57 protein-coding genes and 3 tRNA genes (2 of these 60 only partly in view) are annotated in these 56,101 nt (G+C 65.2%); 23 read left to right on the top strand and 37 right to left on the bottom strand.

What is annotated here, in order from left to right; all coding sequences use genetic code 11:
• The 4 genes in view from BLT19_RS06605 to BLT19_RS06590 are tightly spaced (at most 23 nt apart) and all read left to right on the top strand, a layout consistent with a single transcriptional unit that may run on beyond the window.
• Window positions 1-190 carry the end of a zinc-dependent alcohol dehydrogenase gene (locus BLT19_RS06605; protein WP_172825597.1) on the top strand. It extends 911 nt beyond the left edge of the window, so the window shows 190 of its 1,101 coding nt (coding positions 912-1,101); its start codon lies beyond the left edge, outside the window; it ends in the stop codon at window positions 188-190.
• 23 nt (window positions 191-213) lie between these two features.
• Window positions 214-1,029 carry a MoaF C-terminal domain-containing protein gene (locus BLT19_RS06600; RefSeq protein WP_091487930.1) on the top strand — a complete coding sequence of 272 codons (816 nt, stop codon included), beginning with the start codon at window positions 214-216 and terminating at the stop codon, window positions 1,027-1,029.
• 13 nt (window positions 1,030-1,042) lie between these two features.
• Window positions 1,043-1,429: a nuclear transport factor 2 family protein gene (locus BLT19_RS06595; protein ID WP_091487928.1), complete on the top strand. Its 387-nt coding sequence runs from the start codon at window positions 1,043-1,045 to the stop codon at window positions 1,427-1,429.
• Window positions 1,426-2,178 carry an SDR family NAD(P)-dependent oxidoreductase gene (locus BLT19_RS06590; RefSeq protein WP_091487927.1) on the top strand — a complete coding sequence of 251 codons (753 nt, stop codon included), beginning with the start codon at window positions 1,426-1,428 and terminating at the stop codon, window positions 2,176-2,178. Before BLT19_RS06595 ends, BLT19_RS06590 begins: the two co-directional genes overlap by 4 nt.
• A 7-nt stretch (window positions 2,179-2,185) precedes the next feature.
• Here the strand turns inward: BLT19_RS06590 and BLT19_RS06585 are convergent, their stop codons facing one another.
• From BLT19_RS06585 to BLT19_RS06565, 5 genes are read right to left on the bottom strand one after another with little or no spacing between them, the layout of a single operon-like run.
• Entirely contained in the window at window positions 2,186-2,488 is a 303-nt protein-coding gene (locus BLT19_RS06585; RefSeq protein ID WP_091493451.1) for a carboxymuconolactone decarboxylase family protein, read from the bottom strand.
• Window positions 2,489-2,502: 14 nt separating this feature from the next.
• The gene (locus BLT19_RS06580) at window positions 2,503-3,231 is read right to left on the bottom strand and encodes an SDR family oxidoreductase (protein ID WP_091487925.1); all 729 of its coding nucleotides are present in this window, start codon (window positions 3,229-3,231) and stop codon (window positions 2,503-2,505) included.
• Window positions 3,232-3,266: 35 nt separating this feature from the next.
• Complete coding sequence (locus BLT19_RS06575; RefSeq protein ID WP_331710706.1) at window positions 3,267-4,175, bottom strand: aldo/keto reductase; 909 nt, start codon at window positions 4,173-4,175, stop codon at window positions 3,267-3,269.
• Complete coding sequence (locus BLT19_RS06570) at window positions 4,115-5,575, bottom strand: MFS transporter (RefSeq protein ID WP_231917827.1); 1,461 nt, start codon at window positions 5,573-5,575, stop codon at window positions 4,115-4,117. Before BLT19_RS06570 ends, BLT19_RS06575 begins: the two co-directional genes overlap by 61 nt.
• Window positions 5,572-6,498 (bottom strand): oxidoreductase, encoded by a 927-nt coding sequence (locus tag BLT19_RS06565; protein ID WP_331710705.1) that lies wholly within the window; start codon window positions 6,496-6,498, stop codon window positions 5,572-5,574. The genes BLT19_RS06570 and BLT19_RS06565 overlap by 4 nt, the downstream gene beginning before the upstream one ends.
• A 33-nt stretch (window positions 6,499-6,531) precedes the next feature.
• Between BLT19_RS06565 and BLT19_RS06560 the strand changes: the two genes are divergently transcribed.
• On the top strand, window positions 6,532-7,398 hold the full coding sequence (locus tag BLT19_RS06560) for a helix-turn-helix transcriptional regulator (RefSeq protein WP_091487920.1): 867 nt from the start codon (window positions 6,532-6,534) through the stop codon (window positions 7,396-7,398).
• A 7-nt stretch (window positions 7,399-7,405) separates the two neighbouring features.
• A complete protein-coding gene (locus BLT19_RS06555; RefSeq protein ID WP_091487918.1) occupies window positions 7,406-7,789 on the top strand; it encodes a hypothetical protein in 384 nt (127 codons plus the stop codon).
• A 32-nt stretch (window positions 7,790-7,821) separates the two neighbouring features.
• On the opposite strand, the gene BLT19_RS06550 is transcribed toward BLT19_RS06555, so the two are convergent.
• From BLT19_RS06550 to BLT19_RS06505, 10 genes are all read right to left on the bottom strand, one after another.
• The gene (locus BLT19_RS06550) at window positions 7,822-8,622 is read right to left on the bottom strand and encodes a shikimate 5-dehydrogenase (protein WP_091487916.1); all 801 of its coding nucleotides are present in this window, start codon (window positions 8,620-8,622) and stop codon (window positions 7,822-7,824) included.
• Window positions 8,623-8,679: 57 nt separating this feature from the next.
• Window positions 8,680-9,300, bottom strand: coding sequence for a tyrosine-type recombinase/integrase (locus tag BLT19_RS06545; protein WP_157681780.1), 621 nt, complete (start codon window positions 9,298-9,300; stop codon window positions 8,680-8,682).
• A gap of 75 nt (window positions 9,301-9,375) precedes the next feature.
• Complete coding sequence (gene istB, locus BLT19_RS06540) at window positions 9,376-10,173, bottom strand: IS21-like element helper ATPase IstB (RefSeq protein WP_091487205.1); 798 nt, start codon at window positions 10,171-10,173, stop codon at window positions 9,376-9,378.
• Complete coding sequence (istA, locus tag BLT19_RS06535; RefSeq protein WP_091487203.1) at window positions 10,173-11,387, bottom strand: IS21 family transposase; 1,215 nt, start codon at window positions 11,385-11,387, stop codon at window positions 10,173-10,175. The genes istB and istA overlap by 1 nt, the downstream gene beginning before the upstream one ends.
• Window positions 11,384-12,007 carry a phage integrase central domain-containing protein gene (locus tag BLT19_RS17560; protein WP_157681779.1) on the bottom strand — a complete coding sequence of 208 codons (624 nt, stop codon included), beginning with the start codon at window positions 12,005-12,007 and terminating at the stop codon, window positions 11,384-11,386. Before BLT19_RS17560 ends, istA begins: the two co-directional genes overlap by 4 nt.
• Window positions 12,007-12,243 carry a helix-turn-helix domain-containing protein gene (locus tag BLT19_RS06525; protein ID WP_231917826.1) on the bottom strand — a complete coding sequence of 79 codons (237 nt, stop codon included), beginning with the start codon at window positions 12,241-12,243 and terminating at the stop codon, window positions 12,007-12,009. The genes BLT19_RS17560 and BLT19_RS06525 overlap by 1 nt, the downstream gene beginning before the upstream one ends.
• A 173-nt stretch (window positions 12,244-12,416) precedes the next feature.
• Window positions 12,417-12,490, bottom strand: a tRNA-Met gene (locus tag BLT19_RS06520).
• Between the two features lie 35 nt (window positions 12,491-12,525).
• Window positions 12,526-12,597, bottom strand: a tRNA-Thr gene (locus tag BLT19_RS06515).
• A gap of 66 nt (window positions 12,598-12,663) precedes the next feature.
• Entirely contained in the window at window positions 12,664-13,653 is a 990-nt protein-coding gene (locus BLT19_RS06510; protein ID WP_091487910.1) for a M23 family metallopeptidase, read from the bottom strand.
• A gap of 275 nt (window positions 13,654-13,928) precedes the next feature.
• Window positions 13,929-14,732 (bottom strand): inositol monophosphatase family protein, encoded by an 804-nt coding sequence (locus tag BLT19_RS06505; protein WP_091487908.1) that lies wholly within the window; start codon window positions 14,730-14,732, stop codon window positions 13,929-13,931.
• 44 nt (window positions 14,733-14,776) lie between these two features.
• On the opposite strand from BLT19_RS06505, the gene BLT19_RS06500 reads away from it, so the two are divergent.
• Window positions 14,777-16,378, top strand: coding sequence for a phytoene desaturase family protein (locus tag BLT19_RS06500; protein ID WP_091487907.1), 1,602 nt, complete (start codon window positions 14,777-14,779; stop codon window positions 16,376-16,378).
• Between the two features lie 31 nt (window positions 16,379-16,409).
• Here the strand turns inward: BLT19_RS06500 and BLT19_RS06495 are convergent, their stop codons facing one another.
• The 6 genes from BLT19_RS06495 to BLT19_RS06470 form a co-directional block, all read right to left on the bottom strand.
• Window positions 16,410-17,297: a hypothetical protein gene (locus tag BLT19_RS06495; RefSeq protein ID WP_091487905.1), complete on the bottom strand. Its 888-nt coding sequence runs from the start codon at window positions 17,295-17,297 to the stop codon at window positions 16,410-16,412.
• Between the two features lie 137 nt (window positions 17,298-17,434).
• The gene (locus tag BLT19_RS06490) at window positions 17,435-17,992 is read right to left on the bottom strand and encodes a YbaK/EbsC family protein (RefSeq protein WP_091487903.1); all 558 of its coding nucleotides are present in this window, start codon (window positions 17,990-17,992) and stop codon (window positions 17,435-17,437) included.
• A gap of 68 nt (window positions 17,993-18,060) precedes the next feature.
• Window positions 18,061-18,142 (bottom strand) — tRNA-Tyr (locus BLT19_RS06485).
• An 88-nt stretch (window positions 18,143-18,230) separates the two neighbouring features.
• Window positions 18,231-19,148: a carbohydrate kinase family protein gene (locus tag BLT19_RS06480; RefSeq protein ID WP_091487901.1), complete on the bottom strand. Its 918-nt coding sequence runs from the start codon at window positions 19,146-19,148 to the stop codon at window positions 18,231-18,233.
• On the bottom strand, window positions 19,145-19,645 hold the full coding sequence (locus BLT19_RS06475) for an FBP domain-containing protein (RefSeq protein ID WP_091487898.1): 501 nt from the start codon (window positions 19,643-19,645) through the stop codon (window positions 19,145-19,147). The genes BLT19_RS06480 and BLT19_RS06475 overlap by 4 nt, the downstream gene beginning before the upstream one ends.
• Before the next feature lie 39 nt (window positions 19,646-19,684).
• Window positions 19,685-20,602, bottom strand: a complete 918-nt coding sequence (locus BLT19_RS06470; RefSeq protein ID WP_091487895.1) for a bile acid:sodium symporter family protein — start codon at window positions 20,600-20,602, stop codon at window positions 19,685-19,687.
• Window positions 20,603-20,644: 42 nt separating this feature from the next.
• Here BLT19_RS06470 and BLT19_RS06465 point away from each other — a divergent pair, with 42 nt between their 5' ends.
• Window positions 20,645-21,133, top strand: coding sequence for a YajQ family cyclic di-GMP-binding protein (locus BLT19_RS06465; protein WP_091487892.1), 489 nt, complete (start codon window positions 20,645-20,647; stop codon window positions 21,131-21,133).
• 56 nt (window positions 21,134-21,189) lie between these two features.
• On the opposite strand, the gene BLT19_RS06460 is transcribed toward BLT19_RS06465, so the two are convergent.
• Window positions 21,190-22,290, bottom strand: coding sequence for a tyrosine-type recombinase/integrase (locus BLT19_RS06460; RefSeq protein ID WP_091487889.1), 1,101 nt, complete (start codon window positions 22,288-22,290; stop codon window positions 21,190-21,192).
• Window positions 22,265-22,867, bottom strand: coding sequence for a helix-turn-helix domain-containing protein (locus tag BLT19_RS06455; RefSeq protein WP_091487887.1), 603 nt, complete (start codon window positions 22,865-22,867; stop codon window positions 22,265-22,267). The genes BLT19_RS06460 and BLT19_RS06455 overlap by 26 nt, the downstream gene beginning before the upstream one ends.
• An 82-nt stretch (window positions 22,868-22,949) precedes the next feature.
• Between BLT19_RS06455 and BLT19_RS06450 the strand changes: the two genes are divergently transcribed.
• From BLT19_RS06450 to BLT19_RS06445, 3 genes are all read left to right on the top strand, one after another.
• The gene (locus tag BLT19_RS06450; RefSeq protein WP_091487885.1) at window positions 22,950-23,150 is read left to right on the top strand and encodes a helix-turn-helix transcriptional regulator; all 201 of its coding nucleotides are present in this window, start codon (window positions 22,950-22,952) and stop codon (window positions 23,148-23,150) included.
• A 72-nt stretch (window positions 23,151-23,222) separates the two neighbouring features.
• Window positions 23,223-23,549: a hypothetical protein gene (locus BLT19_RS17555; RefSeq protein WP_157681778.1), complete on the top strand. Its 327-nt coding sequence runs from the start codon at window positions 23,223-23,225 to the stop codon at window positions 23,547-23,549.
• A 26-nt stretch (window positions 23,550-23,575) separates the two neighbouring features.
• Window positions 23,576-23,863, top strand: coding sequence for a hypothetical protein (locus BLT19_RS06445; protein WP_091487882.1), 288 nt, complete (start codon window positions 23,576-23,578; stop codon window positions 23,861-23,863).
• Window positions 23,864-23,995: 132 nt separating this feature from the next.
• Here BLT19_RS06445 and BLT19_RS06440 read toward each other — a convergent pair whose 3' ends face one another.
• From BLT19_RS06440 to BLT19_RS06430, 3 genes are all read right to left on the bottom strand, one after another.
• On the bottom strand, window positions 23,996-24,868 hold the full coding sequence (locus BLT19_RS06440) for a DUF3037 domain-containing protein (RefSeq protein WP_091487879.1): 873 nt from the start codon (window positions 24,866-24,868) through the stop codon (window positions 23,996-23,998).
• Window positions 24,869-24,881: 13 nt separating this feature from the next.
• A complete protein-coding gene (locus tag BLT19_RS06435; protein ID WP_091487876.1) occupies window positions 24,882-25,505 on the bottom strand; it encodes a hypothetical protein in 624 nt (207 codons plus the stop codon).
• A gap of 576 nt (window positions 25,506-26,081) precedes the next feature.
• Window positions 26,082-28,853 carry an AAA family ATPase gene (locus BLT19_RS06430; protein WP_091487874.1) on the bottom strand — a complete coding sequence of 924 codons (2,772 nt, stop codon included), beginning with the start codon at window positions 28,851-28,853 and terminating at the stop codon, window positions 26,082-26,084.
• Window positions 28,854-30,693: 1,840 nt separating this feature from the next.
• Here BLT19_RS06430 and BLT19_RS06425 point away from each other — a divergent pair.
• Together BLT19_RS06425 and BLT19_RS17550 are read left to right on the top strand one after the other, a co-directional pair.
• Window positions 30,694-31,125, top strand: coding sequence for a hypothetical protein (locus BLT19_RS06425; RefSeq protein ID WP_091487872.1), 432 nt, complete (start codon window positions 30,694-30,696; stop codon window positions 31,123-31,125).
• Window positions 31,112-31,729, top strand: coding sequence for a hypothetical protein (locus BLT19_RS17550; protein ID WP_157681777.1), 618 nt, complete (start codon window positions 31,112-31,114; stop codon window positions 31,727-31,729). Before BLT19_RS06425 ends, BLT19_RS17550 begins: the two co-directional genes overlap by 14 nt.
• Before the next feature lie 345 nt (window positions 31,730-32,074).
• Here BLT19_RS17550 and BLT19_RS06420 read toward each other — a convergent pair whose 3' ends face one another.
• The gene (locus tag BLT19_RS06420; protein ID WP_091487869.1) at window positions 32,075-33,178 is read right to left on the bottom strand and encodes an ImmA/IrrE family metallo-endopeptidase; all 1,104 of its coding nucleotides are present in this window, start codon (window positions 33,176-33,178) and stop codon (window positions 32,075-32,077) included.
• A gap of 383 nt (window positions 33,179-33,561) precedes the next feature.
• On the opposite strand from BLT19_RS06420, the gene BLT19_RS06410 reads away from it, so the two are divergent.
• From BLT19_RS06410 to BLT19_RS06395, 4 genes are all read left to right on the top strand, one after another.
• On the top strand, window positions 33,562-34,074 hold the full coding sequence (locus BLT19_RS06410; RefSeq protein WP_157681776.1) for a hypothetical protein: 513 nt from the start codon (window positions 33,562-33,564) through the stop codon (window positions 34,072-34,074).
• Window positions 34,071-34,451, top strand: a complete 381-nt coding sequence (locus BLT19_RS06405) for a hypothetical protein (protein ID WP_091487861.1) — start codon at window positions 34,071-34,073, stop codon at window positions 34,449-34,451. The genes BLT19_RS06410 and BLT19_RS06405 overlap by 4 nt, the downstream gene beginning before the upstream one ends.
• A gap of 19 nt (window positions 34,452-34,470) precedes the next feature.
• Complete coding sequence (locus tag BLT19_RS06400) at window positions 34,471-35,925, top strand: ThiF family adenylyltransferase (RefSeq protein WP_157681775.1); 1,455 nt, start codon at window positions 34,471-34,473, stop codon at window positions 35,923-35,925.
• Between the two features lie 108 nt (window positions 35,926-36,033).
• Entirely contained in the window at window positions 36,034-36,624 is a 591-nt protein-coding gene (locus BLT19_RS06395; protein WP_091487855.1) for a hypothetical protein, read from the top strand.
• A 555-nt stretch (window positions 36,625-37,179) separates the two neighbouring features.
• Here the strand turns inward: BLT19_RS06395 and BLT19_RS06390 are convergent.
• The 4 genes from BLT19_RS06390 to BLT19_RS06375 all read right to left on the bottom strand — a co-directional run bounded on the left by BLT19_RS06390 (window position 37,180) and on the right by BLT19_RS06375 (window position 39,686).
• Entirely contained in the window at window positions 37,180-37,869 is a 690-nt protein-coding gene (locus BLT19_RS06390; RefSeq protein WP_157681774.1) for a hypothetical protein, read from the bottom strand.
• A gap of 776 nt (window positions 37,870-38,645) precedes the next feature.
• Window positions 38,646-38,987 carry a hypothetical protein gene (locus tag BLT19_RS06385; protein ID WP_091487851.1) on the bottom strand — a complete coding sequence of 114 codons (342 nt, stop codon included), beginning with the start codon at window positions 38,985-38,987 and terminating at the stop codon, window positions 38,646-38,648.
• Between the two features lie 28 nt (window positions 38,988-39,015).
• Window positions 39,016-39,480 (bottom strand): hypothetical protein, encoded by a 465-nt coding sequence (locus BLT19_RS06380; RefSeq protein WP_091487849.1) that lies wholly within the window; start codon window positions 39,478-39,480, stop codon window positions 39,016-39,018.
• Window positions 39,481-39,485: 5 nt separating this feature from the next.
• Window positions 39,486-39,686, bottom strand: coding sequence for a hypothetical protein (locus tag BLT19_RS06375; RefSeq protein WP_091487845.1), 201 nt, complete (start codon window positions 39,684-39,686; stop codon window positions 39,486-39,488).
• A 1,025-nt stretch (window positions 39,687-40,711) separates the two neighbouring features.
• On the opposite strand from BLT19_RS06375, the gene BLT19_RS18245 reads away from it, so the two are divergent.
• Window positions 40,712-41,221: a DUF6993 domain-containing protein gene (locus tag BLT19_RS18245; RefSeq protein WP_407939818.1), complete on the top strand. Its 510-nt coding sequence runs from the start codon at window positions 40,712-40,714 to the stop codon at window positions 41,219-41,221.
• Between the two features lie 1,615 nt (window positions 41,222-42,836).
• On the opposite strand, the gene BLT19_RS06365 is transcribed toward BLT19_RS18245, so the two are convergent.
• Window positions 42,837-44,318 (bottom strand): arylsulfatase, encoded by a 1,482-nt coding sequence (locus BLT19_RS06365; protein ID WP_091487842.1) that lies wholly within the window; start codon window positions 44,316-44,318, stop codon window positions 42,837-42,839.
• Between the two features lie 178 nt (window positions 44,319-44,496).
• On the opposite strand from BLT19_RS06365, the gene BLT19_RS06360 reads away from it, so the two are divergent.
• Window positions 44,497-45,426: an HAD family hydrolase gene (locus tag BLT19_RS06360; RefSeq protein WP_091487839.1), complete on the top strand. Its 930-nt coding sequence runs from the start codon at window positions 44,497-44,499 to the stop codon at window positions 45,424-45,426.
• A 5-nt stretch (window positions 45,427-45,431) separates the two neighbouring features.
• Here BLT19_RS06360 and BLT19_RS06355 read toward each other — a convergent pair whose 3' ends face one another.
• Window positions 45,432-46,325 carry a formylglycine-generating enzyme family protein gene (locus tag BLT19_RS06355; RefSeq protein ID WP_091493434.1) on the bottom strand — a complete coding sequence of 298 codons (894 nt, stop codon included), beginning with the start codon at window positions 46,323-46,325 and terminating at the stop codon, window positions 45,432-45,434.
• A gap of 91 nt (window positions 46,326-46,416) precedes the next feature.
• Here BLT19_RS06355 and BLT19_RS06350 point away from each other — a divergent pair, with 91 nt between their 5' ends.
• Both BLT19_RS06350 and BLT19_RS06345 read left to right on the top strand, forming a co-directional pair.
• Window positions 46,417-47,424: a TIGR00341 family protein gene (locus BLT19_RS06350; RefSeq protein ID WP_091487836.1), complete on the top strand. Its 1,008-nt coding sequence runs from the start codon at window positions 46,417-46,419 to the stop codon at window positions 47,422-47,424.
• Window positions 47,425-47,612: 188 nt separating this feature from the next.
• The gene (locus BLT19_RS06345; RefSeq protein ID WP_231917824.1) at window positions 47,613-49,901 is read left to right on the top strand and encodes an arylsulfatase; all 2,289 of its coding nucleotides are present in this window, start codon (window positions 47,613-47,615) and stop codon (window positions 49,899-49,901) included.
• Between the two features lie 44 nt (window positions 49,902-49,945).
• On the opposite strand, the gene BLT19_RS06340 is transcribed toward BLT19_RS06345, so the two are convergent.
• Window positions 49,946-51,814, bottom strand: coding sequence for a lipase family protein (locus BLT19_RS06340; RefSeq protein WP_231917823.1), 1,869 nt, complete (start codon window positions 51,812-51,814; stop codon window positions 49,946-49,948).
• 296 nt (window positions 51,815-52,110) lie between these two features.
• Here BLT19_RS06340 and BLT19_RS06335 point away from each other — a divergent pair, with 296 nt between their 5' ends.
• Entirely contained in the window at window positions 52,111-52,569 is a 459-nt protein-coding gene (locus BLT19_RS06335; RefSeq protein WP_157681773.1) for a DUF421 domain-containing protein, read from the top strand.
• Between the two features lie 28 nt (window positions 52,570-52,597).
• On the opposite strand, the gene nhaA is transcribed toward BLT19_RS06335, so the two are convergent.
• Window positions 52,598-53,887, bottom strand: coding sequence for a Na+/H+ antiporter NhaA (gene nhaA, locus BLT19_RS06330; RefSeq protein ID WP_231917822.1), 1,290 nt, complete (start codon window positions 53,885-53,887; stop codon window positions 52,598-52,600).
• A 210-nt stretch (window positions 53,888-54,097) separates the two neighbouring features.
• On the opposite strand from nhaA, the gene BLT19_RS17945 reads away from it, so the two are divergent.
• Window positions 54,098-54,292 carry a hypothetical protein gene (locus BLT19_RS17945; RefSeq protein ID WP_231917821.1) on the top strand — a complete coding sequence of 65 codons (195 nt, stop codon included), beginning with the start codon at window positions 54,098-54,100 and terminating at the stop codon, window positions 54,290-54,292.
• A 256-nt stretch (window positions 54,293-54,548) separates the two neighbouring features.
• Here the strand turns inward: BLT19_RS17945 and BLT19_RS06325 are convergent, their stop codons facing one another.
• Window positions 54,549-55,295: an SDR family NAD(P)-dependent oxidoreductase gene (locus BLT19_RS06325; RefSeq protein WP_091487829.1), complete on the bottom strand. Its 747-nt coding sequence runs from the start codon at window positions 55,293-55,295 to the stop codon at window positions 54,549-54,551.
• Window positions 55,296-55,346: 51 nt separating this feature from the next.
• A protein-coding gene (locus tag BLT19_RS06320; protein WP_091487827.1) for an IlvD/Edd family dehydratase crosses the window boundary here: on the bottom strand, window positions 55,347-56,101 show its 3' portion. Its footprint extends 967 nt past the window's final position; 755 of the gene's 1,722 nt are visible here — the last part of the coding sequence; the start codon falls outside the window, past its right edge — the gene reads right to left on this strand; the stop codon is at window positions 55,347-55,349.

Raw genomic sequence — 56,101 nt, 5'->3', positions numbered from 1 at the left:
TGTGCTGCCGTCATTCCTATCCGCCGGCGGCTTCGGTTCCGCGATCGGGCTGTTGGAGCGCGGCGACTTTCCATACGCAGACCTGATCACGCATTCATTCCCGCTGGATGAGGTCGCCGCAGCGTTCGCCGTCATCGCCCATCGAGAGCAGGACGTGATGAAAGTCGTGCTGCTGCCGACCGGACCGTAACCGTCCATCTGAGAGGACCAACCGTGGAACCTACCGTCAGCAACACCGTCGACGCCGCCCCAGTGGAGGAGTGGCGCACCTACGACGAATTCGCCGCCGGCATCGACACCTACCGACTGCCCGATGCCGACCTGTCCGGTCAGAACTTTCTCATCCGCTTCGACGATGGACCCCAGGTGGAGCTCGCCTTCCTCGATTCGACCACCGTTCGCTGGTCCTCGACCGGCGTCTTCGAATCGACGGGATCCGAGGATCCGTACGAAGCGGTCACCGTCCGAGCAGACGTCCTGTTCGTCAACGTTCCCTTCGTCACCCGCGAGCGTGAGTCGCTGACGCTCGTTTTGTCGACGACGACGCATCGAGCACTCGGGGTGCTTTCGGCCATTCAGCCGGAAGCCGTAGAAGAGGTCCCGCAGGTTGCACAGCATTTCTGGACCGGAGTGGTCGATGGGGGCGCGGCACGAGGAGTCGTGCCGGGTCCGTCGCGCGACCTCGTTGGCCGCCGCAACCTGTACCGCTACAGCCCGGAGCACCTCTACGAGCACGTGTACCTGTCGTCGGAACGGTACGCGTGGCAGTGCATCCAGGGCGTGCAGCGCGGCCACGGCGACGTCGACATGTCGACCGTGTGGAAGTTCGACGACGGCCTGTACCTGTTCTGCTTCCGCGAGTTCAAGATCGCAGTGGCGAGCGTCTGGTTGCACGATCTGGGTTACCAGCTCAGAACCACGGGCAACTTCCTCGGCCTCAACGGCGAAGGTGACGCGGAGCACTCGCGTGCTGGCGGTCACATCTACCCGGTGGGCTCCGTGGTCTATCCCGATGTCCAGCCGGTCTGACGAGGAGACGAAGATGAGCAACGCTGAGATCGTTCAAGGACACTATTCGGCCTCTGACGCAGGAAACCTGGATGGGATGCTCGCCCCGTTCGCGGCAGACATCGAATGGACCGAAGCCGCGGGATTTCCCCTGGCCGGTACATACGTCGGACCGCAGGCGATCGCCGAGGGCGTCTTCATCAGGCTGCAGCAGGATTGGGCGGATTTCACCGTCGAGGTGGACGAGGTGTTGGATGCTGGGGACACCGTGGTCGGCATCGGCACGTATTCCGGCACGAATCGGGTGACCGGCAAGCCCTTCGCGGCACGGTTCACCCACATCTGGCGACTCGAGGGCGGACAGGTCGTTCGGTTCGAGCAGGTCGTGGACAGTTCGCTCGTCGTGGCGGCGATGGAATGACCGACCCGTCAACGGCGACGTTCGCGCCCGACCTCATGGCGGGCAAGGTAGTGCTGGTCACCGGCGGCACATCGGGCCTCGGCGCGGCGACGGTCGAATACCTGGCAAGGCTGGGCGCCGAGGTTCACGCCGTCGGTCTGGGAGCTGACCGCGCGAGTTTCCCCGACGGCCTACGCGTGCACCTGCACGAGCTCGACGTCACCGATGACGACGGTCTTCAGCACCTGTTCTCGCAGCTGGATCGGCTGGACGTATTGGTTCCCGCCGCAGGCATCAGTCTCGGTGAACGGGAACAGGAGTGGGCTGCGTTCACCCGGGTCGTCGAAGTGCAGCTGCTCGCCGCTTATCGGACCATCCAACTCGCCAAACCGCTGCTGACGGCCAGCGCACACGCATCGATCATCACCATCGGATCGATGTACGCCTACTTCGGTGGTGGCGAGATCGCCGCGTACTCGGCATCCAAGGGCGGAATCGTCCAACTCACCAAGTCACTGGCCCAGGTGTACGCACCTGACGGCATCCGCGTGAATTGCGTGGCGCCCGGCTGGATCGACACGCCTCTCCTCGCGCATCTGAAGGCGGACGACGCGATCCGGGAGCGGTTACTCTCACGCACTCCGCTCGCGCGATTCGGAGATCCTGAGGAGATCGCCAAGGTCGTCGCCTTCCTCGCCTCGGACGCAGCGTCATTCGTCACCGGCGCCGTACTGCCGGTGGACGGCGGCTACCTTGTCACGGGAATCTGACCTCAAATCAGCGCGTGACCTCGCGGAGTACGCCCACAGCCCCGACGGCGACCGGCCACCCCGCGTAGAAGGCCAGATGTGTGATCACTTCGACCAGCTCGTCCTCGGTGAGCCCATTTTGGATGCCGACCCCCAGATGTGAGCGGAGCTGGTCGGTGCGGTTCAACGCGATCAGTGCGGCGACGGTGATGAGGCTGCGGTCCCGGGGCGAGAGTCCCGGCCGAGCCCACACGTCGCCGAACAAGACATCGTCGGTCAATTCGGCAAGTTTCGGGGCGATGTCGCCCATCAGCTGCTGGGCTCTGCTCATCTCCTCGGCCACTGTCAGGCCTGTCCGGCCGGGCGCAGGAGGATTTCGTTGATCGCCAGGTGCCGCGGCCGCGTGATGACGAAAGCGATGACTTCGGCAATATCGCCCGCAGAGACCTGAGCGTGGCTGTACAGCTCGTTCACGGCAGTGTTCGTGTCCGCATGAGTGATATGCGTCGGGAGCTCGGTGGCAACGACGCCCGGTTCAATGAGGGTGACCCGCACGCTGGGCAGCAGTTCCTGACGCAGCGCCTCGGACCATCCGTTGATCCCCCATTTGGTCGCGGCATAGACACCGTTCCCAGATCTGGCGGTGCGGCCGGCGACGGACGAGATGTTGACGATGTCTGCGTTCCCGCTCGATTTCAGCTGATCGAGGAACACCTCAGCGGCGGTGATCGCGCCGAGCAGGTTGACCTCGATCATTTGGCGATAGTCATCGCGTTGTTCTGACGAGAACGGCCCGAGCAGCATGACGCCGGCATTGTTGACCAGCACGTCCGCGCCGCCGAGTTCGCTGTTCACGCGTTCCGCAGCGCTGACGAGTGAGGTTCGATCAGTGACGTCGGCCGAGATCGCCGTAGCGCGGTCGCCGAGTTCTGCGGCGAGCGCGTCGATGCGGCCGGTTCGACGCGCCAGAAGCACGACGTGGTAGCCGCGCTCGTGCAGGGCGCGACTTGTCGCAGCGCCGATTCCCGATGAGGCGCCGGTGATGACAGCGACCGGAGTCTTGGTGGTGGTCATGTCGTGACTTCTTTCCTTGTGCTTTCGATGGCCGGTCAGTTGTCGAGTCGACGGGCGCTTAGCCAGCGGACCATCTCGGGGTCGCGGTGGTCGAAGAACTGCGAGTCTCCGACATCCAGCGTCGCGATTCTGGCCATGTCTTCGTCTGTGAGCGTGAAGTCGAACACGGCGAGGTTCTGCGCCATGCGCTCGGGGCTCACCGTCTTGGGGATGACGACCACCTCACGCTGGATCAACCAGCGAAGAACGACCTGTGCGACCGACTTGCCGTACGCCGCGCCGATGGTCGTGAGCAGTTCATTCGAGAACAAACCGTTCTTGCCCTCGGCGAACGGGCCCCACGACTCGATCTGCACGCCTTCGGCCTTCAGGGTCTCCTGGTCGGTCGCCCGCTGGTGGAACGGGTTTGTCTCGATCTGGTTCACCGCAGGCGCGACCTCGCTGTTGAGCTTCAGATCGATGACCCGGTCGGACGGGAAGTTGGATACGCCGATGGCGCGCGCCCGGCCCTCCTGGTTGATCTTCTCCATCGCGCGCCACTGACCGTAGTAGTCGCCGAACGGCTGGTGGATCAGATAGAGATCGACATAATCCAGGCCGAGTTTTCGCAGCGAGTCATCGAACGCGCGAGTCGTATTGTGCTCCGCTGGTGAGTCCTGAATCCAGAGTTTGGTCGTGATGAAGAGCTCTTCGCGATCGACACCCGATGCGGCGATCGCTGATCCGACTGCTTCTTCGTTGCCGTACGCAGCGGCAGTGTCGAGCAGCCTGTAGCCAGCGGACAGTGCGGCGGACACGGCAGCTTCTGTTTCGTCGGGGCCGACCTGGAAGACGCCGAAGCCGAGAATGGGCATTTCGACGCCGTTGTTGAGAGTCACTGTGGTCATGACTTGTTCCTTTCGTAGGGTGATGGAGATGAGGGCCTGGTGAAGAATCGACGCCAAGGGGTGATCAGGGTGAGAGCGGCGATCAGCGCGAGGCAGAGCAGCAGCGCTCCGGTGGTGATGCCTGCTGACGTTTCCGCGGCGATACCCGCTGCGGTAGCGGGAACCCGAGTGTCCGCGGCGGCGACAGCGACCATGACGCTGACGCCCAGTGCACCGCCGAGCTGGTGTGCGACGTTGACGACGCCCGACGCCGCACCCGCGTCGCGGGACTCGATCGCGGTGATCCCGGCGGCGGTGAGCGGCGCGAAGCCGATGCCCTGGCCGAGACCCAGCAGGATCATGGGTGGACCGACGGCTGCCCAGTAGGTGCTGTCGATGTCGAGCAGGCTGAGCCACAACATCCCGCTGGCCGTAATCGTCAAGCCGACCACGACGAGCGCTGGGTTGCCGAAGCGCCGGGTTAGTCGCGAGACGAATGTCGATGCCGCGAATTGCACGATCGTCATCGGGAGGAAGGCGAGCCCCGCTTGAACGGGGGTGAACCCGAGCACGGATTGCATGTACTGGCTGATGAAGAAGAAGTAGCCGAAGATCGCACCCGCGAACAGCATGCGCGCGATGAAGGCTCCGGCCCGCGTGCGGTCAGCGAGCACCCGCAACGGAAGGATCGGCTGGCGTGCACGTGTCTCGATCGCCACGAACGCCCCCAGCATCAACGCAGCGAGTCCGATGAGGGACAGCGTGATCGGGTCGGACCATCCAGATTCGGCGGTCCGGGTGATCGCGTACACAAGCAGGCCGATTCCGAGTGTCGAAGTGAGCGCGCCGGCCAGATCGAACCGACCGCGCGCCGTGTCGGACTTCACGATGACGCGCATGGCCGCGGCGATCAGCACGGCGCCGATTGGAACGTTCAGCAGGAAGCCGACCCGCCACGACGTGAAATCGGCGAGGATTCCGCCCAGCACCAGACCGAAGCTGGCGCCCAACCCGGCGACCGACCCGTAGGCGGCGACTGCGCGTGTGCGCTCCGGCCCCTCCGCAAACCCTGCGGTGAGAAGTGCCAGAGCTGTGGGTGCGAGGATCGCCGAGCCGAGGCCCTGCACCGCTCGTGCGGCGATCAAGAATTCTGCGGTCGGGGCGAGCCCGATCGCCAGGGACGCAGCGGAGAACACGACGAGGCCGACGACGAACATGCGACGGCGGCCGAGGAGGTCTCCTGCCCGGGCACCGAGAAGCAGAAACCCTCCGAAGACGAGCGCGTAGGCGGTCTGCACCCACGACAGCCCCGCCGTGCTGAAATCCAGTTCGTCGCGCACCCGAGCAAGGCCTGTGAACACGATGGAGTTGTCCAGCACGATCATGAAGTAGCTGACGAGGATGATCGCCAGAAGCGCGCCGGCGCGGCGCGGGCGGATGCCGAGGTTTGCCCGAACGGGAGTGATCGACGCCGTCACGACTGATCGTCGAATCCGGTGTTTTCGCTGACTTCGCGCCACTGCTCGAGGGACTCGAGTTGCGCCGTCAGCACAGCGCGGTAGTTCGACACGGCATCGCGGCCGATCACCAGCAGTTCGGGTGTGTCCGTCGCCTCGAGTGCCGTGATGATCGCCTCGGCACCCTTCGCCGGGTCACCCGGCTGAGTGCCGTGCACCGTGTCCACTTCCTTGCGACGCTTCCCGGCGGTCTCGACGTAATCTTCGATGACGGTGGAGGATTGGGTAAGGGAACGACCGGCGAAGTCGGTGCGGAATCCCCCTGGTTCGACGACCATGACGGTGATTCCGAGTGACTCAACCTCGCGCCGCAACGCACCGGTGAGTCCTTCGACCGCTGCCTTGACAGCCGAGTAGTAGCCCGAACCTGCCGGTGTGATGCGAGCGCCGATCGACGAGAGGTTCACGATTCCGCCTGACCGGCGGGCGCGCATCTGCGGGAGCACGGCTTTGATCGTCGCGACAGTGCCAAAGACGTGCGTGGCGAACAGCCTCTGAACGTCTTGGTCGTCGCCTTCTTCGACGGCGGCGCGGTACCCGTATCCCGCGTTGTTCACCAGCACGTCGATCGCACCGAAGCGATCGGTGCCGGCTCGGACGGCCGCGGCGATTTGCCCGTCATCAGTGACGTCGAGTCGCGTGAGCAAAACCCGATCGGGGACCGCCGAGCCGATGCCCTCGAGCGCGGACACGTCACGCGCAGTGGCGACCACGTTGTGGCCTCGAGCGAGAACCGCCTCGGCGAGTGCACGGCCGAGACCGGTCGAGCAGCCGGTGATGAGCCATGTGGACACGGTGACCTTCCCGTCCCGCGGAACCTCCGTAGGACATGTCGTCCAGTCAACGCTGAGATTTCGCGGGCATACAGGCTCTCCCAGAGCCACCCTCAATCGACACCGCAGTCGTAGCCTCGAACCATGGACTCCCGAACCGAGCTACGCGACTTCCTCACTTCGCGCCGCGCGAAGATCACGCCGGAACAGGCGAAGCTGCCCGCATACGGCGGAAATCGGCGCGTGCAGGGCCTCCGACGTGAGGAGGTAGCCATGCTGGCCGGAGTCAGCGTCGACTACTACACAAAGCTCGAGCGCGGCGCCGTCGGCGTCGTCTCCGAGAGCGTGTTGGACGCCGTCGCCCGCGCGTTGCAGCTCACCCCCACCGAGCGCAACCATCTCTTCCACCTCACCGGCACATCCACGACGATCCGCACGGTGTCGCGGCCCGTTCGAACACTCGTCAGGCCATCCGTTCAGCGCATTCTCGACGGACTCGCCGATGCCCCGGCATTCGTCGGGACCAAAGGACGTGACCTCATCGCGGCGAACGAGCTCGGTCGAGCCGTGTACTCGCCGCTCTACGATGACGACCCGACCGGCACACCCAATACAGCTCGGTTCATCTTCCTCGATGCTCGCGCGAGAGACTTCTTCGTGGATTGGCGAGACAACTGCGCAAATCTCGCCGCGAACCTGCGTCGGGAGATCGGCTCAGATCCTCTCAACCGCGAACTGCAGACGCTCATCGATGATCTGAACCGCGAGAGTCCAGAGTTCCGCGGCTTCTGGACGTCGCACGACGTGCGTTCGCACGACACGGGGTTCAAAGCGCTCCACCATCCGATCGTCGGAGATCTGCGACTGACGTTCGAAGCGATGGAACTGCCGACCGACCCCGGCCAGACCCTCATCGTCTACGGAGCGGAGCCAGGGTCCGAGACGGCGGACAGGCTACGACTGCTCGCCAGCTGGACTGCTACCTCCTCGACGGCAGATGATGCGCGCTGAAAGGCGCATGCGAGTCGCCGGTGCGGGCGCGATCGCGACTGCGGTCGCGCTCTCCGGCTGCGCCGGGACACAGCCGGTTGCCGAGGCAGGCGCGACGGTCAGTTACGTGGATGGAATCTACGAAGCCCGCGGATGGTACGGAGGTCTTCCGTCGCACCAGGACGTGACACTGAGAATCGAAGGCGATGTCGTGAAGGATGTCGAAATCACCACGCCAGCCGAGGACGAGACGTCATTGGGTCATCAACAGAGATTTGCGGAAGCGCTACCCGCGGCTATCGTCGGCCTGCCGCTCGACGAGGTGAACATCGACCGGCTCGCAGGCGCGAGTGGTTGCTCTGAAGGATTCATGAACGCGCTGCAAGAGATTCGTACTCGGGCTGCTGCTTAGGCCCAGGCCACATCGACGAATCGGGAAGCCACTCACTCTCGGGAGAACGCCGACGCTCTGGAGATCTGCTCAGCCGTCGGAGTCACTCCGGTGTACCGGACGAATTGCGCAGCCGCTTGCAGCGCAATAACATCACCGCCGGTGATCACGGGTTTGCCGACCGCGCGAGCGGTGCGAATCAGTGGTGTCTCGCTGGGGAGGGCGACCACGTCGAACACTGTGTGCGCTGCGCGGATGTGGTCCTCGGTGAAGGCAAGGTCGTGCGCGTGATCGCCCCGCATGCCGAGCGGCGTGACGTTCACGATGATGGCGTGTCCGGGAGCCGGGTCATCGCCGACCGATCTGTATCCGTACTTCTCAGCAATCACCCTTGCCGCGGCAGCATTACGGCCCACGATCGTCAAATCGTCGAAGCCAGCACCGCGAAACGCGGCGACCACCGCCTTCGCCATGCCACCGGAGCCCCGCACCAACACCGACTGATCCTTATCGAGGCCGTTTCGGTCGATGAGGTCTGCCGTGGCCTCGTAGTCGGTGTTCGATGCCGTGAGGATGCCGTCATCGTTCACGATCGTATTGACTGACTCGATCGCCGCCGCTGACGGCTCGACCGCGTCGACCAGCGACAGCACCGCTTCTTTGAAGGGCATGGACACCGAGCAGCCGCGGATACCTAGTGCTCGCGCGCCTGCGATGTCGTTCGTCGTGAATGCCTTGTAGACGAAGTTGAGGCCCAGTTCATCGTACAGATAGTTGTGGAATCGCGTGCCGATGTTTGACGGACGGCTCGCCAACGAGATGCACAGCGTCATGTCTTTGTTAAGAATGGGCATGCGGCCATTCTGTCGCCGAACGCCGCGGACCTTCGAATGTGGCGGTGATAAGTCGTTCTAGGGTGCCGGCGCGAGTTTCTGCAGCACGGTCGCTGACACGGGACTCGCGGAGCGGTCAGGCTCCGCGTAGTGCTCTTTCGTTGTCGCCGTCGTCGAGTGACCAAGCACCTCGGCCGCGGCCTCGATGTTGACTTCGCGGGCGATCAAGGTCGCGCCTGTGCGGCGGAACGCGTGCGGTGTGATCTCTGCTCCATCCAACCCCACGGACTTCAGCATCGCCCGGAACGTGCGCCGGGCATTGTGCGGAGCCAACGGCGTGCCATTCCGCGTATGGAAGAGGAGGTGGTCCTCGTCGGCGTGTGCGAGAGCTGCCAGTCGACGCTCGATGATTCCTGCAGCAAACGGCGGCACAGACACCACGCGGTTGGAATCGTCCGTCTTCGGCTTTGGCTGCCGAATCAGACCGACGCCTTTCCGGACCACGATCGTGCCGTTCACGGAAACGACTGGCGGATCGACAGTCATATCTACGTCGCACTTTCGAAGCGCCAGTGCTTCACCGATTCGAGTGGCTGAGCCCAACATGACCTCGATGAGATCCCGGACCTGGCCATCCGGCCGCGGTCCGAGATAGCCCTCGCCCTTCCTCCAGTCGCGAGCTGCCCCTCGAATCAACACGATCTGCTCTTCGTGTCGGCGGCGCTGGAGAACTGGTCAGTTTCGACGTTTGAAAAGTGAACAGTTGCGGGCAGTCTAGCCAGGGGTTTCGTCGGTGGTGGTGCGGATGCTTGGGAGGCTGTCGATGCCTCGTCCGCGGAGTCGGTAGCTGGCGCCCTTCAGGGTGAGGACGTCTGCGTGGTGGACGATGCGGTCGATCATCGCGGCGGCGACGGCTTGGTCCCCGAACACGCCGCCCCAGCCGGAGAACGGCAGGTTGCTGGTGAGGATCAGCGAGGCGTGTTCGTAGCGGGACGAGACGAGTTGGAAGAACAGGTTCGCGGCGTCTTGCTCGAACGGCAGGTAACCGACTTCATCGACGATGATCAGCCCGTAACGTCGGAGCCGGGCGAGCTCTTGCGGGAGCCGGCCTTGCCGGTGGGCGTCGGTGAGGCGGGTGACCCAGTCCGTCGCGGTCGCGAACAACACCCGGTGCCCGTGCTTGGCGGCGACAATCCCCAGCGCGGTGGCGAGGTGGGTCTTCCCGGTTCCGGGCGGTCCGAGCAGCACGACGTTCTGCGCTTCGAGCAGGAACCCTCCGGATGCCAGGGCGGCGATCTGCTGCCGTGCGGTCGGCTGGGCATCCCAATCGAAGTCGTCGAGGGTCTTCCTCGCGGGGAACCCTCCTGCTTTGATCCGCAGCTCCGCGCCGGACGCGTTCCGTGCTGAAACCTCACGCTCCAGGACCGCGGCGAGATAGTCCTCGAACGACCAGCCGGCATCCCGGGCCTGGTCGGCCATCCGGCCGGCGGCTTCAGTGATCCGAGGTGCTTTCAGCGCGCCGGCGAGATACGTGATCTGCTTGACCGCGTCCGTGGTCTTGCCCGACGCCATCAGCTGTTCCCGTCGCCGGTGACCAGCCCGAACGCCCGGTCGTAGTCGGCCAGATCCCGGATCAGATCGTCGCCGACCGCGACCGCGCGGGGTTGCTGGAACTGTTTACGGAGCCGCGCGGCGATCTCCACGTGGGCCGGGTCGGTGACCGTGGTCCCACGCGCCCAAACCCGGGCATGGTCGGCGACGACTCGGCCGTCCGCGCGGACCTTCACCCGCTCCAGGTCGGCCGTGACATCGACCATCCGGCCGATCACTGTCGGGTCCACGGAGTAGTCGTTGGTGTCGAGGCGGACGTAGTAGTCCCGGCCCAACCGGATGCTATTGCGCCAGCCCAGATGGATCGGGATCGGCGGCAACGGCAGCATCGCGGCCCGGTCCGCGTCCAACCGAGACGTCGGCGCAGCCCGGATCGTACGCACCACCCGAGTATTCGCTTTGGCCAGCCAGTCGGTGAACTGCGTGTTGAAGTCCGCCGGGGACGTGAAGGACCGGCCGGGCATGAACGAGGTCTCAAACCACCCGTTGCGCCGCTCGACGACACCTTTCGATTCCGGGTCCCGCGGCGGCAGCAACACCAGCTTCGTCGCGAGAGTCCCCATGAACGCGGCAACACCGGCGGCAGGGCGATGCGCTCTCCCGATACCGCCCTCGTTGTCCCAGATCAACCTGCGCGGGACCCGCCCGAGCTGCTGGATCAACTCCCACGATCCCAGCAGCAGATCCTCGGTCGTCCGGGTCGGGATCATCCGACCGACCACAAACCTCGAATGCGCCGCCGTGATCACCAGCACCGGCAACAGCTTGGCCGTGCCATCCTCGAGCGAGATCTTCTTCGGCGGGAACCAGAGATCACACTGCGCCGCGTCACCCGGCTCCCAGCTCAACCGGTCCGCCGGATCGATCGGCCGGAACTCCGGCCGCAACTGCTTCACCCCCGCCCGGAACCAGGTGATCGACCCCGTCCAGCCGACCCGCTCCGCGAGCACCGTCGCCGGCATATCCGGCGTCTCCGCGAGCAACGCCCGCACCCGCGGCTCGAACGCGACGAACGAGGACTCCGTCGGCGTCCGCTCATACTGCGGCGGCGAATCCGACCGGACCGCCTTCAACACCGTCGTCCTAGAGATCCCCAACCGCTCCGCGATACGCGCCTTCGGCACGCCCTCCGCAGCCAACCGCCGGATCAACGCCCAGTCCTCCAAAGTGATCACTCTCCAATCGTCGAGTGTTCACTTTTCACCGCCGAAACTGACCAGTTTTCAAACGTCGTCGACACTTCGGTCAGCGCCTTGGGAGTTCGCTTCGGCTTCTTCATCCGAGACGTCTCTGTCACGGGGTTGCGTCCGACGATCTCGCGCCGCACTGCGAAACCCATCACCATGCTCAGAATCCCTCGTGAGTGCTTCGCGCGTGCGAACGATTTGGCGCCCTGAGTCTTAAGGAAGCGCTCGATGCGACCCACGGTTACTTCTCGCACGGTGAAGTGTTGAAAGGTCGGCAGGATGAGAGTGCGCAGTTCGCGCTCGTACACCTCCTTCGTTCCATCCGACCGATCTGGATCGAGCCACACATCCTCAAGCCAGGCGGCCGCCAGATCCGCGAAACGGGAATCTGCCGTAAGCACGTCCGACCCTCCGCCACGTTGCCGACCAGACAAATTCGCTTTGAGCGCCGCGATCGCCGCGCTGCGGCTCTTGCCGCTCGCGGTGACCTGACGGGTCTGGCCGTCCCAATCGCGAAACCGAGTCGCTGATCGAAACCGTCCAGGAGCTACTTCCCTCGTCGAGATTTCACCGAAGGTACCGATCGGCAGACGAGGACGTCCGGCCATCAGATTTCGCCTCCCACCGTAGCGAACTGAGACTCCGGCTCATGCAGATGATCCAGCCAGCGCTTCACGTCAGAGATCCGATATCGAATCTCACGGCCGACGCGGAGGCCGGCAGGTCCGCGCCCCGCAGCACGCAGATCGTAGATCGCCTGAGCATGGACACCGAGGTAATCGGCAAGCTCACTTGTCGTAAGCATTGGCTCCAGGCCCAGCCCGGAAAGCTGTTCTCTGTTCATGCCAGGTAGGTGCACCAGGCTGATCCAGATGGATCGAACTCGGCCGAGCACGTCGACTGATGAACCCGCAATAATGCGCGGCGCACGCAATATGCGCTGAATAGATGTTGCACACATCGAATCCCTGTCCCTTCATCTGGGACAAGAAATCCTGGTCAAACGAGATTTTCCTGTAGCGGGAGCGGGGCTTGAACCCGCGACCTCACGATTATGAGTCGTGCGCTCTCACCAACTGAGCTACCCCGCCGCACGTGCATCGAGGAGTCGAAACCCGATGCTGCGAGCCCCGAGACAGGATTGAACTGTCGACCCCTTCCTTACCATGGAAGTGCTCTACCACTGAGCTATCGGGGCGCACCCAGGCGAGCCTGGGCAACTAGAAGAGAATACCAGAGCGCTGGGGTCCTCTTGAAACTCGTGTCACCCGCCTGCGTGCTCGCGCAGCCAGGGGATGGGATCGATCGGCGTGGTGCCGTTCATCAGGATCTCGAAGTGCGTGTGCGCGCCGAAGGAGCGTCCGGTGTTGCCGGTGTGACCGACGATCGTGCCGACGGTGACGTGGTCGCCGACTTCGACCTGGCGCGAGCCGTACAGCATGTGCGAGTAGCTGCTGGAGACGAGCTGACCGTCGATGACGTGGTCGATGACGATGTGCACGCCGAACGCGCCACCGGAATCCGTCGACTCGCGGACCACGCCGTCAGCGACCGCCTGGATCGGCGATCCCTCACCCGGGGTGAAGTCCACACCCTCGTGCATCGCGCCGTCGCGCATGCCGAAGCCGTAGCTGATCGGCACTCCGACCGCGAACGGCCACTGGATCGGCGAGTTCGGGTCGTTCACGAAGAAGTTCGAGAAGTTCGCGATGCCTGACTCGGCGGCGATCTCGGCCATCGTGACCGTCGCGTACGTCTCGGGGCGATCGATGGCGACGTTCTGGACGCTGCCCGGGGCGACATACGCCTGGATCTCCTGATCGGAGGGTGCGACGTCGCCCGCGACGATCGAGGCCGTGATGTCGGTCCCGTCCGCGCGCGCCACGGCGGCGGCCGGCGTGGTCATGCCGACGGCCATGAGTCCGACGATGCCCATGACGCCGACGGAGAACGATGCGGCGGTGACCCGCTTGAACGCGGCACCTCGATGCGCACGCGAACGCGAGATGCGCGTCCCGCCGACCTCGTGCGACGGAGCGGTCGGGGCCTGCTCGCCGGCCGACGCGTCGGCAGCGGGCTGCTGGATCGGCGTCTCACCTGTGAAGGCGAAGAGGCGGGCGGCCGCCTCGAAGGCGTCGATCTCCTCGGCGGTGCGCTCATCGACGGGAAGAGCGGATGCCGCAGCTCGACGGCTGCGACGGGTGACCGGTGCGACGGGCTCTGTGACCTCAGCGGCGACCGGGACGGATGCCATGCGCGCCTGGGCAGGCGTTGCGGAGGTTCGGCTGGAGCGCCGCGTGGGCACAGCATCAGCCTGAGGGGCGTCGAAGGGCAAAGCGCAGGGGGCTCTCGGTCGTGTCGCTCGGGGGTGCGACGGTGGGGCAGGGGGCAGGCGATGACCTTCGCCGTTCGGGAGGCTCAGGTAACGATCGGATAAAGACTACCCCGCGACTCCTGAGAATGCGATGTGCGCAACCAGTGGCGCGCCGTGCGCAAACATGCAAAGATGCCGACGCTCAAGCGGCGCCGTCAGTCCCCGATCGCGGCAGCCAGCAACGCGTCGAAGAGTCCGGGACCCGCGGCGACGGACATCGCGCGACCGGGCCGACCGCCGCCCGATCCCACTCCCCCGACACGTCCACCGGCTTCGGTCACCAGCAGCGCGCCTGCCGCGTGATCCCACGGCTGCAGCCCTCGCTCGAAATACCCGTCGAGTCGCCCACTGGCTACATAGGCGAAGTCGAGCGAAGCCGCACCGATGCGCCGCAGGTCGCGCGCGAGCGGCATCACGCGCGCCACACGTGCGAGGTCGCCGGCATGCGTCGACGGGTCGTAGCCGAATCCGGTGGCCAGCAGCGCGCCGGCCGCCGTGGGCTCGGCGTTGACGGCGAGCCGGTCGCCGTTCAGCGTCGCTCCGCCATTTGCAGCTGCCTGGAACAACTCGCCGGCCGCCGGGCTGAACACTGCGGCCGCGACCGCCCGCCACGACTCCGGATCGGGTTCTCCGGTGACCACGGCGATGCTGACCGCGTACGCGGGGATGCCGTAGGCGTAGTTGACGGTGCCGTCGATCGGGTCGACCACCCACGTGAGGTCGGTCGTCCCGCGCTCGGCGCCGCTCTCCTCGCCGAGGAAGCCGTCGCCGGGCCGTTCCGCCCGCAGCCGCGCTCGGATGAGCGCCTCGACCTCGCGGTCGGCTTCGGTGACGATGTCGGCGATCGCGGATTTCGTGGCGGCGATCGCCACGCCCTGCGTGCGCCGCACCCGCGCGAGCTCACCGGCCTCGCGGGCTATGTCGACGGCGAGCGCCTCGAGCTCATGCGGCTGAGTCATGCTGCAACGCTAGTGCCGCGGGCGGTGGGCGTTAGCGTGGAAGGATGCCGCCGTCGCCGTCCGCAGGAATCGTCACCCACGATGTCGTGATCGTGGGTGGTGGGCACAACGCACTCGTCGCCGCCGCCTACCTCGGCCGCGCGGGACTGTCGGTCATCGTGCTGGAGCGACTCGCTCACCTCGGCGGCGCCGCCGTTTCGGAGCGCCCGTGGGCGGGTGTCGACGCGCGGCTCTCCCGCTACTCCTACCTCGTCAGCCTGCTCCCCCGGCGGATCATCGACGACCTCGACCTCCGTATCGACCTGCGCCGGCGTCGGTACTCGTCCTACACGCCGGTTCCGAGTGATCCTGGCCGCGGAATCCTCGTCGACACGGGCGACTCCGACGCGACGGCACGCTCGTTCCTCCGGGCGACCGGCGACCCCGACGAGGCGGAGCGGTTCGACAGGTTCTCCGAGCGACTCGGACCACTCGCGAGGACGGTCTTCCCCACCGTCACCGAACCGCTCGCCACCCGCTCGGCGGTGCGCGGCGCTGTCGCCGACGACGAGCTCTGGCATGACGTGATCGACGCGCCGCTCGGGGATCTCCTCCGGGAGTCGTTCGCCACCGACATCACCCGCGGCATCGCGCTGACCGACGGCCTGATCGGCACGTTCTCGCACGCCGACGACCCGTCGCTTCGCCAGAATCGCTGCTTCCTGTATCACGTGATCGGGGGTGGAACCGGGGACTGGGACGTCCCCGTGGGCGGGATGGGCCGGGTGAGTGCGGAACTCGAGCGCGCCGCGCTCCGGGCCGGTGCGCAGCTGCGCACCGGCGTCGAGGTGGTCGCGATCACGCCGGACGGCGAGGTGCGGATCGCCGGCCCAACCGCCGAGGTGCTCCGCGGCCGACTGGTGCTGAGCGGGGTGGGCTCATCGGTCCTGCATCGCCTGCTGACCGCGGATGAAGCGGATGCGCCATCCGATCATCCCTCGCCGGAAGGTGCGCAGCTGAAGGTCAACATGCTCCTGCGGCGCCTGCCCCGACTGCGCGACACCACGGTCGCAGCGGAAGCAGCCTTCGCGGGCACGTTCCACATCCACGAGACGATGACGCAGCTCGACGACGCGTACGGCGTCGCCGAGCGGGGTGGCATCCCCTCGCCGCTCCCGGCGGAGATCTATTGCCACTCGCTCACCGATCCGTCGATCCTCGGCTCCGAACTGCAGGCGGAGGGCGCGCAGACGCTCACGCTGTTCGGACTCCAGGTGCCGCATCGGCTGGTGGCGGAACAGGATCGGGATGCCGCGCGCGCGGCGCTCCTGGATGCCGCGCAGCGCTCACTGGACAGCGTGCTCGCCGAGCCGATCGCGGACTGCGTCTACGAGGCGCCCGACGGCTCCGCCTGCGTCGAGGCGCGCACGACTGCCGACCTCGAGGACTCGCTCGGCATGCTCGGCGGTGACATCTTCCACGGCGCGCTGTCATGGCCGTGGGCGGAGGACGATGAGGATCTCGAGTCCCCCGCCGTGCGATGGGGCGTCGCGACCGAGCACGACCGCGTGCTGCTGTGCGGGTCCAGCGCACGCCGCGGCGGCGCGGTCAGCGGCATCGGCGGCCACAACGCCGCGATGGCGGCGCTGGAGATCCTGCGGCGCTGAGCGCCGCACCGCATGATCCCGTGCGCGTGTCCTACTGCCGCGGCGGCAGCGGCGGCGGAGGCGGGAACCCTTCATAGCCGGCCGGCGCCGACGGGGGCGGCGGGGTCTGGGTCTGCGCCGGTGCGATCTGGGGGGCGAACTGGGTCGGATACCCCGTGTAATAGGCGTTCCAGTCGGGCGAGCCGTCCGGCATCACCGGCAGTGGCGTGTGCCCGTCGGCGTACGTGGGCCACTGCTGCTGGACCTGCGGCACCGGCGGCGGGTTCAGATAGTCGGGCCGCGGCCTCTTCGGCGCGAAGAGGGCGTTCGTGAGCGGGAGCAGCGCCGTGCCGACCGCCGCCAGGATCGTCACCGCGACGACGAACCGCCAGTACAGATCGACGAAGTCGACCCACTCGCCGATCACGAGCGGGATCACCAGCATCGCGGCCAGCGCGACCACGAGCGCGGTCGTGACGATGTAGACCGTCTGCGAGAACGCAGTGACGTGGCGCTGGAACGCCTTGAAGTACAGCCGGACGTGCAGCAGCGCGAGCTGGAGCACCAGCACGATCAGCAGGAACTGGATGAAGCGGAAGCTGCTGCCGCCCCATTCGTAGCGATCGGGCATCCAGATCAGCACGGCGCCGAGCAGCAGTGTGACCACCCAGGTGATCATGCTCACCAGCGCGAACCATGCCGGTCGCCGCGCGGCGAGGTGAGCGTCGATGATCGCGACGCCCGCGAAGGCCGCCAGCAGCAGGATCGTGAGGAACGCGCGCCCGACGATGCCGTTCTGCGTGCCGATCAGGACCCAGATGACGCAGACGATCGCGGCCGCGATGAGTGCGCCGATCGCGACCCAGATGGCCGCGCGCACGAGCGACGAGCTCGTCGCGGGGGTCGTCGCCGGCTGCACGTAGGGATCAGGAGCTGTCATAGCGGTCCTCTCGTCGGCGGGATCGCCCGCGGAACCCATCCTGACATGGCGCCTGCCGCGGGCGGGAGAGCGGCGGAGGTTTGTCGGAGGATGATGCGACCACCGGCCTGGGGAGGAGGCGGCGGCGCGAGGAGAAGTCAGCCGACGGGTCGGCCGAGACCGTCGATGATCTCCGCGCCGGGCAGGGCTGCAAGGGACGCCCCGGGCAGGAACAGCTTGCTCGCGCGGATGCCACTGCCGATGACGACCTCGGAGGCTGCGGCCACGGCCGTATCGACCAGGATCGGCCAGTCTGCGGGCAGACCGATCGGGGTGATGCCGCCGTACTCCATGCCGGTGAGCAGCACGGCCTCGTCCATCCCGGCGAACGACGCGGTGCGTGCGTCCAATCGCCGACGGACGATGCCGTTGACATCGGCCCGAGTCGTCGCGAGTATCATGCAGGCGGCGAACCGCACGTCGGATCCGCGCTTGCCCTTGATCACGACGCAGTTCGCGGAGGCCTCGAGCGAGACCCCGTAGGTCGCGCAGAACTCGGCGGTGTCGGCGAGCGCGGGATCGATCGCCGCGACGCCGACCGTGTGAGCCCACGAGGCATCCGCCCTGCGCAGCGCGTCGGCGACGGGCGCACCGAGGAGGTCCGGATGCTGCAGCGCAGCCGTTGCCGTCAACGAGCCGGTCTCGTTCCAGGACATGGCGCCTCCATCGTGCACAAACGCGTGAAGCGCCTCACCAGGAGGCGCTTCACGCGACGTTCCGAACGTGGCGAGTGAGGGATTCGAACCCCCGAAGTCGAAGACGGCTGATTTACAGTCAGATCCCTTTGGCCGCTTGGGTAACTCGCCAAGTGCGCACCCGCCCGACTTTTCCAGACGATCGGAGGCGCGATCAACAATCCTACAGCCCGGCGGCGGGTGCTCGAAATCGAGCCGGTCAGGTGCCGAGCTTGTCGAGGTCGGGCGCGACGAGCGCGTCCGGAAGACGCAGCAGCGCACCCTCGAACCGGCAGGTCGCGGCCGCGACGTCCATCGCGCGCGCCAGCGCCGCGCCCCAGGACTCGTCATCCTCGGGCCATCCCGAGACTCCGGTGGCCACGACCGCGGCGAACGCTGCGTCTCCCGCGCCCATCGTGTCGATGATGGGTCCGGGAAGGTCCGAGATCGGATGCGTGACGATGACCTCGCCCGCCTCGATGCTCGCGCCGGCGGCGCCCTCGGTGGCCAGGACCACCGGCACGCCGAGCTCGATGAGTCGATCGCGCAGCACATGCAGCGGAGCACGGTAGAGCAGCTGTGCGTCGTCCTCGCCGACCTTCACGAGGGCGGCGTCAGCAAGAAGCGACTCGAAACCGCGCACGAACCCGCTCCGACTGGAGAGCATGCCGGAGCGCGGATTCGGGTCGATGGCCAGCGGCGTTCGCCCGTCACGCACCGCGCGCGCCAGCTCGTCGGTCTGCGCCGGATCGTCGAACGGGAAGCAGCTGACCACGACGATGTCCGCGTCGGCGATCGCCGACCGTTCGGCATCGCCGAAATCGACCCGGCGCCGCTGCGCGGCCTCGTTGAACTCGTAGACCGGCTCCCCCGCCCCGCTGCGGGTGCTCACCGCGCGAGAGCTGCCGTTCGGACCGACCGTGGCGATCAGGTCCACACCGAAATCCGAGAGGTAGGAGCGGATGTGCGAGCCGGCCTCGTCATCGCCGACCATGGCGATCAAGGTCGTGGGCACACCGAGTCGGCTGAGCCCGACCGCAACGTTCAACGCGGCACCGCCGACGAATTCACGGACCCCGGTGTCGTCGCGCAGTTCGTCGATGAGCGCGTCGCCGATGACGACGGTGCGGCCGGTCATGCGTCGGCCCGCGCGGACTCGCGCACCCGCTGCACGAACGACTCCATGCGCTGCCGCGTGCCGTCGATCCGCATGTCGACGCTGGTGCGCACCTCGTTGGGGGCCAGCGGCGCTGCCAGCCGGACGTTCTCGTGGCACGACAGGTCGGCGCAGATGTAGGTGCCCACACTGTCCCCGTGTGCACCGGCGGCACCGGCTTTGCGTGCCGAGAAGAGCGAGACCTGGTCGGCGGGCTGCATCGTCCGGCACATGTTGCAGAAGGCGGCGCCCGCGCGCGACGAGCCGTCAGCTGCCCGCAGCACCACGCCGACCGCTGCGCCGTCGATCTCGGCGATGACATACCCCCGACCGCGGGTACGCGGATCCCGCCAGGCGAGGAAGTCGAGATGATCCCAGTCGATCAGCAGGTAGTCCGGCGGCAGCGTGAGCACGTGCAGCTCGCTGTCATCGGCGTTGGCGAACGCCCGACGGATGTCGTCTTCGGTCAGCGGATGCATCGCACCTCTTCTCGCTCTCCGGATTCTGGTCCGGCCAGTCTACGAACCTGCCGAGTCGGCGGGCGAGTGGTGGCGGCCGACGGGGTCGTCGGCGGCGGCATCCGCTCCTCCCCTCCCGCGGACCAGGAATCCGAAGCCGCACGCGAGGAAGAACATCAGCACGCCGTACACGGCGGCGGGCAGACTCAGCGCGACCGAGTCCAGCACGGTCTGGGCGACAACGATCGCCAGGGTCGCGTTGTGCATCCCGATCTCGAATGACGTCGAGATGGCCTGACGCCTCCCGATCCGGAACCAGCGTGGAACGACGTAGCCGATCGAGAGGCTGACGAGGCAGAACACGATGGTGATCAGCGCGAGGTCGAGGAAGTTGTCGCGCAGGAGGACCCAATTGGATGCCACTGCCGCGGCGACCACGAGGATCAGAACGAGCACGGACACGACCCGGACCGGCCGGTCCATCCGATCCGCGAAGTGCGGCCATCCTCGCCGCACCAGCATGCCGATGACGACCGGTACCAGCACGATCGCGAATACCTCGACGGCCTTTGCCCACTGCATGCCGAGCCGGTCGTCAAAGGGCTCGAAGTACCAGAGGGCGAAGTTCGTGATCAAGGGCAGCGTGAGGACGGCGAGGACGGAGTTGACCGCCGTCAGGGAGATGTTCAAGGCGACGTCACCGCGGAACAGATGGCTGTAGAGGTTGGCGGCTGCTCCGCCCGGCGAGGCCGCGAGCACCATCATGCCGACCGCGAGCACCGGTGGGAGCTGGAGGGCGAGGACCAGACCGAAGCAGATCGTCGGCAGCACCAGCAGCTGGCACACCAGTGCGACCACCACCGCCTTCGGCTGCGTGAGCACGCGGGCGAAGTCGCGAGGAGTGAGGCTGAGCCCGAGACCGAACATGACGACGGCGAGCCCGGTCGGCAATCCGATGGTCATCGACGCGGATCCCATGGCGCTCAGTCTGCCGGACGCGGCGCGGCTAGACTTCCGCGCATGGCTGATTCATCCTTTGACATCGTTTCGAAAGTGGACCACCAGGAAGCGGAGAACGCCCTGAACCAGGCCCGCAAAGAGATCGAGCAGCGCTACGACTTCAAGGGCACCGGCGCCTCGGTCGAGTGGAGCGGCGACTCGATCCTGATCAAGGCGAGCACCGAAGAGCGCGCGAACGCGGTTCTCGACGTCTTCCAGTCCAAGCTGATCAAGCGGGGCATCTCGCTCAAGAGCCTGGAGTCGGGCGAGCCGTTCGCCAGCGGCAAGGAATACCGCATCACCTCGACGATCAAGGACGGCATCTCGTCGGAGAACGCCAAGAAGATCTCGAAGATCATCCGCGACGAGGGGCCTAAGGGCGTGAAGTCGCAGATCCAGGGCGACGAGCTGCGTGTGCAGTCCAAGAGCCGAGACGACCTGCAAGAGGTTCAGCGCCTGCTCAAGGCCGCCGACCTCGAGGTCGACCTCCAGTTCATCAACTACCGGTAGCGCGGCCTTCTGACCAGGGGTTTTCCTGGTTCAGTCCGCAGGCAGTCCGCAGAATCTCAGGATGAGACCCGTTCGCGGGGGATCGCGGTGGCCGTGAGCGCCATGAAGTCCGCGGTCGCGGCTCGCGTCTTGTCTTCGGCCGACGGCCAGAGGTGGCTGTAGACGTTCAGCGTGATCGACGGCGTCGAGTGACCAAGGGCTCGCTGCACCGTGACCACGTCGCAGCCGGAGGCGATGAGGTTCGACGCGAATGTGTGGCGGAGCGTGTGCAGCGTAACGTCATCGGGCAGGCCCACTTCGTCCCGAATGCGTCGCCACTCGCCCGCGGCACTGTTGCGATTCCACATGCGGCCGAGCGGCGTGGTGAAGAGCTGCTCGTCGGGTTCGGTGACGAGGTTGCGTGCGACGTGCGCCGAGAGTGACGCGGTGAGCTCGCCGGGGACGTAGATGGTGCGCTCGGAGTTGTACTTCGGCGGAACGAGCTTGGCTGCCTTGATAGTGGAGCCTTGGACTTGGCGGTTCACTCGGATCGAACGGCCGAGGAAGTTCACGTCGGCGAGCTGGAGTCCGGCGGCTTCGCCGAGCCGCATGCCGGCGAAGACGCACACTTCGACGAAACCGCGGAACTCACCAGCGACCTCCAGAACCTCGTGGACTTCGGCGGCGCTCAGCACTCGCATCGTCGCTTCGGCCTTGCGCGCACGCGGCGGCTTGATGCCGGCGGCGGGGCTGATGGCGATGGTCCGATCGGCGACAGCGGCGCGGAACGCCATCTGCACGTAGTTGAGTCGGGTCTTGATCGTCGACGGGGCGAGCCCACGCTTGAGTTCCGCCGCGATCCAGGCCTGAACGTGCGACGCGTTGACCGCGCCGATCGGCCCGGCCTTCCAGGGGACGCTCGACACCGCCACGGTCGCGGCTTCGTGAGTGCCGTCGACCCAGGTCTGTCGCTGCATCCACGCTTTGGTCCAGTCGGTCCAGGTGACCTTGCCGGCGTTCGGGTCGACGTACTGGCCGGTGACGACTGCCGCGGCGACCTCGTCCAGCCATCGCTGAGCGTCGCGTTTGAGGGGGAAGTGCCGGGCGTATTCTTTGCCGGCTGCGTCTCGGTATCGTGCTCGCCAGACTCCGTCATCCCGCTGTTTGATCGACGCCATCGTCGGTTTCCTCTTCTGTTTCGCTGCGGTCCCGCAACTGCTCTACCTGGGCGCGGACGCGGGCGATGAACGCTTGGTGATACTCGTGCCCTTCGTGGGGAAATGGTCCGTGGAGCGTCTCCTCGACTTCGAATTCCCCGCGGAGATGCGCCTCCGCGCGGGCGAGTCCGCTGATCGCGTGGTCGACGGCGTTCTCAGCAAAGAGTTCGGGAGTGAAGGTTTCGTCGCGTTCGTCTTCCGGCGTCAGATCGCACAGCATCGCGAGTCGTCGCTGTCGCTCGAACGATTGGTAGGCAAGATTGCCGATCTCGGTCAGCGTGTCATCGAGCGCCCGCGACAGCATGATTCGGCTGAAGGACTGCTCCGCGAACGTGAGCGTACGGGCTTGAATGCCGAAGACCGATCCGAGCGCCTCGGACTCGGTGAGGCGGAGTGGCCGTTCGCCCTTCTCGATCGACCAGACGGTGGCTTGAGACCACTTGAATCCCAGCTTCCGCATGCGCTCGGCCAGCTCTTTCTGGCTCATCGAGCCCCGCAGAAGGGTGAGATTGTGGCCAATGAGGGCGTCGTCGATCATGACAGCCAGACTACTCCGAGATCCTATTGATATCGACTAGCGATGGTGGTTCACTAGACATCACAGTCGCTATCAATTAGGAATGGAGGTGATCACAGTGGATCGAATCCTGTTTATCGAAGAAGTGGCGGCACGACTTCGCCGTTCGCCAGCGCAATTGCGGTGGATGCTGCACACCGGCGTCGCGCCGAAGTCCGCGATGATCGGTGGTCGTCGCTGCTGGCGCGAGTCTGACGTCGAGAAGTTCATCACAGACGCTTTCACCGATAAGTCGCAACGGTAGATCTTTTCGAGAGATGCGACGCTTCGCGACCCTGCCTCCGCCGATGTCGGACGACGGGGCTAAGTTGCTCCCATGGAAATCAGCATCACGGGGAACTTCGACGGCGCATTAGACGACTTCAAGGCGGACGTGAGGGCTGCTCTCCTCGAGGAGTACGCCAAAGCCCTAGCAGAGCGAGTGCGCGAAGCTGGCGCAACGACCGCGGACGACGCGGAGATCACAATCGCATCGGACTCCAACGACCCAGCGCTCTATATATCTCCAGAAGACGTTCGACGTAGAGCAAATCAGATTCTGGGTGTGCGCAACGGGCTCCCGCGGCGCTCAGGGCTCCCGCAGAGTAGAGGTCTACTCAATAGCGCCGCCCTGCGGCGTCCGGGCTCGTCAGCTTCCGACTGATCCTCGCGCCAATCGGTAAGCCTGCCATGCCTGACGATCGTTCCATCACTGAAAAGCTGCAAGCGAAGCGGAACGAGCAAGCGTTAAAGACCTCGGCCGATTCAGCGAAGAAGACCGCCAAGAGCGTCGATCAAATGCTTGACCTGACGAGCGCTCAACTGAAGCTGACCCGAGCCCAGCTGGAGCTGAACCGGCAAGCGCGCGTGGATGCTGAACGATCCGAGCGATTTACCAGGATCACTGCGATCGTCTCGCTGATGGTGTCCGTCGCGTCGCTTGGCGCAGCGATCGCTGCCATTGTCGTCGTGGGCTAATCCTCGACGTGGGGATCTCGCCGGCAACGATCGGGCGCATTCTCTCGGTACGCCGCTCATCCAACGCCCGGCTGGGTATGCCCGTACCCATCGGTCGCAGACAGCGGCTCTGGCGCTACTTGGTGACGCGATTCATACGGAGACGAGTTCTCGGGCCTCGCGAGCGATCAAGTCGAGCTGAGAGCTGGGAACCGCATGAACGTCCAGTGCACTCCATGCCTCGCGCGCTGCCTCGAAGACATCGTTCCGTCGAGCGTCTGGACGGCCCGCCGGCTCCTGGAACGCGACGGCGATGGCCACATCCGGCTCTGCCGTAAGAGGTAGCAGGTTGGATCCGATCGCCGCACCATCCTGTCGCAGTCTGCTAACAATGAAATTCCAGGATTGCAACTCTTGTTCCAACGCATCCGTGTCGCGGACATCGAACGCAAATGCTTGGGAGAGCTGGTCGACGCCACCGTCTACGACTGCGAAATCGAACCGACCACGCTGTCGTCCTACTCGTGCGGTCGGGCGGCGGATCAGAGTATTGCCAACCTCAAAGTTCCCAGTGCGTACGAACAGATCCGCCATGTCAGTGACCAATCGGGCGCGTGTTCGCGACCGATGCAGCGGCTCCGGCGTTGCAACCAACACCGGGTATAGGAAGTCGACTCCTTCACGCGCCGACGCCGCCTCCACGGGCGCCGCATTGCTTACCTGCAAGACATTGTTGAATCGGTGTGACAGCAATTCGAGCCACGACCGACTAACTCGAACGTCACCGCTAGCGAAGAGATCGAGCGGAGGATGTTCAAAGTCATGGATCGATCGCTCGAGACGTTCAAGCCAGGGCCGCAAGGCGCTCGCGTCGCCACCTAAACGGCTGGCGCGCCGGAGATCAGGCGCGACGCGTATTGCCCAATCGCCATCGTCGCGCCCCACGACGACGGCGACGTTCACGCGCTCACCGCGCGCAACATCAGGCACGTACCGGACCAGCCAGTAAAGATATGCCGCGCTCATGTCGGGTTCCCTGTCATTGCCTACCCGGCGGCAAGTTCGCTCGCTGCCGGAGACGGTTCGCGACCGGCTCGCGTCGGGCGAAGAGAAACCAAGCCATCGCCTCGAGATCCCTGTCGTCGGTCCCCCATTCTACTGGCACCGCTGACATGACGGACAGGAGCATCTCTGGGGTGAGATTCTCGACCACAGTCGCGACCTCCCTTAGCCGTTCCCGGCTGACCCCCGAGGGCAGGGTCGCGAGCGAACCGTCGGTCGCGAGGAGGCGTCGAAGTACGTCCTGGTCCCAGTCACCTTCACCAGTGGTGAACCAGAAGCCGTGATCGTATGACCACATTGAGTACGCCGCCCCGGTTTCGTACAACCACTGCGGGTCCTCACCGACACACAGATCCCATAGACCGGCCATCGCGGCCTGCCTGCGCGCGTTGTCGTCTCTTTTCGTGTATCGCAGCTCATCGTCGTCCACGGCGCCCGGCACGTGGAGCGAACCGTGGGCTAGGAGCGCGAGATCACTCTTGCGCACGGGAAAATCCGACCAGGCGCTCACCGACGGTGGAATCGCCACGAGCACACGCTCCCGGACGGGTGCGCCCAAGACCCGACCGAGCTCTCCAACGATTACTTCGTTCGTGAGCACCTGGTTTCCTTGCGCGTTACCTGGAACCTTGACCCAGTACTGCCGTCCGTCGTCCGCCAGGCCCAGGAAGGCACCCGCCCCGGACGACAATGCCCTCTCGCGGGGCGCTCGAATAGTGATCGTTGCCGCAGGACGTGCCCGACTCTCAAGCAGGCCGCGCCAAGAGCTCGGCGTTTCCCACCCATCGGTCATGAGCTGAGCGTATCGCTCGGTGCGATGCTGGACTTGACCGCCTTGCCTGGGGAACCCGTAGTGGCCGAGAGACCGCCGATCACGGCTCATCGCGACAGCCGAACTGCTCCGATGATCGCGGTAACCTCCACTGGCTGGAAGGCCTGGCATCATCGTCAAGGTCTCGGAGGAGGTGGGCACTGCCGTCCCACACCCGCACGCGTACCGGTGCACGGTGCTGAGTTCTCAGCGCAGGACGGTCAATTGAAAGCCACCAACCGCGACCAACGTCACCCGCCCCTGCCACGAATGCCCGGGTGCGGGTCGTCAGCCGACATGCCCCCATCGGGAAGGTCGTCAACGATGTGAGGTATGCCCGGGAAGGGATCTGCTCGCGGGCCGCCGTTACCGCCCGATCGACTGGCCGCCGTGGCCGGACGCCGGGGATGTGAACGGCCCCGTGAACGGATCGACTCGTAGGGGTGCGGATGGTGCTGCCTGCGCGGCACGGCGCAGTTCCGTGCGCGCTGCCTCCATCGCATCGGCGATGGTGACCTCCGGGATGCCGCGCGTCATCGTCTCCGCGAGGATCTCTCGCGCTGCAGCGTCTGTGCGCGCCACCACCACCACCTCGTTCGCCAGTCGCCCTCGCGTCATTCCGACATAGAGGCCGGCTGCATCGACGCCCGGCCCGACGACGGACGCATCGGTCGTCTCACCTTGGATGCCGTGAACGGTCGAGGCGTAGGCCAGATGGAGGTGGTCCGCGGCGTAGTCGTTTTTGACCCTACGCACGTCCCCGCTATCGGATAGGCTCACCAATTCGATCTCGTGAGGAGTGATCCGCGACACGGTCCACAGCGCGCGGTTCTCGACACCGGACCCTCGGTCATTTCGACGCGTCTGGACGATGTCGCCCTCGAGAAGCCGCTGCTCACCCCGACCGAGCGCGATTCGCTTGGTGGACAGTTGACCGATGTCGACGCGGCGCTGTTGGATGGCCTCGTTGATGGCGTCGGCTTCATCATTCGTCGCTGTCACCAGCGCGACGCGCTTGCGCAGCCTAGCCCATCTGAACCAGGCGTCGGCCATCATGTCTCGAGCAGCGTCGTCGCTGTCAACCACGCGCAGATGACCGCGATCGTCGAGCTCGCCGGCGACGTCGCGCGCGGCATCCACGGACGCCGGCTCGCGCATCCGCAGCGTCAGAGCGGCGTACTCACTATCCCGGAAGCGGTGCACCACGTTCAGTTCGACCACGGCGTTGCTCCGGCGTGCCATCAACGCCATCGCTCCGGAGTGGCCGACGGGCGCGGCCTGCAGATGGTCGCCGACCATCGCAATGCCGGCCTCGGTGTCTGCGGCAACCTGTGCAAGGGCATTGGCGGTGTGTAGATCGACCATGCCGGCCTCGTCGACGACGATGCGATCGCCTCGTCGTAGCGGATAGCGCGTGGGAGCGACGTGTGGGCGACCCGTCTCGGGGTCGACCTCACCTCTCTGCAGCTGGGTCCACTGTTCTCGGCCAGCAGGGTCTCGACTCCAGCGCCAGCCGTGATCGAGCAGAAGCGCGTGCAGGCTCGACGCGGATGCGCCGATCTCCCGCGCAGCAACACTCGCGGCCTTCTTGGTCGGTGCGACGACGATCATCTGCCGTCGTTGCGCTTGCAATGCAAGTTGCGCGATCCGCAGGACTGTTGTTTTCCCTGCACCGGCGGGGCCCGTGATGGTGACGAGCCGGTCGGTGCCGGCGATGGCGGCGGCAGCGTCGAGCTGGTCTGCATCGACCTCGACTGTCGGGGTGGCGGATGCCGCTGCAAAGCGCGTGATCGTGCGACGTGTCAAGGGGGCGCCAGGTTCGCTCAGCGCGTCCAGTCGCGCACCGAGATCGACCTTGAGTGCGGCGGTTGCAACTGCCATGGATCCTTTGATGTGCGCAGGTCGCTCGGCGCCCGCGAGCAGGTCGATCGCGTGCTCGCGAGCGCGCGCGACGATGTCGTCGATGAGCTCCTGAAGCATCGCGCGGTCTTGCACAACTCTCGACGCCGCAATCGCACGCGTTGCACCTGCGCGGATGTCGTATTCGCTGAAGCGTCCTCCGGTTGACGCAGAACGCGAGTCCGCATCGACAATCGCTTTCGCGGCGACGAGATCCCGGTCGAGCGCGCCGACAGCGACCGAGCGCATCTCAATCGGTGCACGCCAGGCAAGGAGCGCTGGATCGATGGCAGCGACCTCGATGCGTACCGCGTGCTCCCATTCGTCCTCGTCGAGGTGCGCCGGCTTGTTCGGCCTGGCCACGGCCCATGCCCGGCGGTCGATCTGCTGGAGGACGTCGTGGCTCGGTTGCTGCGACGGATGCTCCGCATGCCACTCCGCGAGCAGTCGCGCTCTCTGCGTCTCGATCTGGTTCGATCGGCGCGACAAAGGACCGACAGCTTGCGCGAGCTGCCGGATCTCACCGGCGTCATCAAGTGAGTAGCCGTGCCGTGCGAGCGCACTGATCCACTGCGGGTCGGTCCGCGCAGCGAGTTCGCCTTCAGCGTTGATCAGGGTGTGCAGCTTCATTGCGACGCGTGAGTCAACGGTCGACCACCTGCCGTCGCGGCCGAGGACTTTTGCGTTCAGCCACAGGTGCCGGTGAATATGTGGGTCGAGAGCGCGAGACCGTCTGTGCTTCAGTTCGACGACCTCGACGCGGGCCAGCTCCTCGCGGATGACGCCGCCATGTCCCCGACGCGCGTTCAGTTCTCGCTGCCACGTCAGAATGATCCGGTCGCGGAGGCGATCTTGCAGCGCCTCGAACTCGTCCGAGAGTTCTGGGTGGAGCAGAGCGGCGATGCTGTACGTCTTTGGCGCGTTGATGGTGCCGTCGAGGACCAGATCCGACCGCGGCGTGGTCTGCGGGACGCCGCGAGCCGCACCGGTCAGAGGGTCGAACCCGTCTACCCACAGGCGCAGGGCGGCGTGGTCGAGTTCGTCGTGACCGATGCGTCCACTTGCGCAGATGAACCGGGAGACCGTCGGCTCGCCGGACTGACTGTAGATCGCCAGCGCCTCGACGCCCGTCGTCGATCGGATGTGCGAATCGCAGGCACCCTCGAACGCGTACTCGATCGCGTGTCGCGCGCCGCGGGCTCCCTCGCCCCGCTTCCACCGCGCCAGCCCGCCTCGCATGGCGGCCAGATTACTCGCATTTCGTGTCGTGCGTAACTAGCAATCACCGTTGGTGCCTGCGTGCATTGCATTTCTTTGCTCTTCAGCTGGTGGTCATTACTTGTGATCCTGGTTGGGATGAAGAATCTCGCTTCGGATCTCTCTCACCTTGAGAAAGTGGTTCGGCGCCGACGTGACACTCGCTTACAGACCGTCGGGGAGCGGCGTCGCGGTGCCCCAGGCGCAGAGCTGCTACCGACACCCTCTTCGGTGTCACAGGGTGCAGGCGGCTGACGATATGTCGCTCAAGCGCGTGTCTCGAAACCGTGTCCGCGCTCCAACAATGGCGCAAGTTGCGAGCCGAAGTTACGAGACTCCTGCGGCATTGATTGGCGCAGCATCGTCCACATTGTGGCTGTGAGCGGCGAGACGCCTGAAGAGGCAAGGGATATGAGACATCCCCCCTGCGTCAGATGACCGCGCCTCAGCGAGACTTGATGCGATCACCCCATACGACACATCTCGGTGCTGGAAGATGCGCGGCGGCGTCAGAGCCTCCCGCTGTCGCGTGTGACGATCCCCATCTGACACACAGGGTTCCAACCGTTGACTAGTTCGGCCGTGCTAGAACTGTGGAATTGATGGCTCTGCGGCGGCGTTCCTGAGCGCTTCATGGCGCTAGCTTCCGATCACGAAAGCTCTGGCAGCTCGGTGCTGCTCCCCCACGCGGGCATCGATTCGAGGAATGTTCCCCTCGTCAGTCGGGTGGCACTTCTGCACTGGCCCGCGAGGAGGCCGGCCCGCTGAGCGCACCGCGAACTGCAGGAGAAGAAATAGCGGAAACTCGAACGGCCGTGATGAGTAATCTTATTTTCTTTCATTCCTTAGTTCGGGTGCTCAAATGACCTTGGCTGAGGCGATCGTCCGACCGGATTTGCGTCGTTGGGACGATTTCTTCCCGGCACGCATTCTTATACCGGGGAGGGTCAGCCGCTGGCTGGTGAAACTAACTACGTCGATGTGAATTGTCGCGAAGCCATTGGCGCTGCGCTGCAAGGACTCATTGAGCTAGAGCTGCGTTGATGCGGAAAGAGGAATGACCGATGCATAAAGTCGAGAGACGAGCCGAGAAGAAGTCAATCAGCTATGCCCGGGCGTGGGCGGTCCTGGCTGTCGTCGCGGGGGTTGCGCTTGGCGCGACAGTATCCGCTCCTGCCTACGCTGCTCCGGTAGACGACCAGGACGATGGTTTTTCAGAACTTGAGCACGGACCGAGTGACCCTGACGCGTTCACGAAGATCACCAGCGGACCAAGCGAATCGCAGCTGAGCAACCAGGCGCCAGCAGTGCACAAGGGTGCGATCCCTATGGCGATTGCGGGATTCAGTCCTGCTGGGTGTGCCGGACAGACGGACTATGCTCACTGGTCGTCTGGGAGCAACGCCTCAGTGCATGCGCGAACATCCTGTTCGATAGTCGTCCCCGCGCTTGGCGTGTCGACCAACCTGCAGAAGCAAGGTTGGGCCTACTGGGAAAACGTGAAGTGGGGAGAGAGTTCGAGGGCCGCCGCTAGCCACTCGCAGGACGCTCACCCGCATTGGTATTGCGGAGGCTGGGGCTCGCAAAATTATCGCGGAGTCTCTTCGCACTGGTCAGATGAAGCATCGGGGTACTACACCGCAACCACGGTCGGTGCTGAGAACAGATTCGGGTGCTAGCGCGCTTCCGCTTAGGTGCCGCCGCCGCAAGCATCACTGTCATTGCGATACTTGCTGCGTGCGGTTCCCCTCCGCGGGTAGAACCCTCACCGGAGGTCACCGATGCCCTACGCACGCTGGTCGAGCCACCCTCCGAGCCACCATTGGTTTCGATCCAGGGTGAGGAGCTGCCGCCGCTCTACTACGACTGGGTCATTGACGGCGAACCGGTGATTTTCAAGCAGTCCGAGAACCAAGACGACATCCGATTGACTCAAGTGCCTCACCCATCGAAAACACTCGAAGTCGTCATCGGTTCGGGAGTGCCGCCGGCAGACTTGGTGATCGCCACCTTCGAGCACGTCGATGCGAATGGAGTTCCGACAGACTCTGGCGGAATGCAAACTGACTGCCTGCGTGAAGTTGACCGCTGCGATCTCATTTACGGGCCTGACTCGCTGACGGTCACCCTCGAGGCCGCCGAGTCCGCGCAAGTTGTTGTGCTTCAGCTCCTTTACGCGGCAAGGAACCCGGACGGTGATGGGATGATTCATATGAACGCTTCATGGGGGGTCCGACTCGATGTCGATCGATGACACCTACGTGAACAAGCTCTTGCAGTCGCTCAATCCATCCGGGTCGCGAGTCGACTCCTACGTATATTCGGGACATGAAGCTTGCGCGCGGGTGCTGAACCCCGCGCATGACGCACTGGGAAGAGCGGTCAAGTGGCGCGACATCGCGCCAGCTCAGTTTGACCCACGGAGTGACATCCAGTGGGCGGATCTCGGGGTTGATCTGTATGACGGTGTTGTGGAACCCGCGATGGGTAGTCCCGACGCGACCATGTCTGCAGAACTACTCCAGTGTCTGGGCAGTTGGCAGACACACACATTGGTGTCAGCTCAGTGGATTGGATATGCCGATGTCGAGCTAGGTGGCGGCCCCGATGAGATCACGTTTCCTCCCGGCCGCGCCTCCAGCTTGCGGGCGGTCACCAGTGACGATCTAGTACGTCGGCGGAGGATTCCGATGCGTTGGTTTCACCCTCAAATTGAATGGGTGGTGGGCAACGACATCTATGGCCGGAGCCTGTTTGTTAGCGGTTCGTTGGACGCTGTTGGCGCGATCGTCACTTCGCCTTCGTTGGAGGCCTATCGTGTCGATTTCAGAGACCCTGTATCGGCCGAAGACTGGTAGACAGCACCTTCCCGGCTCCTGGTGCCGCTCACAAGACTGCGTGAAACTCTTCACGGCTGAACCATCTCGTTGCGCCATGAGCTAGGGGGCGGTCACTCAACCATGGGAGATCCCGTGCGAGGCCCTTCGCCTGCCAGGAGCAAACCACGCCGGTCAACTTGGCGTCTGTCCCCTCGCCGGTAGACGCTGCCGACATGTATCCGATCGCAGACAGGACGGCCACGCTTTAGGCCGCGGCCATGGTTCCGGTCATCATCGACTCCGTCGCCGCGGGGTTCCCGAGCCCCGCGCTCCTGACATCTCGGCAAGTGCTGCCCCGTGCGACAGGGAGTAGTTCGATATCTGTCAGCTCAGCAGATGCGCCAGGTCACCCTTTGGTCGTAGCCGTGCCATGCCTCGCCAGTTCTTAGTCAGAAACGCGTGCTGGCTCGCAACAATGCCAGGACCCACACCAATATCGTGAGCGACCCGATGAACCGCCTCCGCAGTGGTCGCTTCTTTCACCTTGTCTCGCATGGCTCGTGGAATGAGCGAGTCTTGCGCGAACTGGTCGGCCGCAGTCTCAAGCGGGTCGTCATTGTCGTGCGCTGCTCCGTCCATGTCGATGTACGTCGCGCGTTTCGGGTGGAGCAGTACATGCCCGATCTCGTGCAGCACCGAGAACCAGAAGCTGTCGAAGTACTTGTAGCGATTGGTAACGGCAATCATGGGATGGCCACCGACCCATCGTGATACACCGCTGATCCGGGTTCCGTCGAGCTCGGGAACGAACACCAGAGCCACTCCGGCTTTCCGTAGGAGCTGCTGTGCTCTTCGGAAGCCTTTACTCATGTCCTCAACCGTCAGCGAGCGGATTTCGCCCGCTGCCTTCTTGAGCCGGCTTGCGTCGTACGCGTTCGCGCCGTGGAGAACATGCTCAGCCTCGCGCTCTGCGAGTCGGAGCCAGAGAGCTGTGACATAGGGGTCGATGGTGAAGGCCTGGCTCCGTTTGTAGGAAACCTGCGCCTCCATCCATGTTTTCTCGAACGCGCTTGGCGACGCGACGGCGAAGAAGGTCAGGAGCTTTGCAACGACGTCTTTCGTGAGGTCGGTTGCCTCGATGACGTGTCGGCTGATGAGCATGTTTCTTGGGAAACGAGCAGCCCATTCGGCGAAGTCCGCCCATGATTCGCGGCGCTCCGTACGAGCGGCGGCAGCTTGATACGCCGCTTCCCACTTCAGCCAGAACTCCGCGGGGACGCCAAGAACTTGCTCGAGACTGATGGCGACATCTGGCGAGAGAAGGGCGGTGCCTTTCACCACCAAGTTGACGTGTTTGGTGCTGAGTCCGGTGCGCGTCGCGAGCTGGGACTGGGTGAGTCCTTGGGCGTCAAGCTCTCGCTGCAGCATCCGGCCTGGGGGGTCCGCCCAGTCGAGAGCGGCTTCGTTGGGTGCGTAGATCTCGGCCATCAGCTACCTGCTCGTTGACGGAGCGAGTGTCCACCGATGAGAACGTCGTCAACGACGATGCTGTTCACCGACGCGTGCGCTGCTAGTCGGTCGCCAGTTCGGATTCTTCGTACGCGTCCGTCGGGGTGAAGCAGTCGCGTGTGCATGTGGACCTCCTCCAGAGACAAGATCAGACCATCGTGGGCCGGCGTGGTGCCGATGCTTCGAAGCGCAATCAGACTTCCAAGATTCGATGCGTGAACCACGACGGCAATGAGATCGCGAGCGGCGAGAGACCATTCGCCCGCGACACTGTCCAGACTCTTGCCGCGAATGCAGGTCTCCTGCAACTCGGGCTCGATCCAGGCTAAGAGCATTCTTTACCTAATAGGTATATCGTTTCGGTGGTACAATTGATGTACCCGAGAGGTAAACGATACCTGAACCTGACCATCGTCAGGGTAGACACTCCTAGGAAGGAGCCCATCGTGGCTACCAACCCCTCGTTTCACATCACCATCGACGACACGATTTACACGACCCGTGACGACGACCAGCAGGCCTCGGAGGTACTGCGCCTTGCCGGCAAGGACCCGAAGGTGTTCGACCTCTTCCGCGTCAAAGCCGGAACTGAGACGCACATCAAGGATGGGCAGATCATCCACCTCAAGGATGGTGACCGGTTCCGCGCCCGGCGGAAGCTGCGCTTCACGATTGACGGCGAACCGTTCACCACGTACGACGATGACATGGAACGCGCAGCCATCCTTCGTCTCTCGGGCGTGAATCCCGCCGAGAACGACCTCGCACGCGTCGGAGCTGGCGGTGCGGTCGACACACTCTCGGACGATGAACTCGTCCACATCAGCGACGGCGATAAGTTCGTCACGGCCAAGCGCATCGGTGGTGTCTCGTGAGCGACACCCCCGAGCCGAGCGAGGCCACCGTCCAGTTCCTGAAAGACATGGCCGCGACCGGCCATCCCGCTCGGGTCGACGGTGCCCGCATCCTCTACGAGATCGTCGCGGTCGGAGGACCGCATCAGGGCGAGACGATCACGACGGGCGTCAGCCTCTCCGAGGTGCAGCAGTGGCCCCTGTCACCGCCTCACTGGATCCACCTCCCGGAAGATCTCACCTTCCCTGGCACGAACTCGGACACCACAGACTGCCCGCCGGGGTGGCGCCGACACTCCCGAGACTTCACCTTCACGGACACCTCCATCCCGCCGGCGCTCGCGTGGCTGCGACATGTCCGCGGACAGCTGTCGATGATCACTCCTCTGGCGGCCTGAAATGTCCTCTTCCGTCGCCATGACCGGCGCGATCGACGAAGCGATGCGTGCGCATCTTCTCCGCGAAGACGGTCAGGAAGATGTCCTCGCTGCCACCTATCAACTGTCCACCGGTACCGTCCGGACGACCGCCGTCATTCGCTCAGTCATCTCACCCCGTGAGGGCGAACGCCACGTGCACGGCAACGCCTGTTTCACCAGCACCTATGTCCTCCGCGCCGCCAGCGAAGCGCGAGCACGTGGCGAAGGTCTCGTCCTTCTGCATTCCCACCCCGGTGGCCGGGGATGGCAGGGGCTGAGCCGCCCCGACCACACCACGGAGTCCGCATATGGACGCACCGCCCGCGGGATCACCGACCTGCCCCTGATCGGGATGACACTCGCCGGGCGAGACCTGACATGGTCGGCACGATTCTGGCCCGACACAGGCAATCCCCACTGGGCCGAATCCGTGCGCGTCGCGGCACCCGAATTCCGCATCTGCTGGAACGACTCCCTCCGGCCAGCACCCCCCGCGACCACATCGCAAGTTCGCACCGTTTCCTCCTGGGGTGACGTGATGCAGGGCTCCATCGCCCGAACTCGCGTCCTCGTCGTCGGAGTTGGCAGCGTCGGCCTCGACGTCGCACAGCGGCTCGCAGCTACCGGACTGGAAACCGTCGGGGTCATGGATTTCGACACCGTCGAGACCCTCAACCTCGACCGGATGATCGGTGCTACCAGACTCGATGCCGCGCTCCACCGGCGAAAGACCGACGTCGCGGTTCGTCTCATGAAAACCGCCGCCACGGCCGACCGCTTCACTCCCGTATCTCACGACATGAAGATCACCAGCCTCGAAGGTCAGCGCGCTGCCCTTGACTGCGACATCATCTTCTCGTGCGTCGATCGACCGTGGCCCCGCGCTGTAATGAACCAGCTGGCTTACGCGGACCTCATCCCCGTCATCGATGGGGGGATCGCGATCGAAACGTTCGGTGATGGGCGGCTGCGCAGCAGCATCTGGCGCGCGCATACTCTCGTACCAGGTCGACCCTGCATGGTCTGCAACGGCCAGCTTGACCTCGCTCAAGTGCGCCTCGACCAAGACGGTCTGCTCGACGATCCGACGTACATCGCGCGATCGGGGCTGCAGCCTCCATCCAGCCAGAACGTCGCCGCGCTCTCTGCCGGCGTGAGCGCGGGGTTGCTCGCCCAGTTCGTCAGTCTGCTCGCCCACCCCGGCGGGATGGGCGTGCCCGCTCCGCTGCGGTTCATTCTCGCCCCGCACCACCTCGAGCACCTACCCGCCATCAGCGGCGCGCACTGCCCGTACGAAGCCGAGACCAGCAAAGCCGACAAGCGCCGCACCATGGTCGACACTGCGCCTGCGCCCGCGCGCAGCTCCGATGCAGCACCGAAGCCCACCGCCGAGCTCGAACATGCAGCTCGGCTCGAGCAGGAGCTTGTCGATGCGCTAGGCCGGCTGCGTTGACCAATCTCGAGCCGCACGACGGACGCTAGCTCGGTATCCGGACAGCGACTTCGTGGTCCTCCTGTCCGCCGGAACAGCACAGTCTGCTCAGACACTTACGGTAGAGACGTGCCGTCCGAGTCCTTCCGAGCGTTTGTCGATGAGTCATCCGTGCTGCGGTCCACGGACCGCCAGGAGTACCTCATCGGCGCCGCCCTGATCCCTATCAATCTCTGCGAAGAAGTTCGCGAACGGGTCCGAACGCTCGCGCTTCCGGGGCAGATCAAACTTCACTGGACTGACGAAGGAGAATCACGTCGGCGCACGATCGTGAAACGACTGGCTGAACTTGCCCCCATGACAGTCGTCATCACGCACTTGAGCGAACGAATGAGGAGGAACGAGCGCTGTCGACGGAAATGCTTGGAAGCGCTCTACCACGACATGGTCGAGCTGGAGTCGTTCGAACTGACCCTGGAACATCGCTCCGATGCACAGAACCTTCAAGACCGCGCACACATCGTTGCACTCCAGGGACAAGGCCTCGATAAGCGGGTTCGGATCGATCACCGGCGCGGTGGTGACGAACCGTTGCTCTGGATCGCTGACGTCCTGCTCGGCGCCGTCAACGCCGCAGAGATCGGTGAGCCCGGTCACCTCGAAGCTCTGCAAAACACCATCCTGATCCGCCATCGTACGGCGGACTCGCTGCAGCCTTAAAAAAGCGAAGGGCCTCAGATCCAGTCGTCCGGCTGGGTTCCTGAGGCCTTCTTCCGAACCCGTCGTAACGGGTGGCATTGGCCATTCTCGCACGTATTTAGCTAACTGTCCACGTCGCATCGACAGAACACCGCCGCCGTGCTGCTGTGCCCACCGGCGCAGTCGTGTGGCCATAGAAGGTCTCTCAACCGTAACCGTCAGTCCCGTAGCTGCTGAACGTGTGCGATCTCCTCATGCTGGCTCGCTATCACCCCCTCATGTAGGCCGATAGCAAGAGACTTTGCCTCTTCGAGGTTGACAACTTCCCACACATAAGCCGCAGTCGCGTGGGGAAACGAGGCAGCTATGACCAACCAGCTTGCGGGCCGTCTCACTACCCGCAGAGCAATATCACTGGTCAGCAGCGACGAATGGTACGGCTCACCGATAGCTTCGGCAACCCAATCCGGCATGGGGGTCTGGACGAAGATCTGCGGGCCACGTCGGCTTACGGCGTATTCCAGGTGACGGCTTTCCGCACCAAATCGCTTAGGAACCCAATCAGATGGTGCCATGTCAGTCGTCCTCGTTCGAGAGAAATTGCGACAGCCATGCTTGGGTTCGATTGGTCGCATCACTCCAAGCGTTCTGATCCGACTGAGTGGTCGCCGGAGCGAAGTGAACGTTGTCGCTGTAGCTACGCATTTCGTGAGGATAGGCGATGTCTGAGAGGTGGTCGTGGAAACTGCTGTACGTGTCGGGATTCGACTCCGTGGTTGTGTCCAGCACGAGAACGGGCGTCTGGAACGGACTCGTGAAAGTCGGCATCGGCTGGGGGGTTGCGTTGATCAGCACCCCAACTTGAATATCGACGGAGTTTCGAGCGAAGAGTTCCCACGCCTTTTCCCCGGCCTCGTCGGCCGCGATCAGGCCGACGAGACGGGCACCCTTGGAATGAAGGAATTCGGTCCCCGCGTCGACAATCTCCTGGGCATAGCCGAGCTGCGCCGGTGTCGCGTTCAGCGTGAGCACGTCGATGCCAGCCTTGGACAAGCTGGCATCAAGCTGTTCCCAGCCGACGTCGTCCTCGGTTAGACGCAGCGTAATCGCGGCGGCACTGCTGTCCTTGGATTCGTCTCCCTGTTGGAAGCTGGCAGACGACACCCCGTCGATTGCGACGTCATCTGGTTCCGATTGACTCTGGCAACCGGTCATCGGCGCCAGCAGAACAATGCATAGAACGGAGAGTGCGAGCTTACGCAGCAAGTCCCCACTCCAGCCGGAACGGTGACCCGGTGGCTGACGCCGCGGCTGCGCGATCAGTACATGACCATCGCACAAACAACCAGTACCTGCCGTCGGGTGGCTGGCCCGTGGACGTGCACCAGTATCCGGCAATGCTGTATGTCGACTGCCACATCATCCAACTCCCGTAATTGAGGCAGGTCTGCCGCGAGTAGAAGTCCGACTTCCACCTCACGTAGCCAGCTGGCGGCTGTGTCCCAACGACGCCTGCGATAGCGCGATACGAGTCAACCCATCCACCTTGCGGTCTTTCTTGGGGCACATTACTGCCGACTGTCACCGCGACAGCATCTCCCTGGGACACGGTGGAAGCGGTTGCGCTTTGCGTCACGAAGACGGCTGATCCAACCACGAGTGCAGTAGTTGCGATGCACGTGACTACCTTGCGGAGCGAAACTTTCATTGCGTTTCCTCACTCTCAGACCCTCTTCGGCGAAGGTGGTACGGGAGAAGGTACACCCGCCTTCTGCCACGGCGCGTCGGCCATATGGCCTACAAATGAATGGCATCCTGCCTCGCGAGGATCCCGATGTAAGGAGCTAAGGCAGCCGATGGCCTCGTTTGACTAGCGGCCGCACATGGCTACCTACCGGCCCGCGCGCTCGAAGAAGTGCAGCCGCGGTTCGGTCCACCAGTCCTCATTGAATGTTGGGCCAAACGGATGACGTTGCTGTCATCCCGACACGCTGCCGAGCGCAGGCACCCGTGGGAGCTTCCACAGGCGCTGTGCTGGGGGTTCACGCTTCTCGTGCGTTGTCGGCGCCGCGGGCGGCGGGGCACTGCTGTCGCTGAGCGGTGGTGGCGATCCAGTCGGCGACCGCTGGTGGGTCGGCGTCGAGTCCCAGGTCGGAGATGTAGGTGCGTTCTCCGCCTTCGATGTCGACCCACCAGCGGGGGTAGTCGGGGTCGATTCCTGCGGTGTCGTGTGGGTCGTCCACTCCCCCACGGAGTCCGAGGTCGATCTGCAGGACGAATGTTCCGCCCATGTCGGCGTCGAGCTGCACGGGGAATGGGAGCAGCGCGGCGATCTGCTGCACGCGCGCGTCGATGGGGTGGACGGTGGGCTGGGGTTCGGTCATGGGATGCTCCTGCGTGCTTGTGGGCGGGTTAGAAGAGGGTGGTGAGCGGGGCGTAGTCCGGGCCAGGGATGGGCTGGTCGGTGACGGGGTGGATGCGCGGTTCGCCCTGCTTGCTGCGTGGGTAGCGGTCGCGTACCTGCAGGTCGGTGTCGGGCACGCACCAGACGATGCGGCTGCGGAAGCTTGCGCCGAGTTGGATGACGGCTTCTTCGTAGGACTCCGCCCACTTCCCGATCAGCCGGCCTTCACTGTTCTGCGCGGTCCACCAGGCTCTGCCGGGGCCGGAGGCGCCGTGGCGGTCATAGACCGGGATGCCGAGGATGGTGAGTTCGGCGTCTATCGCGTCCCACTGGCGGCGGACGGTGGCGCTGGTGGCCTGCTCGACCACGCCGGTGATGGCCATGACGCGCTGGGCGGCATCCCACAGGGTGTCGAGGCTGGCACGCGGAGCGAGCCGCACAGCGGGTGTGGTGGTGGTGTGCGGCTCGCTCATGGTGGTCAGTTCTCGATGGTCTTCTGCAGGGTGTCGATGATGGTGATCTGTCCGGGGCTGGGGATCGTGAGCGTGCCCGCGTGCGAGTAGCCCGACTGCCCCCACCGGTTGAGTTCTTCCTCCCTCCTCCCGATTAGCCGGCCCGTTTCCCGGTCGTCCTCGGTGCTGACCGTCGTGCGGATCGTGACGAAATCGCTTCGTGTCATTTCTTCTTCTCCCTCAACGTTTTCCCGGCGTGGGGCCGGACACGTAGTGCCGGTGCGGGCGGAGGCGGCGGAGTGCCTGGAGGGAGCGGTTGCTAAGCGGAGCCCGGAGCGCAGCGGAGGGTGAAGTCTGCAAATAGCGACCGGAACGGCAAGGAGCCGCAGGAGCTCGCATAGGCTCGGCGTTCCGGCCACACCCTTGGGATTGAAAGACAGCGCCGCGAAGCGGCTCATTCAGTCGGCCGTGGGCCGGCTGCCTCTCCCCGCGGCCAGGACGCGGGGCCGCTCTGAAACCGCTGTGACGGCTGGACCCCGCCTCCGCTCGGTGGGAGGTTTGGGGTCATGCACGAGAGGGAGCGGATCGCACGGGCCGCTGCCGTCTCGAACAGCATGGTCTGGTTCGGTCTGTCGTTGTTCCTTGGCACGTTCGCCGCGCAGCTTGCGCCTGCGGCATTTGCGGGCGAGTGGCATAACATCGTCGGCTGGGCTCTGCTTGTTCTTGCCGCTGTCGGGCTGTTGATCATGGGCCTCGTTGAGCAGCGGACGATGCGCGCTGCACGCATGAAATCACGAACCGCACCCGTGCGTGGGGGCGCGTGGCCGATCCCCGGTCTGTGTCGGAGTAGCGTGACATCCTCGGCCGGGGAAGGACCTCGACCATGCGACCTGAACTCCTGCTCGACATTGAGTTGTCGGCATTCTGCTCCCGCCACCAGTTCACCTCTGATCCCGCTCCCGTCATCGCGGAGCTACGCCGCATGGCAGGCCGACACACGAAATTGCTCGCTTCGACCGTTGGCCACTGGGCCGGCTACTACAACGCTCCCGCGGCGTGTACTTGTCGAAGCTCTCCTCCTCAACTTCCCCGACGCTGAGCCGTGGGTCGAAGCTGGCGCGTCACAACGATCTCGACCTGCCCACGGCACTGAGGATTACCGCTGACGGCGATCCGCTACTTTCCCCACAACGTCCTGTAGTCGACGCCACGACGGTCGACGCACCGTTCCGACAGTGCGTAGCATCGAAGGGTGCGTCGATCCTCCTTCATACGCCTCGTTGGGGCATCCGTCGTGCTGGGGGGAGCCCTTGCCGTCGCCGGCTGCGCAGAGCCCGCGGAGCCGAATCCTTCGGAGGTTCCGACGCGCATCGAAGCCGCGACGCCCGGGATCGAAACCGCGTCGCCCGCACCGGAATCAGCCGGTCCGGTTCTCGTGCCGGATGGCTCCGCCGATGACAACTTACCCTTGTTCTCGAGCGTCGTCGCTAGTGTGTGGTCCGGGCCTGAGCCGTATGCGGGCCGGGCCTACATTGATGCGCTGAGCGTGGCGGGGTTCGACCGGGGGGCCATGCAGGTGACCGAGGATGAGTCCACCGTCGGTAATCCGGCTGAGAGTATCCAGTTCTCGGTGCGCTGGGACGAGGAATGCCTGGTAGGTCAGGTGGGTCAGCCTGGATGGGGTGAGCCCGTCGCCGTCGTTGTCCCCGGCATCCTCGACGGGGGATGCCTCGTCGGGAACACCCGCCCGATCGACTGGTGAGTTGGCCGAGCTCGACGGTCGTAGCATTTGAGCGAGCTGCTGCTCTGCTGAGTGATGTGTCGACGACAGCAGGTCCGCTGCCGGCCAAGATGCTCTTGGCGCGCGCGGCGGGGATCGCGAGGTCGGAGGCCGCCCACTCATCGACTCGTGCCGTCCTGATAGCGGTACCGCGTGATGTTCCCCATGCGGTCTACAGACACCAGAAATGCAAACCCCTAGCGTGCTAACCAGGAGGCAAGAGCAATAAGAAGCTGTTTCCCTCACCGCCATCTGCCCGGCGGTGCCGTCCAAGGAGATCGGGGATTTCATGTTCAAAACGAAAAGTACAAGAACACTCGCCGCGGCCACGGTTATCGGCGCTACCTTACTCGGCGGGTTGCTGGCGGCCCCGGCGCAGGCACATACAGGGAATGCCAGCGGCTATACCTCGAGCGCAGATTGCAATGAGGATCGCAGGAAATGGATAGCAAGCAATCCTGGTCATATCGTCAGTGGGTGCGCGGCGACGACGTACAACGGACAAGTCATCTGGTACTTCGGGTGGTATCACTGAACGTCGCCGGGATCGCTCAACGGCCCGCATCCATCGGATGTGGGCCGTTGAGCCTTTGCCTGCCAGGACGCGACGGGCCCGTTGTGAAGGTCGGGAGAAGGAGTGGCGTGGTGCGCGTACGCGCAAGTGAGGCCGGGCTCGCCGCGCGTCGATAGATGGTCTTCGGCAGAGTCGCGCACCGCAGGCCGCGGCCGATGACCCTTACGAACGTCCTCATCGATCGCGGCTGACACGTCACGATTCATTGGCTTGATCGACGGTCTCGACATCTGCACAGGCCGTCCGGATGGGCCTTCACCAGTCTGTTCGTGCATTCGGAACTGACACATCTGTCGAAGTAGCCGCGCTTTGCCCACACTTTGCCCACACTTCCTCGAAAACGACCTCGGGTCGATGTAATTGAAGCGCGTCCAACTTGGCTCTACGGCCGCGGAAATCCGCGGTTTTCGCCGGTTGATGCACCTCGTCGTTAGCGCCCGGGTTCAGTTCGACTGTCGCCGTCGCGTCGATGCTCTCGACCTAGAACAGGGCTGGAAGCGTCACCGACAATCTGTCACTCGTTCCCTCCGATCTCAGCTGAATAGCGGTCGGGTGCGGCGGAGAGCCGGGTCGTGGAATACCGGAGGACCGGAGCGCAGCGGAGGACCGAGGATATGCCGCGAAAGCCCGGAGCGCAGCCAAGCCCGACCGCTACGCTCTCGATATCGGAGGGGCGTGTCACTGCCGCAGGGACTTGGCAGTCGCAATAGGCCCGAGGCTCGTTACCCAGTCCGCAGAAAGTCCGCAAAATCCCCATTCCAGAGCTTTTCGAGTCACCCTGACACAACGAAGATTCCGCATATTTCCGCGGGTTTCACCTTTCCTCAACTACCCGCAATCCGGCGAATGCAATCCATCAACTACCGGTAGCTGCCAAGTGGACGCGCGCAGGTCGATGCACACGCCGCCTCGGCGGGGGGCGAGTTCATCGTTCTGCGTCAGAGACTGGCGACAGCCGCTGCCGCCGCAATCGTGACGTACTCAGAATCCGCGTGAGCGCACCATCCGCCGCCGCAACCGGGTTCAGCCGGTAGACGTGAGTCCGTGCAGCATTTTGGCGATCTGCTCCTGCACTTGGGCGTCATCGACTTCGAACATGGCGTAACTGATGCCCGCAGTCTGGATCGGCCGGTTCGGGTATTTCTTGTACGTGGGGAGCACTGAGAGCAGTCGATCGGCCATCTGCGGCAGCTGCCAGGTCTTCTCGGCGAAGCTGTTCATGAAGATGTCGTAGCGCTCCTGCGGGTCCTGCCACAGGTCGAACAGCTCCGGGACGATCGCCGTGTAGGACGCCGGTCCGCGCCATCCGTCGCGCACGTTCCAGATCGCCTTCCACTTTCCGAGGCGGATGGCACCTGGGACCATCTCGGTCTCGGTCATGTAGAACCAGTGGTCGCGGGTCGACGGCCCTTCGCCTTTCAGGAGGGCGGTTTGGTCATAGCTGTCGAAGATCGTGGGCTCGCCCTCGCGGTCCTCGGTGGGCAGCTCGAGCCCGGCGATGCTGGCGAACGTCGCCATCAGGTCCAGTGATCCGACGATGTCGGAGTTGCGGCGGCCGGGTTCGATGGAGCCTGGCCACCAGGCGATCGCGGGCACCCGACTTCCGCCCTCATAATCGGTGCCCTTCGTGCCGCGGTACGGGGTATACCCGCAGTCGGGGTAGACGTCCTGCCATGCACCGTTGTCGGTGGTCCAGACGATCAGGGTGTTCTCGGCGATCCCAAGTTCGCGCACCTTATCCACCACCTGCCCGACCCGGTGGTCGAGTTCGACGAGGGAATCGAGGTACTTCGACTTGGCCAGTGATGCGCCTTCGAAGTCGGGATGCGGCAGGTTCGGCTGATGCAGCTTCGCGGTGTTGAGGTACAGGAAGAACGGGTTCTCGCCGTTCGCGTGGTCCTGGATATAGTCCAGTGCGATGTCGGTGGACTTCTCGTCGATGAGCGGGATGTTGGACGAGTCGACCTTCTCGACCTCGTGCGGCTCCTCGCCCGACTTGCCCTCGAGGGCGCCTATGACGTTGCCCCACATCTTCATCGTCACCGGGTCGCCGAACGGGAAGTCGGGGTTGTAGGCCTTGTCGGTGTAGGTGTACGCGTTCAGGTGGTACAGCGTTGTGTTGTACATCTCGTCGAAGCCGTGAGCGGTCGGCATCGCGTAGTCCGCTTCGCCGAGGTGCCACTTGCCGATGTGGCAGGTGTCGTAGTCGGCCTTCTTCAGCACGCTCGCCAGGGTCCACTCCGGTGCCGGCAGCCCGCCGCCCTGACCCGGGAATGCAACCGTGGTCATTCCGCTGCGGATCGGGAGTCGACCGGTGATCGCCGCGGCGCGTCCCGGCGTACAGCTCGGCTGGCCGTAGAACGACATGAACTGCAAGCCCTCGGCCGCCAGCCTGTCCAGATTCGGAGTCGGAGCGCCGCGGTTCTCGCCACCCCCGTAACAGCCCAGATCGCCCCACCCGACATCGTCGGACATGAACAGGATGATGTTCGGCTTCTCGGCCATTCTCAACGTCTCCTCGTCTGAAGGACAGTCCGTTCCGGACGTTACCAGACGGCCCCCAGCCCGTCACTGCCCATCCGCGATCTCGGAAGGCATTCCGTCCACCGCTTCCGGCTGGTGCAGCGGGACGCCAGGATAGCCACAGGATGTCGATGCGGCGCAGCGCAGACGGAGGACGACGATGAGCACGGATCCGATGCCCTCGTGGCGGGATACGAAGACGCGACGCGCGATCGTGGAGTTCGTCGAGACGGTCGCGCAGGGCCCGGATGCGGTTCCTGCCAGTGAGCGCGTTGCAGTGTTCGACAACGACGGGACGCTCTGGATTGAGAAGCCGGTCATCGCCCAACTGCAGTACCTGATCGAGCGGTGGCGGGAACGGCTGCAGACAGACCCGACTCTCGCCCAGCGACAGCCCTACACCGCCGTCGCGAGCGGCGACCTGTCGTGGCTCGGCGGCGCCGTCGACAAGCACTACGCCGGAGACGACAGCGACCTCGGTGTGCTGATCGCCGCCATCGTCGAAGTCACGCAAGGTATGAGTGTCGGCGACTACGCGGCATCCGTCGCCGACTTCTACCGCACCGCCCTGCATCCCACGCTGCACCGCCCGCTCTCTCAGTCTGTCTACCAGCCGATGGTCGAGCTGCTCCGCTACCTCGAGGCGAACGGTTTCACCTGCTACATCGTCTCAGCAGGCGAACGCGACTTCATGCGGCCGATGGCCGAGGACTACTACGGCATCCCGCCCGAACGAGTCGTCGGCTCCGCGTACGGACTCACGTACGACGCGGACTCCGCAGCAGTCCGATACACCGCAGACCTCTCGTTCTTCGACGACGGCCCCGAGAAGCCGGTGCGGATCTGGAGCCGGATCGGGCGACGGCCACTGTTCGCAGGCGGTAACGCGAACGGCGACATGCCGATGCTGAACTTCGCACGCAGCGGTGGGAAGGGATTCGCACTTCTGGTCCACCATGACGACCCGACCCGCGATGACATCCCTTACGGCACGGGCGTGGAGACCGCCCTCGCAGAGGCGGACGCGCTCGGGTACACGGTTGTCAGCGTCAAGGACGACTGGGCACAGGTATTCCCCGCTGCCCACTGATCGGTTCAGGCGTCGCGAGCGCAGCGGAACCCGATGTGCGACATCCCCGTGTCCTCGGACTGCGCTGACCGCGCCGCGGGCCGGAACCGCAGGCAGTACTCGGGTGAGCACAGAAACGAGCCACCCTTCAAGACGCGGCGACCGGTCGTCGGGAATGCGTGGTCGGCGCTCGCCCGTGCGAGCAGGTTCTGCCGCTTCTGCGGGTCGACCGGACGATCCGAGAGCCGCACGTGGCGCGGCGTGTAGTAGTCGCTCGTCCACTCCCATACGTTGCCGATCATGTCGAACAGCCCGTAGCCGTTCGCAGGATACGAACCGACCTCCGCCGTTCCGCCCACGCCGCGGTTGTCGTACGGGAACCGCCCCAGCCAGGAGTTCGCCCGCGCCTTCCCGCCAGGATACGGCTCGGAACCCCACGCGAACCGCGCCCCGTCCACTCCCCCACGCGCCGCGAACTCATGCTCAGCCTCCGTCGGCAGACGCAGCCCCGCCCAGTCCGCGTACGCGACCGCGTCCTCGAAGCAGACATGGACGACGGGATGCTGCATCCGATCGTCGATGGAGGACTCGGGGCCGAACGGACGCCGCCAGAAGGCGCCCGGCTGCCACCGCCACCACGCCCGCCAGTCGCGGAGGTCGACCGGGCCGTCCGTGGGAACGAACACCATCGACCCGGGGACCAGGTCCGCCGGGTCCGCGCCGTCGAAAGCCGCAGCATCCAACTCGCGCTCGGCGACCGTGACATACCCCGTGTCATCCACGAATCCCGCGAACAGCTCGTTCGTGACCTCACAACGGTCGATCCAGAACGGCTCGACAGACCGCTCATGCACCGGACGCTCGTCCGGATAGAACTCATCCGATCCCATGCGGAACGTTCCGCCGTCGATCAGCACCATGCGCTGCGCATCCACTGCCACACGGCAACCGTACCTACGATCCGCAGCGAGCCCTCCACGGCACCACCGGCGAAGGCAGGAAGATGTGCGCATGTCGACGCTCTCAGCGATGCTTCGGACGCTCATTCCTCAGACACAGCGACAGACGGCCGCCGAGGTGACCGAGGCCCTCGACCTCGGCTCGGGCGACCGGGCAGGCAAGCGCAGCGGCTTTCTGATCATGCTCACGCTCGCGGGCATCGTCGCAATCGCGGGCGTGTTGACCGATTCGACGGCGACGGTGATCGGAGCGATGATCATCGCTCCGCTCGGAACTCCCATACTCGCCATCGCGCTCGGCATCGTCACCGGTCGCCTCGACCTGGTCGTGCGGTCCGTCCTCTGGGTGCTCCTCGGTCTCGCACTCGTGACCACACTCGGGCTCGTGTTCTCTCTGTTCGTCGCGACCCCGGAAACGCTGGAGACGAACTCGCAGGTGATCGGGCGGACGTCGCCGAGCTTCATGGACCTGGTTGCGGCTCTGGCGACCGGATTCGCGGGAGGCTTCGCAATGTGCCGTCGTGACCTGAGCGCGGTCCTCCCCGGTGTGGCGATCGCCATCTCCCTCGTTCCGCCGCTCGGAGTTGTCGGTGTGTGCGCAGGACAGGGACTCTGGGCCGACGCTGTCGGAGCACTATGGCTGTTCCTTTCGAACGTCGTCGCGCTGATCATCGCGGGAAGCATCGTGTTCACGGCGGCCGGGTATGCACGCGACCCCGGGTCGTCGCTCGTCGCCAACCGACGCCGCGCCTACGCGATCGTCGCCGTGCTCACCGCGATCATCGCGATTCCGCTGGCATTCAACTCGGTCGCCTCGATTGCGCTGGCCAGATGGTCGGTCGCGATTCAGAACGCGGGGACCGCGTGGCTCGCCGAAGAGCAGGATGCGCGAATCTACGGCCTGCAATGGACCGGCACCACGGCAACGGTCACAGTGACGACGAGCGATGGAAGCACGCCACCGATCGACGAATACAGCGACGCGCTCGATGCGGTCCTTCCATCGTTCGTCGGTGTCGTCGTGGACGTCGGACAGGGAGTGGAACTGCGGATCAGATAGGGCGACACGTCTTCGCGCCTCATCTTCCGAAGACCGTTGTGCGGCGTTGTCTGCGCCTGCCCACATCACCCGGAAAGAACGACGCGATCGGTGCGCCGAGCTCGATACGGTGCGGCGTGACGATACTCCGTTAGGGACCGCCAGTCGGAATGGATCGTCGGAAAGAGACTGCGATGTGCCCTCAGGACGTGCTTCCGTTCCCACCCACGCCTTCGGCCAGCGTCGCCGGCCGGACGATGCAGGAGTCGGTGTATCACCAGCGAGAGACTCCCGCGCGGCTTCCGGCTGACGCCCCGAACATCCTGATCATCCTGATCGACGACGCCGGCCCCGGATTGCCCGACACGTTCGGCGGCGAGGTGCGCACCGACACACTGAGTCGAGTGCTCAGCGAAGGCATCGGGTTCAACCGCTTCCACACCACCGCGATGTGCTCCCCGACCCGCGCCTCGCTGCTGTCGGGTCGCAATCACCACCGGATCGGGAACGGTCAGATCGCAGAGCTCGCGAATGACTGGGACGGCTACGCGGGCGAGATCCCCAAGAGCAGCGCCCTCGGCGCCGAGGTGCTGAAGGACTACGGCTACTCCACGGCCGCATTCGGCAAGTGGCACAACACCCCGGCGGTCGAGACGGGCGTGTCGGGGCCCTTCCACAACTGGCCGACCGGGAACGGGTTCGAGTACTTCTACGGGTTCCTCGCCGGCGAAGCATCCCAGTACGAGCCCAACCTGGTGCGCAACACCACGAGTGTGCTGCCACCGAAGACCGCTGAGGAGGGGTACCACCTCAGCGAGGATCTCGCGGACGATGCGATCCACTGGCTCCGCAATCACAAGGCGCTCGAGCCTGACAAGCCCTTCATGATGTACTGGGCGACCGGATGCCTGCACGGCCCGCACCACATCATGAAAGAGTGGGCCGACAAGTATGCGGGCAGGTTCGACGAAGGGTGGGATGCGTACCGTGAGCGGGTCTTCGCGCGCGCCAAGGAAACCGGCTGGATTCCTGACGACGCCGAGCTGACCGCCCGGGACGAGCGTCTCGCCGCCTGGGACGACATCCCAGAGGACGAGAAGCCGTTCCAGCGCCGCCTGATGGAAGTGGCCGCCGGATTCGCCGAGCACGCCGACGTACAGGCCGGCCGCGTGGTGGACGAACTGGAGAGCCTGGGGTACGGCGAGAACACGCTGATCCTCTACATCTGGGGCGACAACGGCTCGTCGGGTGAAGGACAGAACGGCACGATCAGCGAGCTGCTGGCGCAGAACGGCATCCCGTCGACCATCCCGCAGCACATCGAGGCGATGAACGACATGGGCGGCCTCGATGTGCTCGGCACGCCGAAGGCCGACAACCAGTACCACGCGGGCTGGGCATGGGCGGGCAGCACGCCGTACAAGGGCATGAAGCTGGTCGCGTCGCACCTCGGCGGCACCCGCAACCCCATGGCCATCCGGTGGCCCGCGAAGGTCACACCGGATGCCGCTCCCCGCGCCCAGTTCGTGCACTGCACCGACATCGTGCCCACGCTGTACGACCTGCTGGGCATCTCGCATCCGCGCGTCGTCAACGGCATACCGCAGGACCCGATCGACGGCACGAGCTTCGCGGCCATCCTGCAGGACGCCGACGCGAAGTCCGAGCACCTCACGCAGTACTTCGAGATCATGGGCAGCCGCGCCATCTACCACGACGGCTGGATGGCGTCGGCATTCGGTCCTCGCGCGCCTTGGGTGCCCGGCCTGCCGCCGGGGATCGCCGAGTGGACGCCCGATCACGACACGTGGGAGCTGTACCACCTCGACGAGGACTGGACCCAGGCGCACGATCTCGCGGAGGAGCAGCCGGAGAAGCTCGCCCAGATGAAGGAACTGTTCGCGATGGAGGCCGCGAAGAACAGTGTCTACCCGATCGGCGGCGGGCTCTGGGTCCCCGTCTACCACCCGGAGCTGCGCATCTCGACGCCGTATCGAGAGTGGAATTTCACGGGCGACATCATCCGGATGCCGGAGTTCATCGCCCCTGCGCTGGGCAACCGCGCGAACACCGTCACTCTCACCGCGACGATCGGCGACTCGCCCGAAGGGGTTCTTTATGCACTGGGCGGTGCGGGGGGCGGGCTCACCTGCTTCGTCGACGGCGGCCGGATCGTGTACGAGTACAACCTCTTCATCGTCCAGCGCACGCAGATCCGTTCGGAGCGGACGCTGACGCCGGGCCGGCACACGATCGTGGTGGAGACCTCCTACGTCGAGGCGCGCCCGGGCGGCCCGTTGCGCGTCGTGATCTCCGTCGACGGGGAGGAGTGGGCGAGCGGAGTGGTCCCCGTCAGCGCGCCGCTGCTCTTCACGGCGAACGACTGCCTGGACGTCGGCAGGTGCCTCGGCGGCGTGGTCTCACTCGACTACTTCGACCGAGCTCCGTTTCCGTTCACGGGTGACATCCACACCATGAACGTCATCTACACGGCCTGAGCTCATCGCCACGTCGGTCGGATGCGGCCGCGCTGCGGGCGCGGTCACGAGAGTGCAGCGCCGTAGCGATCGCAGTCGCTGTCGGGGCGGTCGAGACCGCGCAGTCGAGCGTCCGTCCAATTGATCAGGACGGGGAGGAAGCGCGAGCCGGGGAGCAGCGTCTGCAAGTGGGTGTAGCCGCTGTAGACCACCCAGCGGGCACGATCGCCCTGTTCGCAGAGTTCTCTGACGAAATCCTCCTGCAGCATCGGGGGGATGACTTCGTCGGCGTCGCCCCATGCGACCAGTATCGGGGTGTCCCAGGGGCCACGGACCGCGTTCTCCTCGAGGCGATCTCCGAGTGGACCCGAGGTGAGTCCACCGACGTACAGCGGCCGATCTTCGGAGACGCCGAGCGCGGCGACGACGGAGACCACCACGCCCGGCTCGGTAGGACACCGCTGCGTCATTTCGCGGACGATCGCCCGAGAGCCCGGTGCGATGTAGCGTTCCAGATCGACGTCGGCGTAGGTGTCCGCGTACGGGACGAGGACCCATGAGATCAAGACGGACAGCAGAGCGGTCGCCTCACCGGACGTGAGTTCATCTGCGAGGGCGACCGGGTCGGTGACCGGGGCGAGCACTGCCGTCCCGCGCATCTCGATGTCCGGCGCGTAGCTCGATGCGATCTGCGCCATCCACAGCGCTGCGTGGCCGCCCTGGGAGTGGCCCCATGCGACGGTCTCCGGCCGCAGCGCGAGCCCTTCGATCTCGCGTGCTGCGAGGACGGCGTCCAACGACGATCGGGCTTCTCCGAGACCGATCAGGTACGGGAAGACTCCTTCTGTCCCCTGACCGGAATAGTCGGACGCGACGATGACCCATCCGCGAGAGATCGCCTCGTTCAAGGACGGAATCGCCCATCGCGTCGCGGATTCGGTTCGCAAGCTCGGCGCGCAGCCGCGAGCGACACCCGTGGTGCCGTGGTTCCATGCGACCACCGGCCGGGCTCCCGGGCGATTCTCGTTCGGCACGATGACGAGTGCGCTGGCGATGGCCGGCGCCCCCAATGCGTCCCGTGTCGTGTAGAGCATCCGGCTGACATCCGCGCCGGGAGGCTGCGTCCCGTCGAAGGCGGCGATGCGAATGAGACGACCGTGCGCCGATGGGACGTCTTCGGGTTGATCGTAGAACGAGTCCACGACGGGGGCGCCGTCGCCGAGCCATCCGTTCAGCCACCATCCGCCGATGGACGACGCGACGAGCAGGCCGGCCAGGGCGCTTCGTCCGACCGCAGCCCACACGGTGTGCCGCGTCGCTGTCGTGGACGCCGGCTCGTCGGATTCGTCCATCGCGGCGGCGGTTCTCGATCGCCGTGCGATGCTCCGCAACGACTGGACCAGAAGGAATCCGCCGTACCCGAGGGTGCGGACTCCGAAGACGACCGCAACGACGAGCACGGTCACGTCCGGCCACGACAGCGCGAGGACACCGAACACGATCTGACTGGCGCCCCACGCCGCCGCCAGAACTCGCTCGCTCAGTCTTCCGCCCGCGATCACGTCCCCGAGAGAGGCGAGACCGCCGATGAGGAGCAGGATGGCGAGCGCGCGAGGCAGGAGGTCGAGACTGCGGTCGAGGAAGACCAGGACGGCGAGCCCCGCGACGATCCACGCACCCGCGATGATCCGCTCCCACAGACGAGCGGAACGTCCGTCGGGCCGCAACTCTGCAACACCGGAGATGATCGCGCTCAATGCGACGTAGATGCCCAGGAGGTAGATCGAAGTGAGAGGTCGGGTGATGATGAGCGCTCCGAGAAACACCAACCCGAGACCGGCGATCGTCACGATGGGGATCGGCGCGCGACGCAGAAGACGCGGGATCGCACCCCGTCGCGGAATGAGTCCCATCCATGCCCGCTGCCGCACCATCGCCACATGATAAGCATGGGGGCATGTCCGGACCGATCGAGCAGTCGTCCAACGCAACTGGTCCGATGCGCACCGCGAACTGACGATCCGTGCGTGCTGCGACCGCGTTCCGGACGGCGTAGCTCGCGACCTCGCGAGTCTCGATGCCGATTCGACGCTCGCGTCACGAAACCGGGCACAGCGCACCCCGGGACCTCGGTCCCGCACGAAGGAGGATCGACTTGATCGAACTGCTCACCATCTCCCCGCTGGAAGTTCTCGCCACGATCATCGCGACGATCGCGATGTACCTGGTGATGGTGGTGCTCATCCGGGTGCTCGGGCAGAGATTGATCGCGTCCCTGTCCAGCTTCGATGTGGCCGCAGTGGTCGCGTTCGGCGCGATCATCGGGCGCGCGTCCCTGGGCCAGGAACCGAGGCTGATGACCGGTGTCGTCGCGTTGTGCACGCTGGTGTTGATTCAAGCGGTGGTCGGAGCGATCCGATCGACGGCATTCGGCGCGCGGGTCGTCGCGGTCAAACCGGTCCTGCTGATGGCGGGCTCGACTCCGATCGAGGCGAACCTGCGCCGCTGTCATATCTCGCACGCAGAGTTACGATCCCGCATCCGTCTGGCTGGTGTGGGTCATCCCGACGAGATCGCCGCCGTCGTGTTCGAGCCTTCGGGGACGGTCAGCGTGCTTCGCGCCGGCATCCCGCTGTCGGATGACTTGTTCGTCGATGTGATCGGCGCTGAGCACCTGCGTCAGCCCTGATTCGTCCGCGGGAGTGGGATCGGCGCCGTCAAGCATGGGCCGACTGGTCGGGGTCGCGTGGTGGGGGGTCGCCGATGCGGGCGAGGTTGATGTCGTCGATGCCGTCGCTGTTCATGTCGGCGATACGTGCCTTGCGGGCATCCCACCGCAGGGTCATCGCGGCAAGGACGGCGGCCAGGACACTGGCGACCAGGATGGCGAACTTCGCGTTCGCCTGGTGGTCGCCGGTGGGAAAGGACAGTTCGGCGATCAGGAGAGAAACGGTGAAGCCGATCCCGGTGAGGAGACCGACCGGGAGGAGGTCGCGGATGCCGATCCCGTCCGGCAGCCGCAACGGTGTGGTCTTCGTCACGACCGCGGTCACGCCCAGCACTCCCGTGAGCTTGCCGACGACCAGCGCAACGATCACTGCGATCGCCACGGGGTCGCCGAGGGCGGCGAGGATTCCGTTCTCGCCTGAGAGGGACACTCCGGCGGCGAAGAAGGCGAACACCGGCAGCGCGAACCCCGACGAGAGCGGCCGGACGGTGTGTTCGAGCTGTGTAGTGCGGGAGGTGGGTTCGCCGCGAATCGGGCGGGCCGAGACGCTGAAGCCCAGGAGGACACCGGCGATGGTCGCGTGCACCCCTGAGGAGTGCATCAGCGTCCAGGCGATCAGCGCGAGCGGGATCAGGAACCACCAGCGCATCTTCCTCGCGCGGACCGCGACCGCGAACAGGGCTACAGCGGCGAAGGATCCGAGCAGCATCCAGACGTTGACGCCTTCGCTGTAGAACACCGCGATGATGACGATCGCCAGCAGGTCATCGACGACCGCCAGCGTGAGCAGGAACACGCGCAGCGCGACCGGAAGGCCACGGCCGAAGATCGCCAGCACGGCGAGGGCGAACGCAATGTCCGTCGCCGTCGGGATCGCCCAGCCATGCAGCGCCGATTCGGGGCCGAGGACGCCGATGATCACGACATAGAGCAGTGCGGGGACCGCCATCCCGCCGACAGCTGCCAGGACCGGAACTCCGGCTTCTCGAGGATTGCGGAGACTGCCGGCGACGATCTCCTGCTTGAGTTCGACACCGACGACGAAGAAGAAGATCGCCAGGAGGCCGTCTGCCGCCCACGCCGACAACGGCAGGTCCAGATGCAGCACCGCCGGCCCAACGACGAGGTCCGACAACGCCTCGTACCCGCCCTGCCACGGCGAATTCGCCCAGATCAGCGCCAGCGCAGCGGCGCCGATCATCACAGCGCCGCCGACCACATCACCGGAGACCCAGGCGAGCAGTCGCGACCATCGAGACGGGGGGGCGTGCGTGTCCAAGCGGAGATCCTTCCAGCGGGTACGAGTCCCGCCGGCCTCGCCAGCGGATTCGCCGACCAGACTTCCCGGCACTCCAACGATCAGCTTATAGAACAGCGCACGGCATTTCAGACCGCGATCCAGGGTGTGGTGGTGCTGCTTCGTACGCAGAGATATTGACGTGGCGCACCGGCACGGCCACCGATGAGTGCGACAGGTAGCGTGGATCGAGTGAGCATCGAGACCTATATCGCCCTGCTTCACGAGGGCCCCACCCCGACCGATGACGCAGAGCCCGTCCTCTGTCCGCTCCGACCAGACGGCACCCCCAAGCCGGAGATCGACCACCACGGTGTGGTGTACCAACTCCTGGACACACCGACCGGTCCTGGCGCGTACGACTACATCCGCCGCTCTGCGGAGTAGCGGGACCCACCCGACGGATCGCCCGCAAACCGTGATCAGGGAGCACCACGACGTGCTGATCGCCGCACGGACGCGCGTGATGGACAACCTGTTGTCTGGCGCCAAAGCGCTCGTCCACGCCCCTCGGCACCGAACGGGCATGCAACTCCCGAACGGGCACGGTCGAGCGTTGCACAGCGTGCCCGCTCGGGGCGAACATGCCCGCTCGGGGCGGCTGGGCGGCGGGCGCGGGGCGGCGGGGCGGCGGGCGCCGAGCCTACGACGAAACCCGCAGGCCCTGCATCCCTCCGTCGACGCCCAGCAGCGTCCCCGTCGTTGACGACGAATTGGGCGAGGCGAGGTAGACGATCGCGTTGGCCACTTCCGCAGCCGTGACGAGACGGCCCATCGGCTGACGAGCGCGCAGCGCGGCGGCCGCGGCGTCAGGGTCTTCTGCGGCCTCGAGGATCCGCCCGACCCAAGGGGTGTCGGCCGTGCCGGGCGTGACGGCGTTGACGCGGATGCCCTCGCGAACGTGGTCGGCTGCCATCGCCAGCGTCAGAGCGGCGACGGCTCCCTTGCTCGCGGAGTACAGCGCCCGGTTCGGCAGCCCGGCGATGCCGGCGATCGAGCATGTGTTGACCACCGCCGCGCGAGACGACTGCCGCAGGTGCGGAAGCGCCGCACGCGTGACCCGCGCGATCCCGACCACGTTGACGTCGAAGACGCGGTGCCACTCGTCGTCGTCGTTGGCCGCGACATCGCCCGACGCGCCGATCCCCGCATTGTTGATCACGATGTCGAGCGATCCGTAATGGTCGACCACGGCCGAGACGGCGGCGTCGACCTGGGCGCTGTCCGTGACGTCGCACACCGTGCCGAAGAAGGCTGCCGGCACTCCGTCGAGACTGCGATCGAGCACGGCGACACGCGCACCCCGCTCTTCCAGCAGCACAGCGGTGGCGGCTCCGATTCCGCTGGCACCTCCGGTCACGATCGCGACGGCTCCGTCGAATTCCGGCATGTCACTCCTTCCTGTGGCTTCCCGGCTGCGACACGCGCGCGCACAGGCGTTTCAGTGCGATTCACGGCCGACCTTCTCGCCGCTGCCGCCGACCAGGAAATCGAGGTCGGCGCCGGTGTCGGCCTGCATGACGTGGTCGATGTAGAGCTTCGCCCAGCCGCGAACGGGCGCCGCGTACGCGGCCTCGCTCGCGGGCGTCTGGCTGCGAGTCTGCAGCTCGTCGTCGGTGACGTCGAAGCTGAGCACACGGTTCTCGACATCGATGGTCACGATGTCGCCGGTGCGGATGAATGCGAGCGGGCCGCCCGCGGCGGCTTCGGGTGCGACGTGCAGGATCACGGTGCCGTAGGCGGTGCCGCTCATGCGGGCGTCGCTGATGCGCACCATGTCGCGCACGCCGTGCTGGAGAAGCTTCTGCGGCAGGGGCATGTTGCCGACCTCGGGCATTCCCGGATACCCGCGCGGGCCGCAGCCGCGCAGCACCAGCACCGAGTCGGCGGTGACGTCCAGGTCGGGGTCGTCGATGCGTTCGCGCATGTCCTCGATCGAATCGAACACGACCGCAGGACCGACGTGCTGGAGCAGCGCCGGGGTGGCCGCGGCGGGCTTGATGATCGCGCCGCGCGGCGCGAGGTTCCCGCGGAGCACGGCGATGCCGGCATCGTCCATGAGCGGAGCGTCGCGTGGAACGATGACGGTGTCGTCGTAGACGGGTCGGTCACTGAGGTAGTCCACGAGCGGCCTGCCGGTCACGGTGATCGGCTCGGGGTGGAAGAGGTCCTTCACCTGCGTCAGCAGGGCGAGCA

The organism is Microbacterium pygmaeum (assembly GCF_900100885.1).
GTDB classification, from domain to species: Bacteria; Actinomycetota; Actinomycetes; order Actinomycetales; family Microbacteriaceae; genus Microbacterium; species Microbacterium pygmaeum.
Note: the sequence above shows the minus strand (reverse complement) of the source record. Positions and strands in the feature narration are given on the sequence as shown.

Bases quoted from the DNA above. Each gene is read 5' to 3' on its own strand.
- BLT19_RS06595 (WP_091487928.1), top strand. From the start codon at position 1,043: ATGAGCAACGCTGAGATCGTTCAAGGACACTATTCGGCCTCTGACGCA.
- BLT19_RS06590 (WP_091487927.1), top strand. From the start codon at position 1,426: ATGACCGACCCGTCAACGGCGACGTTCGCGCCCGACCTCATGGCGGGC.
- BLT19_RS06585 (WP_091493451.1), bottom strand. From the start codon at position 2,488: ATGAGCAGAGCCCAGCAGCTGATGGGCGACATCGCCCCGAAACTTGCC.
- BLT19_RS06580 (WP_091487925.1), bottom strand. From the start codon at position 3,231: ATGACCACCACCAAGACTCCGGTCGCTGTCATCACCGGCGCCTCATCG.
- BLT19_RS06560 (WP_091487920.1), top strand. From the start codon at position 6,532: ATGGACTCCCGAACCGAGCTACGCGACTTCCTCACTTCGCGCCGCGCG.
- BLT19_RS06555 (WP_091487918.1), top strand. From the start codon at position 7,406: ATGCGAGTCGCCGGTGCGGGCGCGATCGCGACTGCGGTCGCGCTCTCC.
- BLT19_RS06550 (WP_091487916.1), bottom strand. From the start codon at position 8,622: ATGCCCATTCTTAACAAAGACATGACGCTGTGCATCTCGTTGGCGAGC.
- istB (WP_091487205.1), bottom strand. From the start codon at position 10,173: ATGGCGTCGGGCAAGACCACGGACGCGGTCAAGCAGATCACGTATCTC.
- BLT19_RS17560 (WP_157681779.1), bottom strand. From the start codon at position 12,007: ATGGCCGGACGTCCTCGTCTGCCGATCGGTACCTTCGGTGAAATCTCG.
- BLT19_RS06525 (WP_231917826.1), bottom strand. From the start codon at position 12,243: ATGAACAGAGAACAGCTTTCCGGGCTGGGCCTGGAGCCAATGCTTACG.
- BLT19_RS06510 (WP_091487910.1), bottom strand. From the start codon at position 13,653: ATGGCATCCGTCCCGGTCGCCGCTGAGGTCACAGAGCCCGTCGCACCG.
- BLT19_RS06505 (WP_091487908.1), bottom strand. From the start codon at position 14,732: ATGACTCAGCCGCATGAGCTCGAGGCGCTCGCCGTCGACATAGCCCGC.
- BLT19_RS06500 (WP_091487907.1), top strand. From the start codon at position 14,777: ATGCCGCCGTCGCCGTCCGCAGGAATCGTCACCCACGATGTCGTGATC.
- BLT19_RS06495 (WP_091487905.1), bottom strand. From the start codon at position 17,297: ATGACAGCTCCTGATCCCTACGTGCAGCCGGCGACGACCCCCGCGACG.
- BLT19_RS06490 (WP_091487903.1), bottom strand. From the start codon at position 17,992: ATGTCCTGGAACGAGACCGGCTCGTTGACGGCAACGGCTGCGCTGCAG.
- BLT19_RS06480 (WP_091487901.1), bottom strand. From the start codon at position 19,148: ATGACCGGCCGCACCGTCGTCATCGGCGACGCGCTCATCGACGAACTG.
- BLT19_RS06475 (WP_091487898.1), bottom strand. From the start codon at position 19,645: ATGCATCCGCTGACCGAAGACGACATCCGTCGGGCGTTCGCCAACGCC.
- BLT19_RS06470 (WP_091487895.1), bottom strand. From the start codon at position 20,602: ATGGGATCCGCGTCGATGACCATCGGATTGCCGACCGGGCTCGCCGTC.
- BLT19_RS06465 (WP_091487892.1), top strand. From the start codon at position 20,645: ATGGCTGATTCATCCTTTGACATCGTTTCGAAAGTGGACCACCAGGAA.
- BLT19_RS06460 (WP_091487889.1), bottom strand. From the start codon at position 22,290: ATGGCGTCGATCAAACAGCGGGATGACGGAGTCTGGCGAGCACGATAC.
- BLT19_RS06455 (WP_091487887.1), bottom strand. From the start codon at position 22,867: ATGATCGACGACGCCCTCATTGGCCACAATCTCACCCTTCTGCGGGGC.
- BLT19_RS06450 (WP_091487885.1), top strand. From the start codon at position 22,950: ATGGAGGTGATCACAGTGGATCGAATCCTGTTTATCGAAGAAGTGGCG.
- BLT19_RS17555 (WP_157681778.1), top strand. From the start codon at position 23,223: ATGGAAATCAGCATCACGGGGAACTTCGACGGCGCATTAGACGACTTC.
- BLT19_RS06445 (WP_091487882.1), top strand. From the start codon at position 23,576: ATGCCTGACGATCGTTCCATCACTGAAAAGCTGCAAGCGAAGCGGAAC.
- BLT19_RS06440 (WP_091487879.1), bottom strand. From the start codon at position 24,868: ATGAGCGCGGCATATCTTTACTGGCTGGTCCGGTACGTGCCTGATGTT.
- BLT19_RS06430 (WP_091487874.1), bottom strand. From the start codon at position 28,853: ATGCGAGGCGGGCTGGCGCGGTGGAAGCGGGGCGAGGGAGCCCGCGGC.
- BLT19_RS17550 (WP_157681777.1), top strand. From the start codon at position 31,112: ATGTCGATCGATGACACCTACGTGAACAAGCTCTTGCAGTCGCTCAAT.
- BLT19_RS06420 (WP_091487869.1), bottom strand. From the start codon at position 33,178: ATGGCCGAGATCTACGCACCCAACGAAGCCGCTCTCGACTGGGCGGAC.
- BLT19_RS06400 (WP_157681775.1), top strand. From the start codon at position 34,471: ATGACCGGCGCGATCGACGAAGCGATGCGTGCGCATCTTCTCCGCGAA.
- BLT19_RS06385 (WP_091487851.1), bottom strand. From the start codon at position 38,987: ATGACCGAACCCCAGCCCACCGTCCACCCCATCGACGCGCGCGTGCAG.
- BLT19_RS06380 (WP_091487849.1), bottom strand. From the start codon at position 39,480: ATGAGCGAGCCGCACACCACCACCACACCCGCTGTGCGGCTCGCTCCG.
- BLT19_RS06375 (WP_091487845.1), bottom strand. From the start codon at position 39,686: ATGACACGAAGCGATTTCGTCACGATCCGCACGACGGTCAGCACCGAG.
- BLT19_RS06365 (WP_091487842.1), bottom strand. From the start codon at position 44,318: ATGGCCGAGAAGCCGAACATCATCCTGTTCATGTCCGACGATGTCGGG.
- BLT19_RS06360 (WP_091487839.1), top strand. From the start codon at position 44,497: ATGAGCACGGATCCGATGCCCTCGTGGCGGGATACGAAGACGCGACGC.
- BLT19_RS06355 (WP_091493434.1), bottom strand. From the start codon at position 46,325: ATGGTGCTGATCGACGGCGGAACGTTCCGCATGGGATCGGATGAGTTC.
- BLT19_RS06350 (WP_091487836.1), top strand. From the start codon at position 46,417: ATGTCGACGCTCTCAGCGATGCTTCGGACGCTCATTCCTCAGACACAG.
- BLT19_RS06340 (WP_231917823.1), bottom strand. From the start codon at position 51,814: ATGGTGCGGCAGCGGGCATGGATGGGACTCATTCCGCGACGGGGTGCG.
- BLT19_RS06335 (WP_157681773.1), top strand. From the start codon at position 52,111: ATGGTGGTGCTCATCCGGGTGCTCGGGCAGAGATTGATCGCGTCCCTG.
- BLT19_RS06325 (WP_091487829.1), bottom strand. From the start codon at position 55,295: ATGCCGGAATTCGACGGAGCCGTCGCGATCGTGACCGGAGGTGCCAGC.